Annotated in this window: 47 protein-coding genes (1 of these 47 running past the window's edge); 11 read left to right on the top strand and 36 right to left on the bottom strand. The window is 34.6% G+C overall.

The window, feature by feature from the left end; translation table 11 throughout:
- Nucleotides 1-202: 202 nt before the first annotated feature.
- Nucleotides 203-508 (bottom strand): transposase, encoded by a 306-nt coding sequence (locus JF259_RS12780; protein ID WP_199115727.1) that lies wholly within the window; start codon nucleotides 506-508, stop codon nucleotides 203-205.
- A gap of 115 nt (nucleotides 509-623) precedes the next feature.
- Between JF259_RS12780 and JF259_RS12785 the strand changes: the two genes are divergently transcribed.
- Nucleotides 624-1,844 (top strand): 3-oxoacyl-[acyl-carrier-protein] synthase III C-terminal domain-containing protein, encoded by a 1,221-nt coding sequence (locus JF259_RS12785; protein WP_199115728.1) that lies wholly within the window; start codon nucleotides 624-626, stop codon nucleotides 1,842-1,844.
- A 43-nt stretch (nucleotides 1,845-1,887) separates the two neighbouring features.
- Here JF259_RS12785 and JF259_RS12790 read toward each other — a convergent pair whose 3' ends face one another.
- From JF259_RS12790 to JF259_RS12860, 15 genes are all read right to left on the bottom strand, one after another.
- Nucleotides 1,888-3,516 (bottom strand): right-handed parallel beta-helix repeat-containing protein, encoded by a 1,629-nt coding sequence (locus JF259_RS12790; RefSeq protein WP_199115729.1) that lies wholly within the window; start codon nucleotides 3,514-3,516, stop codon nucleotides 1,888-1,890.
- Between the two features lie 28 nt (nucleotides 3,517-3,544).
- Complete coding sequence (locus JF259_RS12795; RefSeq protein WP_199115730.1) at nucleotides 3,545-4,969, bottom strand: sulfatase-like hydrolase/transferase; 1,425 nt, start codon at nucleotides 4,967-4,969, stop codon at nucleotides 3,545-3,547.
- A 120-nt stretch (nucleotides 4,970-5,089) separates the two neighbouring features.
- Nucleotides 5,090-6,841 carry a RagB/SusD family nutrient uptake outer membrane protein gene (locus tag JF259_RS12800; RefSeq protein WP_199115731.1) on the bottom strand — a complete coding sequence of 584 codons (1,752 nt, stop codon included), beginning with the start codon at nucleotides 6,839-6,841 and terminating at the stop codon, nucleotides 5,090-5,092.
- A gap of 34 nt (nucleotides 6,842-6,875) precedes the next feature.
- Nucleotides 6,876-10,418 (bottom strand): TonB-dependent receptor, encoded by a 3,543-nt coding sequence (locus tag JF259_RS12805; protein WP_199115732.1) that lies wholly within the window; start codon nucleotides 10,416-10,418, stop codon nucleotides 6,876-6,878.
- A gap of 98 nt (nucleotides 10,419-10,516) precedes the next feature.
- Nucleotides 10,517-11,470 (bottom strand): FecR family protein, encoded by a 954-nt coding sequence (locus tag JF259_RS12810; RefSeq protein ID WP_199115733.1) that lies wholly within the window; start codon nucleotides 11,468-11,470, stop codon nucleotides 10,517-10,519.
- Nucleotides 11,471-11,548: 78 nt separating this feature from the next.
- Entirely contained in the window at nucleotides 11,549-12,118 is a 570-nt protein-coding gene (locus JF259_RS12815; protein WP_199115734.1) for an RNA polymerase sigma-70 factor, read from the bottom strand.
- Nucleotides 12,119-12,247: 129 nt separating this feature from the next.
- Nucleotides 12,248-13,591, bottom strand: coding sequence for a GntP family permease (locus JF259_RS12820; RefSeq protein ID WP_199115735.1), 1,344 nt, complete (start codon nucleotides 13,589-13,591; stop codon nucleotides 12,248-12,250).
- Nucleotides 13,588-14,991: an NADP-dependent phosphogluconate dehydrogenase gene (gene gndA / locus JF259_RS12825; RefSeq protein WP_199115736.1), complete on the bottom strand. Its 1,404-nt coding sequence runs from the start codon at nucleotides 14,989-14,991 to the stop codon at nucleotides 13,588-13,590. The genes JF259_RS12820 and gndA overlap by 4 nt, the downstream gene beginning before the upstream one ends.
- Nucleotides 14,984-15,490 carry a gluconokinase gene (locus JF259_RS12830; RefSeq protein ID WP_199115737.1) on the bottom strand — a complete coding sequence of 169 codons (507 nt, stop codon included), beginning with the start codon at nucleotides 15,488-15,490 and terminating at the stop codon, nucleotides 14,984-14,986. Before JF259_RS12830 ends, gndA begins: the two co-directional genes overlap by 8 nt.
- 145 nt (nucleotides 15,491-15,635) lie before the next feature.
- The gene (locus JF259_RS12835; protein WP_199115738.1) at nucleotides 15,636-16,586 is read right to left on the bottom strand and encodes a DUF4412 domain-containing protein; all 951 of its coding nucleotides are present in this window, start codon (nucleotides 16,584-16,586) and stop codon (nucleotides 15,636-15,638) included.
- Between the two features lie 5 nt (nucleotides 16,587-16,591).
- Entirely contained in the window at nucleotides 16,592-17,485 is an 894-nt protein-coding gene (locus JF259_RS12840; RefSeq protein WP_199115739.1) for a hypothetical protein, read from the bottom strand.
- 161 nt (nucleotides 17,486-17,646) lie between these two features.
- On the bottom strand, nucleotides 17,647-18,063 hold the full coding sequence (locus JF259_RS12845; protein WP_199115740.1) for a protease inhibitor I42 family protein: 417 nt from the start codon (nucleotides 18,061-18,063) through the stop codon (nucleotides 17,647-17,649).
- A 172-nt stretch (nucleotides 18,064-18,235) separates the two neighbouring features.
- Nucleotides 18,236-19,357 carry a C1 family peptidase gene (locus JF259_RS12850; protein WP_199115741.1) on the bottom strand — a complete coding sequence of 374 codons (1,122 nt, stop codon included), beginning with the start codon at nucleotides 19,355-19,357 and terminating at the stop codon, nucleotides 18,236-18,238.
- 81 nt (nucleotides 19,358-19,438) lie between these two features.
- Nucleotides 19,439-20,800, bottom strand: a complete 1,362-nt coding sequence (locus tag JF259_RS12855; protein WP_199115742.1) for an OmpA family protein — start codon at nucleotides 20,798-20,800, stop codon at nucleotides 19,439-19,441.
- A gap of 362 nt (nucleotides 20,801-21,162) precedes the next feature.
- The gene (locus JF259_RS12860) at nucleotides 21,163-25,017 is read right to left on the bottom strand and encodes a hybrid sensor histidine kinase/response regulator transcription factor (protein ID WP_199115743.1); all 3,855 of its coding nucleotides are present in this window, start codon (nucleotides 25,015-25,017) and stop codon (nucleotides 21,163-21,165) included.
- 329 nt (nucleotides 25,018-25,346) lie between these two features.
- Here JF259_RS12860 and JF259_RS12865 point away from each other — a divergent pair, with 329 nt between their 5' ends.
- Nucleotides 25,347-25,847 carry a hypothetical protein gene (locus JF259_RS12865; RefSeq protein ID WP_199115744.1) on the top strand — a complete coding sequence of 167 codons (501 nt, stop codon included), beginning with the start codon at nucleotides 25,347-25,349 and terminating at the stop codon, nucleotides 25,845-25,847.
- Here the strand turns inward: JF259_RS12865 and JF259_RS12870 are convergent.
- From JF259_RS12870 to JF259_RS12930, 13 genes are all read right to left on the bottom strand, one after another.
- Nucleotides 25,844-26,080, bottom strand: coding sequence for a DUF6095 family protein (locus tag JF259_RS12870; RefSeq protein WP_199115745.1), 237 nt, complete (start codon nucleotides 26,078-26,080; stop codon nucleotides 25,844-25,846). The genes JF259_RS12865 and JF259_RS12870 overlap by 4 nt on opposite strands.
- Nucleotides 26,070-26,888 (bottom strand): N-acetylmuramic acid 6-phosphate etherase, encoded by an 819-nt coding sequence (gene murQ / locus JF259_RS12875; RefSeq protein WP_199115746.1) that lies wholly within the window; start codon nucleotides 26,886-26,888, stop codon nucleotides 26,070-26,072. Before murQ ends, JF259_RS12870 begins: the two co-directional genes overlap by 11 nt.
- Before the next feature lie 197 nt (nucleotides 26,889-27,085).
- A complete protein-coding gene (locus tag JF259_RS12880) occupies nucleotides 27,086-28,546 on the bottom strand; it encodes a TolC family protein (protein ID WP_199115747.1) in 1,461 nt (486 codons plus the stop codon).
- 284 nt (nucleotides 28,547-28,830) lie between these two features.
- Nucleotides 28,831-30,210 (bottom strand): ABC transporter permease, encoded by a 1,380-nt coding sequence (locus JF259_RS12885; RefSeq protein ID WP_199115748.1) that lies wholly within the window; start codon nucleotides 30,208-30,210, stop codon nucleotides 28,831-28,833.
- Nucleotide 30,211: 1 nt separating this feature from the next.
- Nucleotides 30,212-31,456 carry an efflux RND transporter periplasmic adaptor subunit gene (locus JF259_RS12890; protein WP_199115749.1) on the bottom strand — a complete coding sequence of 415 codons (1,245 nt, stop codon included), beginning with the start codon at nucleotides 31,454-31,456 and terminating at the stop codon, nucleotides 30,212-30,214.
- Between the two features lie 347 nt (nucleotides 31,457-31,803).
- Nucleotides 31,804-32,655 (bottom strand): DUF4249 domain-containing protein, encoded by an 852-nt coding sequence (locus JF259_RS12895; RefSeq protein ID WP_199115750.1) that lies wholly within the window; start codon nucleotides 32,653-32,655, stop codon nucleotides 31,804-31,806.
- Between the two features lie 293 nt (nucleotides 32,656-32,948).
- A complete protein-coding gene (locus JF259_RS12900) occupies nucleotides 32,949-35,318 on the bottom strand; it encodes a TonB-dependent receptor (protein WP_199115751.1) in 2,370 nt (789 codons plus the stop codon).
- A 163-nt stretch (nucleotides 35,319-35,481) separates the two neighbouring features.
- On the bottom strand, nucleotides 35,482-37,689 hold the full coding sequence (locus tag JF259_RS12905) for an NADP-dependent isocitrate dehydrogenase (RefSeq protein ID WP_199115752.1): 2,208 nt from the start codon (nucleotides 37,687-37,689) through the stop codon (nucleotides 35,482-35,484).
- An 825-nt stretch (nucleotides 37,690-38,514) separates the two neighbouring features.
- On the bottom strand, nucleotides 38,515-38,865 hold the full coding sequence (rplS, locus tag JF259_RS12910; protein WP_199115753.1) for a 50S ribosomal protein L19: 351 nt from the start codon (nucleotides 38,863-38,865) through the stop codon (nucleotides 38,515-38,517).
- Nucleotides 38,866-39,373: 508 nt separating this feature from the next.
- Nucleotides 39,374-40,051, bottom strand: a complete 678-nt coding sequence (gene trmD, locus JF259_RS12915) for a tRNA (guanosine(37)-N1)-methyltransferase TrmD (RefSeq protein ID WP_199115754.1) — start codon at nucleotides 40,049-40,051, stop codon at nucleotides 39,374-39,376.
- 221 nt (nucleotides 40,052-40,272) lie between these two features.
- Nucleotides 40,273-40,893 carry a tRNA (guanine-N1)-methyltransferase gene (locus JF259_RS12920; RefSeq protein ID WP_199115755.1) on the bottom strand — a complete coding sequence of 207 codons (621 nt, stop codon included), beginning with the start codon at nucleotides 40,891-40,893 and terminating at the stop codon, nucleotides 40,273-40,275.
- Between the two features lie 143 nt (nucleotides 40,894-41,036).
- Nucleotides 41,037-42,485, bottom strand: coding sequence for a glyceraldehyde-3-phosphate dehydrogenase (locus JF259_RS12925; RefSeq protein WP_199115756.1), 1,449 nt, complete (start codon nucleotides 42,483-42,485; stop codon nucleotides 41,037-41,039).
- A 147-nt stretch (nucleotides 42,486-42,632) separates the two neighbouring features.
- A complete protein-coding gene (locus JF259_RS12930) occupies nucleotides 42,633-44,045 on the bottom strand; it encodes a trypsin-like peptidase domain-containing protein (protein WP_199115757.1) in 1,413 nt (470 codons plus the stop codon).
- 249 nt (nucleotides 44,046-44,294) lie between these two features.
- On the opposite strand from JF259_RS12930, the gene dapF reads away from it, so the two are divergent.
- The 5 genes from dapF (at nucleotide 44,295) to JF259_RS12955 (ending at nucleotide 48,319) form a co-directional block, all read left to right on the top strand.
- Nucleotides 44,295-45,068 carry a diaminopimelate epimerase gene (gene dapF, locus JF259_RS12935; protein WP_199115758.1) on the top strand — a complete coding sequence of 258 codons (774 nt, stop codon included), beginning with the start codon at nucleotides 44,295-44,297 and terminating at the stop codon, nucleotides 45,066-45,068.
- Nucleotides 45,065-45,601 carry a GNAT family N-acetyltransferase gene (locus tag JF259_RS12940; protein ID WP_199115759.1) on the top strand — a complete coding sequence of 179 codons (537 nt, stop codon included), beginning with the start codon at nucleotides 45,065-45,067 and terminating at the stop codon, nucleotides 45,599-45,601. The genes dapF and JF259_RS12940 overlap by 4 nt, the downstream gene beginning before the upstream one ends.
- Nucleotides 45,591-46,634, top strand: a complete 1,044-nt coding sequence (gene mltG / locus JF259_RS12945; protein WP_199115760.1) for an endolytic transglycosylase MltG — start codon at nucleotides 45,591-45,593, stop codon at nucleotides 46,632-46,634. The genes JF259_RS12940 and mltG overlap by 11 nt, the downstream gene beginning before the upstream one ends.
- Nucleotides 46,635-46,739: 105 nt before the next feature.
- The gene (locus JF259_RS12950) at nucleotides 46,740-47,549 is read left to right on the top strand and encodes a DUF2279 domain-containing protein (RefSeq protein WP_233164265.1); all 810 of its coding nucleotides are present in this window, start codon (nucleotides 46,740-46,742) and stop codon (nucleotides 47,547-47,549) included.
- 110 nt (nucleotides 47,550-47,659) lie between these two features.
- On the top strand, nucleotides 47,660-48,319 hold the full coding sequence (locus JF259_RS12955) for a lysozyme family protein (RefSeq protein ID WP_199115761.1): 660 nt from the start codon (nucleotides 47,660-47,662) through the stop codon (nucleotides 48,317-48,319).
- A gap of 7 nt (nucleotides 48,320-48,326) precedes the next feature.
- Here JF259_RS12955 and JF259_RS12960 read toward each other — a convergent pair whose 3' ends face one another.
- The 3 genes from JF259_RS12960 to dnaA are packed head-to-tail and all read right to left on the bottom strand — an operon-like array spanning nucleotide 48,327 to nucleotide 50,990.
- Nucleotides 48,327-49,043, bottom strand: coding sequence for an SAM-dependent methyltransferase (locus JF259_RS12960; protein ID WP_199115762.1), 717 nt, complete (start codon nucleotides 49,041-49,043; stop codon nucleotides 48,327-48,329).
- A 56-nt stretch (nucleotides 49,044-49,099) separates the two neighbouring features.
- A complete protein-coding gene (locus tag JF259_RS12965) occupies nucleotides 49,100-49,552 on the bottom strand; it encodes a low molecular weight protein-tyrosine-phosphatase (RefSeq protein ID WP_233164267.1) in 453 nt (150 codons plus the stop codon).
- A gap of 10 nt (nucleotides 49,553-49,562) precedes the next feature.
- Nucleotides 49,563-50,990, bottom strand: coding sequence for a chromosomal replication initiator protein DnaA (dnaA, locus tag JF259_RS12970; protein ID WP_199115763.1), 1,428 nt, complete (start codon nucleotides 50,988-50,990; stop codon nucleotides 49,563-49,565).
- A gap of 185 nt (nucleotides 50,991-51,175) precedes the next feature.
- On the opposite strand from dnaA, the gene JF259_RS12975 reads away from it, so the two are divergent.
- Nucleotides 51,176-51,577 carry an acyl-CoA thioesterase gene (locus JF259_RS12975; RefSeq protein ID WP_199115764.1) on the top strand — a complete coding sequence of 134 codons (402 nt, stop codon included), beginning with the start codon at nucleotides 51,176-51,178 and terminating at the stop codon, nucleotides 51,575-51,577.
- On the opposite strand, the gene JF259_RS12980 is transcribed toward JF259_RS12975, so the two are convergent.
- The 4 genes from JF259_RS12980 to JF259_RS12995 are packed head-to-tail and all read right to left on the bottom strand — an operon-like array spanning nucleotide 51,574 to nucleotide 54,281.
- Nucleotides 51,574-52,182 (bottom strand): IMPACT family protein, encoded by a 609-nt coding sequence (locus JF259_RS12980; protein ID WP_199115765.1) that lies wholly within the window; start codon nucleotides 52,180-52,182, stop codon nucleotides 51,574-51,576. The two genes, JF259_RS12975 and JF259_RS12980, sit on opposite strands and share 4 nt — an antisense overlap.
- Nucleotides 52,183-52,187: 5 nt before the next feature.
- Entirely contained in the window at nucleotides 52,188-52,799 is a 612-nt protein-coding gene (locus JF259_RS12985) for an HAD family hydrolase (protein ID WP_199115766.1), read from the bottom strand.
- Complete coding sequence (gene ribD, locus JF259_RS12990; protein ID WP_199115767.1) at nucleotides 52,792-53,823, bottom strand: bifunctional diaminohydroxyphosphoribosylaminopyrimidine deaminase/5-amino-6-(5-phosphoribosylamino)uracil reductase RibD; 1,032 nt, start codon at nucleotides 53,821-53,823, stop codon at nucleotides 52,792-52,794. Before ribD ends, JF259_RS12985 begins: the two co-directional genes overlap by 8 nt.
- 5 nt (nucleotides 53,824-53,828) lie before the next feature.
- Nucleotides 53,829-54,281: an LEA type 2 family protein gene (locus JF259_RS12995; RefSeq protein ID WP_199115768.1), complete on the bottom strand. Its 453-nt coding sequence runs from the start codon at nucleotides 54,279-54,281 to the stop codon at nucleotides 53,829-53,831.
- A gap of 54 nt (nucleotides 54,282-54,335) precedes the next feature.
- Between JF259_RS12995 and JF259_RS13000 the strand changes: the two genes are divergently transcribed.
- The 3 genes in view from JF259_RS13000 to ligA are tightly spaced (at most 17 nt apart) and all read left to right on the top strand, a layout consistent with a single transcriptional unit that may run on beyond the window.
- Nucleotides 54,336-54,830: a GNAT family N-acetyltransferase gene (locus tag JF259_RS13000; RefSeq protein ID WP_199115769.1), complete on the top strand. Its 495-nt coding sequence runs from the start codon at nucleotides 54,336-54,338 to the stop codon at nucleotides 54,828-54,830.
- A 17-nt stretch (nucleotides 54,831-54,847) separates the two neighbouring features.
- Nucleotides 54,848-55,723, top strand: a complete 876-nt coding sequence (gene prmC / locus JF259_RS13005; protein WP_199115770.1) for a peptide chain release factor N(5)-glutamine methyltransferase — start codon at nucleotides 54,848-54,850, stop codon at nucleotides 55,721-55,723.
- Nucleotides 55,716-57,671: the 5' portion of an NAD-dependent DNA ligase LigA gene (gene ligA, locus JF259_RS13010; protein WP_199115771.1), read on the top strand. It continues 45 nt past the right edge of the window; 1,956 of the gene's 2,001 nt are visible here — the first part of the coding sequence; it begins with the start codon at nucleotides 55,716-55,718; its stop codon lies beyond the right edge, outside the window. Before prmC ends, ligA begins: the two co-directional genes overlap by 8 nt.

Raw genomic sequence — 57,671 nt, forward strand, 5'->3', positions numbered from 1 at the left:
TACTACACTTGTGGGAGAGTAGGTCGTCGCCTTTCTTGAGTCCCGTTCCATACAATATGGAACGGGACTTTTTTTTTTGCCTTTTTTTTCTCCATGCCCCAAAATGGATTGTCTGGTTCACTTTCTCTTTACTTTTAGGTTTATCTTTTTAATTATTGTTTTAAGAGATGGAGTTTTTTGGATCAAGACTAATAGTTGTGTTTTAAGCATAAATTTGGGTTAATCTAAAAAGGAAGAACTCTGTATTTTTGACACCCCTGAACTGACTTCTAAAGGCTTTGATTTTAGCATTGAAAGATTCCGCCGAGGCATTAGTACTTCTGTTTATAAAATAATTTAATATCGACCTATAGTTTAAGGTTATTGTATTGGCAATGGTATTAAAAGCCCTAAATCCGGTTTGTTCGACGTCTTTATACCAATGGGCCTGTTTAGTGTACGCCGTCTGTATAGAGGTAGTTGTATTGAATATATTTCTGAGGCCTTGTACTAGGTTATATTTACGCAATTTTGATGGGATGAACTGTGTAGGAATAGTATTAACTACCTAAAAATCAACTTGTTAAATCAGTATAGTAAGACATTATTGCTTAACTTTGTGTAATGACTAAACTATAATTGATATGAACTCCATTATACTTTCTAACTTTCATCCTATAGTAGTAGGAAAATTAATAGACCAAAAGAGAATAAACCAGTACACAAAATTTTTGTACCACCACTTTCAGAATCATCCTGTCATTATAGAAAAGGAAGGAAAAGTTGAAAGAGATCTTGTTAGTTTCGAAGAGGTGTCTGATCATGTAGATAAATACGCAGTATCTTCTAATAACATAGAGAAGCGTCAGGTATTGATTTTTGACGAGGTAGAACCTTTTATTATTAAGGAAATGGATAATACGGATCCTTCTAATTATGTTTTTCCTGAGGGGTTTGAAGTGTTGCCAGAAAGCCATTATGGTCCCAAAATTGAGGTGCGTATGGACTGGTTTAAGGCGAAATTAGGTTATGTTTTTGATAAGTTTTATGAGCTATCTCATGGCAAGCCCGAAAACATTATTCATGTAACCTGTTCTGGGTATTCTTCTCCAAGTTTGGCACAAGAAGCTGTCGTTAAGCGTAATTGGGAAAATGTTAAGGTAACTCATTCTTACCATATGGGATGCTATGGTGCTTTTCCTGCTATTAGAACAGGTTCAGGTTTATTATGTTATAGTAAACATAAAGGAAGAGTAGATATTGTGCATACGGAATTGCTTTCGGTTCATTTGAATTTAACAAATTTTTCTGCAGCAAACACAATGATTTGCTCCTTGTTTTCTGATGGTTTTGTTGGGTATTCTTTATATGATGAGAATAATTTTTATAAGGATTCCAACTTACAAAATAAAGTAGGTTTAAAAATTTTGGCCTCTCATGAGGTTATTATCCCCGATTCCCTTGAAGACATGACTTGGGATTTGGGAGAATATAGTTTTTTAATGACGCTATCAAAACGTGTTCCCGTCTTTATTAAAAAGAATGTAAAGGAATTCATGACAACAATGTGTAGCAAAATTAATTTAGATTTTGAAGCGGAGAAGAGAGCAATGTATTTTGCGATACATCCCGGAGGGCCCAAAATTATTGATTATGTAGTTAGGGAGTTAGATATTGATAAGAAGCAAGCACAATGGTCCTATGAGGTTTTAAAGCACAATGGAAATATGTCGTCTGCAACGATTCCTCATATTTTTCATGAGATCGTAAACGATCCAAATATTAAGCCAAATACAAAAGTTATTGCAATTGCATTTGGACCTGGTTTAACAGCTACTGGATTAGTATTGGAAAAAGTGGATTAAAGGAGCTTAATATTATCCTCAAAATCAACTACACTGAATATAATTAATCAATTTCTATAGCTCCCAAATCTGGTAACCCCTTAATTGGGTTGCCTAGAATGTCTTTAAGGGGATTTAATTTTACTACCAATCCAATGGAATCTTGAGGTAGTTTGGGAATTACAATGCCATAATTTTTTATTAGTTCTACATTCTCAGGAATATAATCTTTCATTTGGTTTCCGCCTTTTTGGTGAAAACGAACGTTACCAAATAAAGGGTTAGCATCCTGTAAACATTGGTCTTCTGGCCAACTTTTATTATGAAGGAACAGGTTGTTAGTGAAAATAACATTGGTAGCTTTCCAGACACCTTCCTTTTCCGGATTGTATTGGTCCCCTTTTACAGATATGGAAGCTCCCTCAATATGAAATATATTATTGGCTATTAAAATGCCCCTGGCAGCACGGTCTATAGCTATTTTGGCATCAATAGTTTTTGAAACGTAAATGGTATTGTTATAGATATAGCTATTGAATGGTCCTTTTCTTTTAACCTTACTGCCATTATAGCCACTCAGCCATAAAATTTTCCCTTCCTGAAAAGCCTCATTTGAGCCTTTAACACGATAACCATCATTTACACTAATATTATAGCGGTATGCACAATTATAGTTGTTTCCCAGAATTTCGCAGAAGCCTCCGGCGTTATTGGCACTGAAATTATATTGCAGGATGATATTACTACAGTTAAAATCGATATGTGCACCGGCTGAGTCTCCTGGTCCGTTAGCATTTATAAACTTATTCTTTTCTATCAAAACGTTTGAAGAGCCCCAGGTCCAGAGACCGCTACCGCGTCCCCATTTTCTCGGATCGTCATTGCTGCCGGACCGGTCTACTGTATTTTTATAAACATGACCGTTGGAAACCCCGGACATTTGAATGCCCGGACCACCGGTATTATTAACTTTACTATTTGAAATCCGGAAATCTGTGAGACCAAAATGCACATCATTGGTTCTAACAGTAAGCTTAATACCGGTATGACTTATATTTGTTATAACTGAAGAGTCGATAGAGATATTCCTGAAATAGGCCGAATCCAGATTATTGATAAAACGAATGCCCCAGCCATAATTTTGAACGCCGTTAGGGGTTCTAACTTCTTCTTTAGGCCTTTTGAAACCCTTTTTTTCAAAGAATATATCGCTTACATATAAGTTCTTTAGTTTAATATGCTCATAGGTTCCCGGTTTTGAGGTCTTTACCAATATTCCACAGCGCATATATTTACGATTTTCACCAATTAGCATTGAATCAAGCATACCTTTTGTAACAACCAGGTCATATATTTCAATAAAAGAGCTGTTTTCTATTTCTATACCTCCTATTATTTGAGGCGGGGTGTTTTTATTTGTAAGCTTCGATTGATAGCTTAAAATTTTGATAGGAGCTGTTAGATTTCCTTTTATATCCTTTAGAGCTATATCTCCGGTAAAGGTTTGCCCTTGAGCCAGATAAACATGATCTCCCGGATTGAGTTTAATGGTATTCAGTTTTGAAATACTGCGCCAGGGTTTTTCTTCTGAAGTCCCCAAATTATCATCGTTACCGGTTTGTGTATTGAAAAAGTATGCCTTAGCCTCATTTTTTAAAGTACAGGAATTTAAAATAAGAACCAGTAAAAACATGACCGTTTTGTAGCAAATAGTGATATGCTTAATATTTTTCCACATCGGTAAATCGGTCGGGGTGTTGCTTATTATATATATTATTGTGCCTTAAGCCTAGAAATATGGGATCCATATTTTCACTGTCCCAGATATCGTGTTTGGTTTTAAGGTCATGTCTCAGCGAGTCATTATTTATAGGAGTAGTTTCACTAATGTCATTGGCTAAATTATATAAACCCACTTCTCCTTTTTTATTTTTTACAAGTTTCATGTCACCTTGCCTAATCGTATAGGCTTCGGCATCATAATGCCTCCAAAATAAATGCTCATGGGGTCGACTTTTATCTAATCCTTGTAAATAGGGGATAAGATTGGTGCCGTCTATCTGATGTTTTGGTGATACACCGGCTAAGGCTACTGCCGTAGCAAAAATATCTAATGATATGACAGGTTGATTGTATAGCTGTCTGGCTGGGATGGTTCCCGGCCATTGTACTGCAAAGGGCACTCGAATGCCTCCTTCATGTAAAGATCCCTTCCCTTCTCTTAGTTTACCATTATTAGCACCGTGTTGTTCTGGACCACCGTTGTCTGAAAGGAAAAATACAATGGTGTTATTTTCTATATCCAGTTCTCTTAATTTGTTCAATAAACTACCTACACCATCATCTACCGCACTTACCATAGCGGCATAGGTTTTACGCTTTTTATCTTTAATATCCGTATATCTGGATAAATATTTTTCTGTTGCTTGCAATGGTGTATGGGGCGCATTATAGGCGAGGTATAGAAAAAATGGGTTTTCAGCGTTACGTTCTACAAAATTCACGGCTTCCCTTGATAAAGCATCGGTTAAATATTCGTTTTCTTCAACACGATCATTATTGCGTAGTAGTTTGGTGTTATAGGCATCGCCTTGTGAAGTAACTTCAGAAATATCCTGTTTGGTCCACTGTTCTGGGAAATATTTGTGTCCACCCGTTAAAAAGCCAAAGAACTCATTAAACCCCCTTTTAAGTGGACGTTGGGATTTGTGAGCACCCAAGTGCCATTTACCAATAGCCATACTTTGGTATCCAGCCTTACCTACTGCATCTGCTAGCGTTTCCTCAGATGTAGGCAAGCCCTGTAAGGAATCTTTAGGAGCAAAAAGCGGATTACGTCCAAAACCAAACCTGTCCTGGTAGCGCCCGGTTATTAGCCCAGCCCGGCTAGGGCCACATACCGCATAACTTACATAACCATTAGTGAAGATGGTACCATTGTTGGCTAATTGATCGATGTTTGGGGTTTTGATATCCTCACTGCCATTAAACCCCACATCTTTGTATCCCAGATCGTCTGCCAATATAACAATAACGTTCGGTTTAATTGGAGGAGTAGAAGGAGAGGAGTTATCTTTTTTTACTTTATTCTCACAGTTGTAAAGAAAAATTAAAAATAGTGATACCAGAAAATAGTTTAGTTTCATTATAAAGATTTATTGGTTATGCTGAAATTATAGATGTCTAATATGGATAAGGGGAATCCATCAAGTAGGTTTAAATTAAAACAGGCGAAGTCAAATTGACTTCGCCTGTTTTCAACTTAATTATTGCTCATACCCAGGATTTTGGACGAAATTAGGATTGTCTCCAAGAAGGGAGCTACTAAATGGTAAATAGTAACGTTCCGGACCAAATGATCTAACTTGGGTTTCAGCATTTTTTAAGGTTATAATATAAGTGTCGGTAGCTAGTTTATAATCAAATACTAGTCCTCGCGTTCTAACATTATCCAAATATTGTGGTGCGATACGCCAACGGATAAGGTCCCAGAATCTGTGATCTTCAAAACACAATTCTACTTGGCGTTCATGACGTATATTGTCTTCGGTAGCCACAGTCCTTAAAGGCATGCCTGCACGGTCACGAATTTGGTTAATGGCATCTAAGGCTTCGTCTGTTTTTCCTAAATAAAAAGCGGCCTCAGCAAAATTCATCAAAGTTTCACCATACCGGAATACAATGTAATCCTGTCCGGATTGACCCGCAGCAGGGTTGGGGTTGTCTCCATCAACTTTTTTCCTTCTTAATAAAGAGGTGTTTCTTCGGTTTCTAGGTTGGCTAGCTTGTGGCATTTCTGTACCATCTAAGCGTGTTTCAGTTGCGTTGGTACTATTAACGGTTGAACCATTAGCTAATACGGTTCTCCTATGAAACCATACAGGCTCTCCTTTGAACTCACATTCTGGATAAAAGACAGAGGCTCTGAACCGCGGATCTCGATTACCGAAGAAATCATTGATGTCCCATTCATTTGAAGCTGTTAATAGCGACCTATCTATTTTACCCGACCGTCCATCGGTAAAATCAAACAGTTCTACAAAATCATAAAGCACTGGGAAATTAGAATTCCACGACGCGCCAAAACCTTGAGGGTAAGCATAAAGATCTAAACTATGGCCTCGAATTACTGGTTCCCAAACTTCAGCAAAGATAGTCTCAGGATTAGAGTCACCTTCAGTTAAGAAAATGGAAGCATAATTTACTACTTTATCACTGTCCGAATCCATTAGGCTAAACATGCCAGAATCCATAATAGCTTTTGAGGCATCATAGCTTTTTTGAAAGTAGGAATTAGCCAAACTAGCATCTATACCGGTCACTCCATTAGGTCCTATACCGCCGTTTCTTGCAATACTGGCAGCATATAGCATGGCTCTACTTTGCAGCATAAGTACTGTGTACTTATCGACACGTCCATTTGCACCACTTTTTACATCATTAAAATCACTTAAAATAGCTTGTGCTTCGTTGTAGATAAAATCATATACTTCTTGTTCTGTATTTCTGGGAAGGTACAACTCTTCTTCGGGATCATCTTGGCTTTGAACTTTAGTTATTATGGGTACTCCCCCAAAGCGTTTTGCCATTTCAAAATAATTATAAGCTCTTAAGAAGCGAGCTTCCGCCTTCTTAGATTGTATGTAATTTTGATCTAAAGTTTCACTAGTCTCAATATTTTCTAATAGATAGTTAATGTCTCTGTTAAGAGCGTATTCCCAATGGTCTAAGGGACCAGGGCCAGTAGCCTCAGTATACTGTCTTAAAAAGGCATTGTTTGGTGTTTGCCAGTTGGCAAAATTAATATGTTCTGCACCTACAGCTGCCCACATCCCCATGTTTTGAGATGCTGAAATTTGGAATTCTGAACGATTGTATAAGCTTGCAACATATGCCTCTGTAAGTGCTTCCGATTCGAAAACAACATTTTCGGAAATGAAATTAGCGTCCTTGGTTAATTGGTCATCACAACTAAATAATAATAAAGACAGACTGAATATATATAAGATTTTTTTCATGTTATAATTCTTTTAATTAATTACTTTTCACATATTAAAGTCCAATACGAACTCCAAATGTATAGGTTCTCAATAGAGGTAAAGAATAGCCTGAGTTATTATAAGCTTGTTCAGGATCTATTAGATCTTCATAAATACCTAATTTTGTAAAAGCAAATAAATTATCTCCAGTTAGATAAAATGTACAGTTGTTAAAACCAATTTTATCTAGGGTTTTTTGAGACAGGTTATATGATAGTGTGGCTGTTTTAAGACGAACGTAGGTACCATCTTTTTGCCAAAAATCCGAAAAGTTATCATTCCAAATTCTGCTTCCGTCATTATTATATGCAGGTAGCTTAGCATTAGGGTTGTTTCCTGTTCCTGGGCTATTTGGATCCTGGGTCCAACTATATTTAGCATGCAATGTTAAAGGTACTTGTTCATTATTGAACGGTGCTCTCATATTGCCACCACTAATATTTACATTAAAAAGTGAGGCACCCTGCCATAACATAGCAAGAGAAAAGTTTTTATAGGTCAACCTCGTATTTAAACCATAGGTAATGTCTGGATCGGAACCATATCCTATTTCACGTCTATCGTAAAGGTCGATAACACCATCAGGTGTACCATCAGGCCCGTTTACATCCACATAACGAATATCACCTACTTTTGGCGATCCATCGAGTGTTTCAAATGTATGTGAGACTACATAATCATCTAATTCAGTTTGAGTATTAATTAGCCCATCACTAATATAACCAAAGCTTCTGTTTATGTAGCGCCCATTACGTAAATTGATGCGTACTTGGTTAGGGTCATCAAGGTTAATATCTTGAGCCCAATCGCCATATCTAGCTCGGGCAAAACTAAAGTTACCAGATAAATCCAGTTTTAAATCACCAATACTACCTTTGTACCCTATAATGAATTCAAAACCATGGTCGTTGGTTGAATTTAAATTTACTTGTGGCAAATTAGCTCCAAACGTGGATGGAACACTTTCAATATCGGCAGCAACTAAACCTTCACTAAGCCTATAAAAAACATCAACGTTACCATAGAATTTTCCATTTAATAGCCTGAAATCCAATCCAGCATTGTATAATGTGTTCTTTATCCATGTTAACCTGTCGTTTACTAGTCCAGCCGTAATAATATTGGTTACTGGATTGCCATCTAAATAATACACGGAACTTAGTTCATTAAAGCCTGTAAGATAGTCGAATGAAGTATTTCCAATATTAGAATCCTTTCCTGTTTTACTATAGGACAAACGCAGCTTTAATTCGTTAATAGCAGAATTTTTTAGAAAGTTTTCTTTGGCTATATTCCATCCTAAAGAAACTGAAGGAAAATAACCCCACCTTACTTTAGGTGATACTTTAGAGCTTGCATCGGCACGCAATGTGGCTTCTAATAGGTATTTGTCGTCAAAGGCATAATTAAAGCGACCAGCAAAGCTTATACGTGAATACTCTAGAGGTCTTGCTGTTCCAAATGTGGTTGTATTGGCATCGTCTCCAGCTTCTATAGTTGGTACATCGTCAGATAAAAGATTTCTTCTTGTAGCAGCAAGTTGATCCACTTCATTGTCTTCCTTTTCCATGAATGCCAATGCGCCAATTTTGTGTTTTCCAAAATTATTGTTGTAATTTAAATAAAAACGCGATAGGAAACGTACCCTAGGGTCACTACCACTACTTGTCACACCTTTAGAAAAACTAGGTTCTTGATTTACGGTTTGTATTGGTGTATAATTGGCATCTTCTTCATTATATTGATATACAGTATATGTTTTGCTCAAGTCTTCAAAATAAATACGGCGCATTCTTACATTGGCTTTAGCCCCTATGGTTAAACCTTGTAAAAAGGGTACGTTGTATTTAAGTTCCATTGCTGCAGCTAGGGTTTCCAGAGTAGTTAAACTGTAGCCTCCAAACTTTTTCTGGGTTCTGGCTACAGGTGAACGTTCGGTAAAACCACTATAAGGAGCACGATTCGGATCAGGAAGTTCTGGACGGAAGAATGGTTGTGCCGTTCTTAGGTCATTCCAAATGGTTCCTACGCCATATGCGGCATAATCACGAGTTTCATCAATATATGAGCTATTCAGGGATAAGGATAAGTCATCAGTAATTTTAGCATCTAAATTATTAGTAAGATTTAACTTTTTATAACTGTAGTCCCCTTTAAAAATACCATCCTGGGTTAAAAGTCCTAAGGATGTGTAAAAACGAACTTTTTCTGATCCGCCATTGGCACTAATGTTATGGGATGTTATTTGGCTGCCTCCACCTTTTAATAACGCATCAACCCAATTATAACTTTGTTTTGCTCCAGACTCGTATTCGGCTAAATAGTCTTCGGTAAAATCTCCATAAGCAATTGGATCATTGGAGTTGGCAGGGTCATATTGTGCATTGAAACTACCATTACGTTTAGCTTTTATATAGTCTGCTGCAGTAACTGGAGTAGGAAACTTTACAGGTTTTTGGATACCAGCATACCCATGATAATTTAGTTCTACCTTACCAGACTTTCCGCGTTTTGTTGTAATAAGAATTACACCATCTCCCCCTCGTACACCATAAATTGCAGCCGATGCATCTTTTAACACAGATATAGTTTCTATGTCGTTAGGATCTATTCTATCCAAGAAAGACTCTACGCCGTCTACAATAACCAACGGGCTTCCAAAACCACGTATGCTTAGGCTTACATTGTCATTTCCGGGAAGGCCAGGAGTTTGGTTTGTGATAACTCCTGGAATTTGGCCGACAATTAAACCTTTAACGTTGGTTGCAGGTGTAGTAACAACGTCGTCAGCTTTTATAGAGGCTACAGATCCTGTAACATTTATTTTCTTTTGGACGCCATAACCAACCACAACAACTTCTTCCAATTGTGAGGCAGCTTCTTCCAAAGTAATATTTATAGTTGATTGGTTATTAATGTTTATTTCTTTAGTTGCGTATCCTATATAGGAAAAAACCAGAACATCATTAGTTTTGGGAGCATTAATAGAGTAGTTGCCATCAAAATCGGTTGTTGTACCTAAGGTCGTCCCTTTTATAATAATACTTACGCCGGGGAGGGGCATACCTGTATTATCTGTTACCGTTCCCGAAATCTTTTGTTGTAAGGATGAACTGATAAACTCATTGATCATTTCTAGGGTTAGAGATGAAACAATAGCATCTTCGTTCGATTTTAAAATGTTCTCAAGTTTTAATTTTAGTTCCGGTTGGTTCTTTGGATATAAAATGATTTGGTTTCGAACAAAACTGAAGTCTATTTCAGTATCAATGAATAACATTTTTAGTGCTTCTTCTAAATCGGCATTTGTAACATTTAAAGAGCGTTTTTTGTTTACATTAATAATGGAACTGTTATAGAAGAAGCTATAGTTACTTTCTCCTTCAATCGTATTTAAAATAGTTTTAATCTTTTCATTTTTTGCATTTAAACTAATGCTCTGTGAGTAAGCATCAATTGCAAAAATTTTGGTCAGAGAGATACAAATAAGTACTAAATAAATTTTCATAATCCGTACAATAGGGATTTTTGAAAAAAAGAGTGTCTTTTTTTTCATACTTTTGTGTGATTTTAATTGTTTAATTACTAAGTGATATGTGTGGTTAAATGATTTATTATATGAAGGTGAGTGTGGCAGCACTCACCTTTTTGCATTTATTTTTTAGGATTTAAGGTTATACGATTATTTTTAATGTGATAGGTAATGGGGGATGATATCTCGAATATCTCTAAAATCTGGTTAATACTGAAATTATCGAATACCCCATTATATTTATAGTTATAAATGTCTTTGGATTCTACAATGAAGGTTACATTATAAGCGCGTTCAAGATCTCTTAAGACCTGTGCCATAGGCGTTTCATTATAGATAAATTTGTTCTCTTTCCAAGAGGTGAATTTTTTTGTGTCTACTTTTTCAACAATTATTTTATCTTTTTCTTTAATGTAAGTTGCTTGTTGGGAAGGAACTAAATCTATAGTGGTACTGTCTTGTTCTTTTATTACTTTCACTTTACCAGTTACCAAAGTCGTTTTGATATCCTTATCTTCTGCATAGGATTTAATATTAAAGGAAGTACCCAGTACTTTTATTTTCATCCCATTTTCAAGAGATACAATAAATGGCTTGTCTTGGTTTTTGGTAACCTCAAAAAAGGCTTCTCCTTTTAAAGTTACTTCCCGGGTATTACCAATAAAATGTTTGGGATAGGATAAAACACTGTTTGCGTTAAGCGTTACTTTCGTACTGTCTTCAAGTAAGACATACCGCTTTTCGGCTTTTTTAGTGGTTGCAAGTGCCAGGGTGTTTTGTTCGTTTTCGTAAGATATTGGTTTGGAAATGTTGAAAGTCACAAATGCTGCAATTAAAATAATTGCCGCAATGGCTATGCCGCTGTAGATGAACTTTTTATGATTATTTGATGAATCTTTTTGTTCGTAAATAGTGTTGATGTTTACTTTGTTTAAGGAAGCAGCTACGTGTTTGGCTTTTAAAATTTCGTATTGTGCTCTCTTTTTTGGGTTTTTAAGAAGCCAATCAATAACTTCCTTTTCCCTCTCATTAGAAAGTTCACCTTTAATTAAATTATGTATATCTTTTTTACGCATTTGTACAAAGTAAATTTTACTCTATATTACTACATACGTAGATATAAGATACCATCCCCTAGTCGAAAATGATTTTTTTTATAAAAACGGTAAAAAGTCTTTGAGATGAATGCGCAAATGGCGTAAAGCCTTGGTGATATGGTTCTCTATTGTTTTTGTGGAGATATTCATTTCAGCCGATATTTCCTTATGTTTTAATCCTTCAAAACGACTTTTAATAAATATAAGTTGGCATTTTTTAGGCAGAAGCGCAATACTTTCTTCTATTTTCTTTTGAAGTTCCTTTTCAATGATGTGCGATGCCGTTTCGTTGGATAAGGCATTGTAATTTAAAAGGTTTTTTTGTTGTAATAGGTTCGTTTCCAATGATAGCGTGTGCTTTTTACTTCTTAAGAAATCGAGACATGTGTTTTTTACAATCCGGTATAAATACCCCGTTATATTGTCGTCGCTGTTTAACGTATCCTTTTTACGCCATACTTTCATAAAAGCGTCCTGTAAAACTTCTTCAGCATCTTCTTTTGAGGGGATATAGCTTTGTGCAATTTTTAATAGGAATGGGTAATGTAATTTATAAAGTATGTCAAACAAATCCTCAGATTCTGAAGGGTTTAAAGGAATTGTATTCTTTGATTTATTACCAGACACAACAAAGTATATTTGTACAATGATACAAAAATTAACATTAAATTATGAAAGATAACTTTAATTTAAGGCTTTTATGTAGGAATATGAGTCTATATATAGTAGTGTTTTAAAGTTTGGAGCAATTAAACTTTAAATGAGCAAGGACAAAAAGAATGTGCTTGCCAGACCGATTAAGGCTAAAATAGTTGTCATGACTGTCCATGACTTAAATGTTTGTTTTTCAGAAAGCCCAAGATATTTACTAACCAGCCAAAAACCACTATCGTTAACATGTGACATAATAGTTGCACCTGATGCAATTGCAATAACGATTAAAGCCTTTTGGGGTTCCGATAGTGAAGCATCGGTTATTAGGGGGGAGGTTAAACCGGCTGCAGTAATCATAGCAACCGTGGCAGAACCTTGAAGTATTCTAACAAGTGCTGCTGCAATGAAAGCAAATAGGAGGATGCTGATACCCGCGTTTGAAAAGTAATTGGCAAGCATAGTTCCCGTTCCCGTGTTGACCAGCATTTGTTTGAAAACACCACCCGCTCCCGTTAGGAGTATAATTATTCCGGCAGGCCCCATGGATTGGGTTGTTATATCTAAAAGTTTTTCTTTTGAAAAGCCTTTTAGAATACCCAGGGCATACCAGGCTATTAAATTGGCTATAATCAATGCAGAAAAGGGATGACCAATCATGGTTAACCAGTGTGCTACTTTTTGGGGTAGTATGTTTTGACCAATCGGACTATTAAATAGCGTGTTTAAAATAATTAAAACGATTGGAGTGGCTATGATGCTTAGAATAAGACGCACCGAAGGGTAGGTCTTAAGGGTATTGTTATCCATTTTTAATTTAGGAGCTTCTATATGAATGTGTTTAGCGATGTATTTGGCAAATATAGGGCCACATACTATAGCTGTTGGTATTCCTACAATAAATCCCATGAGAATAACCCAACCCAAATTGACTTTAATAATATCGGCAACAGCCACGGGACCAGGAGTAGGTGGAATGAATGAATGTGTAATAGCTAGTCCGGCTAACAACGGAATGCCATAAAGAAGTAGTGATTTGCCTGTTTTTCTTTGTAGCGCATATATTATAGGTACTAAGATAATAAATGCCACATCAAAGAAAACAGGAATGGCTACTAGAAAACCTGTTAACATCAATGCCCAAGAAGCGTATTTTTCTCCAAACTTGTTTATAAGGAATTTTGCTAAAGATTCGGCACCACCTGAGTGTTCCAAAATAGCGCCAAACATAGCACCCAAACCAACGACAACTGCAACAAAGCCAAGGGTATTACCCATACCTTCTTGTATGGTTTTAATAATAGATAATGGGGACATACCAGATAGCACACCAACCCCAATACTGGCTATGAGTAAGGCTATAAATGCCTGTATTTTAAAATAAAGAATGAGTACAAGTAAAATGATTATACCTATTAGTACAGCCGATAGTAAGGTGAAATCTATCATAGTTTATGCCAATTTGTATGAAAAAAATTATGATTGGATGCATCTACCCTTTGGTAGGTGTGCGCTCCAAAGTAATCTCTTTGAGCTTGAATTATATTGGCTGAAAGTCTTTCGGTTGTCATAGCAATCCAATAATTATTAGCAGCCGAAAACACATCTAGAGGAACCCTATTTGTTAGCCCATTAATAAGAACAGATTTTATAGCTTGCTCGTTTGCCTTAAGTGTCTCAATAATGTTGGAATTTTCAAATAGGTCATGATTATTACTAAAATAAGAAATACAATTGTTCATTAATTCTGAACGAATGATGCAACCATTGGTCCAAATTCTTGATATCTCCGACAGATTGAGGCGCCATTTATATAATTTAGAGGCTTCATTAAGTAATTGAAAACCTTGTTGATGATTAATTATTCTGGCGAATTCATAGGCTTTTTTTATAGTCTTATTGTGTATGTTGCTATCACTATCGCTTGACCCTGTTATCAATTTAGACAATGCACTTCTCTTATCTTTAAAAGAAGAGATATAACGTGCAAATACTGCTGAAGCCATCATTGTATTTGCCGTTCCAAGATCAAAAGCGGCCTTGGTTGACCAGGAGCCTGTTCCTTTGTTACCGGCTTTATCTAAAATTAAATCAAGAACATATCTATTTCCTTCTTTGGCGGTTAAAATATCTGCTGTTATTTTTAATAAGTAGCTGTTTAAGTTTCCTGAGTTCCATTCTACAAATAGTTCTTTAATTTCTTCATTTGATCTGCTAACAGACAAAAGCGCATATACTTCGGCTAGTAGTTGCATTTCCCCATATTCAATACCGTTGTGTACCATTTTTACAAAGTGGCCTGATCCATCAGGGCCGATATAGGAACAGCATTTAGAACCTCGTATATCGGTTGCTGCTATGGACTCTAATACAGGAGCCACCATGTCGTAACTTTGAAGGTCACCACCCGGCATTAATGAAGGACCTTTGCGAGCACCTTCTTCTCCTCCTGAGATACCAAGGCCTATAAAATTTATTTTTTTTTCTTTTAAAAATTGCTGCCGCCTTTTGGTATCTTGATAATGTGAATTACCACCATCAATAAGAATATCACCTTCTGAAAGTAAGGGTGTTAACAAGTCAATAAGCTGGTCGATAGCCTTACCGGCCTTAATCATTATTAATATTTTTCTGGGATGTTCTAAAGAATCTATAAAATTGTTCAGGCTTGTAAATCCATTGATCCGCATATGTTCTTCCTGCAACTCAAGGAATTCGTTTACTACTTTTTCTTCACCTTCTATTGTTCGGTTGTATACGGATAGTGAATGTCCTTTTTCGGCAATATTCAAACTTAAATTTTTGCCCATAACGCCCAGGCCAATAAGTCCAAAGCTAGATTTATTCATGTACAGCTATTTTTAATGAGATTGTATTGATAATGGTTTCAGGTGGGTGTGATATGTCGATATGAACTCCATATTTGGGGATTTCCAGATCGTTAAATTGCGATTTTAATAAATCGGCTTTCATAAAATGACCTTCCCGTTGTTGCATTCGGGAAAATATTAAGTCAAAAGATCCAGAAAGGTAAACCCAGGTTACGTATGCCTTTGAAGACAATATGGTTCTGTAGTTTTCCTTTAAAGCGGAACAGGCTAGGACAACCCCGCTGGTTTCAGACCATTTTTGTAAGGCTTTGGAAAGTGTTTCTAGCCATGGTAAACGATCAGTGTCATTTAAGGCAACTCCTTGTTTCATTTTATTGATGTTTTCCTGTGAATGGAAATTATCGGCATCAAAAAAAGGAAGTTTTAATCTTTTTGATAGCAATTTGCCTATGGTTGTCTTACCACAGCCACTAACTCCCATAATGATAATAACAGTTTTGCCCTGTTTTATATCCATGTTAATTTATTCGAGGAATTAGTGTGTAAGATATAATTTTTTGAATATAATTACAATTTTTATATTAATGTTATAAATGACTAGTTACAGCGGGATGAGGCAATGTGTGAAATTGATCCAAAAGGAAATCGTTTGATAACTAATTTTATAATCCCATTTTCATGAATTGATAGTCTTTTTTATGGAAGTTTGTTTGCTTTTCCTCAAGACTAATAGCTGTCATTTTCATACTTTGTTTTTTCCTTTTACTAATAAACTCTAATTCCATGAGTAAGGCCTCTTCTTTTAAAATATCGAATAGTTGCGGATCACTAAACCCCTTAGGAGCCGCTTTACCTGAGAAGGCAAAAAAAGCACTAAAATTAACGGGAGCGTCCAAAGTAAAATATAGAATGGCTTTCCCATCTTTATTTTCTAATTCTATGCCGTAGCATGTGTATCCCAGAATGGTTTTAGAGCCTATTTCCTTGTAAGTATAATTGCGGTCTACATCTGTTACTTCTTTTTTTGAGGGGTCTTTAAGTTTGGTAACCATTCCCATTTTTTGGTCGCCGTAGTGGCTAAACATGACCATGGCTTCTGATTTAAAATCGAAAACCATCATGGCTTTTCCTCCTGACTTTTTTATTTCTTCATTTTCTACATCCATGGCGTAGTAATCTTTGTCTGTATTCAAGAAGAAATTCATGATGTAATCGGCATTGTCCGATTTTTTCTTACTCGTTATATTCATGTTGGTTTTAAATTCCCAATCAAAATGATAAGTATCGGGTAATCCCTCTACTTTATTGTCCTTAAATCCCATTAAAGGCGTTGTAGTTGTAGAAGATATCCTTTGATTTGTTTTTTGTATAGAATCATTAGTGGGTTCTGTTATTTCCTCGTTGTTATTGTCAACAGTTTTGTTTTTATTGCCTTCTAAAGCGTCATCAATTGTTTTTTCGGTTTTTTCGGTAACCTTTTCTTCTGTTTTTCTTAAAATGGTTTGCTCAGCAGCTTGTTCTGCTTTCTTTTTTAGCTTCTTTAAAAATTGTGCTTCAGCAGTATAGCTAATGCTTATGGAAAGCATAGTGAATAGGATGTATTTGATTTTCATGGCCTTTATTTTTTTTGTTTGTCTTTTTTATTGTGTTTCCAGGGTTCTAGTCCTTTTTCTAAAGGAAGTAGTTTTCCTAAGGGGCCTGGTATAATAGACTGTTCTACTGCATCAGGAATTTTAACGGTACATTCTTTATAGGTGAATACAAATTTCCCTTTGGGTTCGTCCTTAAATTGGGGGTTGGTAGAATTGATATATAGTTCGCTTAATCGGTCTTGATCATCAAACTGAATATAGCTTCCCGGATAATCCGGGAAGTTGTAGTTAAACCGGATACAATTTTCGGAGCCATTACAGGGGACTTTTTCAGGTGTGTAAGAGTTGCTGTCGTTAAAATGATCAGGTTTGTAAATAAATGCCATTTCAAGTATTAAGAAGTTAAGTCCAGAGCCTATAGATTCTAATGCTTTAAAAGCTTCGAAATAGGGTTGTTGGGGAAGTTTATATACTTGTGTTGTTAAACCGGCAGTCATAAAACCCATAGAACTCGAAGGTAATAGCTTCATTGTTTCATAATATCCTTTTTCGTTGTTATAGGCATAAAATTTACCTGTATCATCATGATAAATAGGTTTTTCATTATTTACTTGTTCTGTACGCATGGCTATGACTTCCGAATCAAAGAAGGCTGTTTGAACCAATTGCCCATCATTATACAAAGCCATAATAACATCCTTATTAAAGAAGTCTTTTGCAGCATTTAGGTGTAACTCTTCAGTTTCGTCGTATTCAGGGCCTAAATTCGGATCGTACGCTGTGCTATCGTATTTTACGTCTTCACTGGTTTGTATGCCTTTTTCCTTAGCACGCTCCTTAAGCTTTTCTAAAAGTTGAGCTTCGGCATAGAAACAGTAGAGAAGTCCGACAAGGGTTAAAAAATACACTTTGGATTTCATAATTCTTTTCAGTTTATAAAAACACTAAAGACATGGTGTACAAAGAAATGATTACTTTATTATTTCCCTAACTTTAATGGATAGCGTTTTTAGTTTGTTTTTTTATGTAAGTCAGTATGGTCTTATAAAAATGTATTACAACTTAATAGGTTATCGTATTATCAATAGATTTTTATGTTGATAGTACATGTCTTCTTAATTTCTTTTTCAAAAACCCTTTTATATTCCAAAAGGATTGTTTCTGTTCCACTTCTTTTTGCTTCAAAGTAAAGTACTTGAAAGTTTGCTTGTTCTAGTTCTATATATTTTAAAATGTCTTTTTTATGTGCTTTCAAAAGTGTAGAGGAATCTTTTTGAATCCATTCGTATCCTATTACTGGAACTGCCTCCAGTTGGAGTTCAACAATTGATCCTTTGGCTACTTTTATACTTTCTTGACATCCATTAAAAACCAGAGTATCGTTATTTTGAGCAAACAAAGGGTCATTATTGACATATTTCTTATGATTGTTACAAGCTATGCTTAACCAAAAGAAATTAGCAATAAGTGAATATTTTAAAATATGTGCGCTCAACATGGTATCGCGTTTGTTAATCGGGTACTTTACTGTGTAAGAGGCTGCCTAAAAGGTGTCATTCTGAATGAAATGAAGAATCTACTGAAAAGTTGAAAACCTAATTTTATAGACTATAAGATTCTTCGCTGCGTCCTGAATGATAAATCACTTTTCAGGCAACTTCTTTACCTAGTTAGCTTTGTATTTTATTTGGATATACCCACCAAACATATTTTCCAATATTACACTGGTCATATCCTACATAGGCATAACCACCATATGGTCCCCAGTTTGTACCCCATGAATTTTTAATAATCCAGGCATTTAAGTTATCACACCATCCAACTATAATAACAGCATGATCTATGTTGTTAGTTGAATTAGATGGATAACCATTATATACCCCACCTCCATAGCTAAAGAAAGAACTTAATCCAGCTTTCAGATAAGTTGCTACGGCTCCAAACGAATTTACCAATGATTTTATTTCGTTTACTGTGGGGAATCTCCCTGGGTATAATTGACCCCATGCACCTACTTTTACAACACTACTATTAGTTCTGCATGAGCCTTCAATTGCTGTATACCGATAATATTGTTCTAATGTTACGCCATTCCATTTCATATAATCCAATGTTCTACCGGTACTACCGCCATTACAAGATCCTGCATCAGTACCAGAGCTTGTTCGTCCACAAGACAAAAGCTGTTGCTCAGACAAATCTACTGGACTACTAACACTCCCATATAGCTTATTATATGTATGCTCGTAAACGGCAGCCGCAGCAAATGCCCAACAACTACCACAACTAGCCTGATTTCTTACCGGAGTAAGGATGCTTTTGTTCCAACTGCAATAAGCAAACGGACTTATAGTAAGGTTTGAAATATTTATCGAGGTATTTGTAAATGAAAACTTAACACTTTCTACATTTGCATCCTTTAACCCTTCTAATATTTTTTTCTCATTCTTTTTGTTTTCAAGATTTTGATTTTTTATTATTTCTTTATCTAGTTTATCTAATGGCTTTACTCCCAATAACTTTTCCTTGTCAATATTTAAAACTTCGTTGGGAACAATTTCAAAGGTTGGTTTCTTGATTTTTTTTAAATCGTTCTTGGCCTTTTCATATTCGGCTTTACCTTTTTTGGAAAGCTTGTCGTGATTTTTGGCCATTTCTGCTTTGGATTTTACTTTGAATACGCCATTATTTTTATCTTCAAGGGGACTGTTGCCTTGAGAGAACCCTGGGGTAATCCACAGTAATAGTAATAAAGCTGTAGCTGTTGCTAGAATAAATTTTGATGTTTTCATGATCTCATGATTTTTTAATTAATAGCTGATTTTGTTTTAGAAGTTCCTGCAGATATTGGTAAACTTTTGTATTCGATTATTTTAAATTTTTACAAATTCAACACGCCTATTATTAGCTTTTCCTTCTGGGGTATTATTGTCGGAAACAGGCACACTTTCTCCCATGCCTTTAACAGTCATTCTGGAAGCATCAATGTTTAGATTTATTAGGGCTTGCTTAACAGCATTGGCTCTTTGCTCTGATAATTGATTGTTGTGTGTTTCTGAACCGTCGCTATCGGTATGACCTTCAATTCTAAATTTTAAATCTGGGTGCTCTTGCATCATTTTAGCAATTTCATTTATAACGCCGGATGATTCTGGTTTTATACTGGATTTATTTATGTCAAATAGAATGCCTCTGGTAACGATTTTACCATCTGTTAAAACACGATCGTAAAGCTTTTTTCCACCTTCGGCTATCCTAATATTTTTAATGGCTATGGTGAAATTTTCTTTTCCGTGGGGATGTGTGTACCCTTCGATTGAGACTTTTTTGGGCATGAACCCTAAATTGGGAATGTTAAGGGCACGATATTCGTCAACAAAAACTTTTAATGCCCGCTTGTTAAAGGCTATAGCTATGTGCTTCCAAACGGGTTCCATGCCCATCATGCTTTCTTCGAAATTTTTAAACTGCCTATCTTGCCCCTTTATTTTTGCATTAAGGAAAGCGCCAAAGCGATAAATGTGTAAGGGATAGTATGTGCTTTCATTGTTTGGAAACCTACTATGTGAATTACCATCCCAAAACCGAAGTTTGAACACCTGGTTATACAGGTAATTTTTCATAATTTCCCGGTCGAAGAAGGCGTCAAATTCTATTGTGAAAACTTCAGGAAGGTATTCGTCTGTTTCCATTAATGGGGTGATAATACTTTCATTTTCCAGATTGATAATGTTTTCATTATTAAATGAAGCATTTTCGGCATTTCCTCTTATCAGATCCCAACGCGAGGGGAATTCTCCGCTTTCTTCGTGGCTTAAATCATCGTGAAAAATAATATGGTCGCCAGCAACAAAATTGTATTTTGACCAAGGTTTATTGGTTTGGGGACTTACAGCTGTTTCTCCAACCGTTTCTATTGCACTATCACCAAATTCCGATTCGTTTTCATCATCATTGGTATTGTCATTTAATGTGTTTTCGTATTCAATACCATCCTCATTTCCTGTAGTGTCATTTTCAATGGAATCTTTATTTTTCTTAAGTTTCTTATCGACATTAAGCAACGTGTCCATTGCTTTTTCAGTTTTTTCTGTAGTTTTTTCTTCAACTTTTCTAAGAACTGTTTCTTTTGCAGCTTCTTCGGCTCTTTTCTTTATTTTTTTAAATATTTGGGCATGCGAGACAAATCCATTTAATATGCTAAATATTAAAAAGATTATAATTCTTGATTTCATGACTAACAATTTAGATTTAATAAAAAAGGGAATAATTACTTTTTTAATTTTCATTATTCCCTTTACTCCAATTAATAGCTTCTTTTTATTTTTTTAGTTTGAATGATTTTATAATTTTATTGTCTAGCATGATATTAAATGTGTATTTGCCCGGTTTTAAATGGTCAATACTTAAGTAGATGTTATTTAATTTATTACTTTGAGGCGCTATTTCATCATTCTCAACTAGCATATTACTTATCAATCAAATAGAAGTTTGGGAAATGTGGGAGACTAAATTACTATTAGTGAGCGTAATACCCTGTAATATATGTAACAAAGTTTAAAACATATGTAACACACATATGGAAAGTGTTTCTTTTTTACTTGGAGAGATATTCTGAAGGTGTACAGTGGTATATTTCTTTAAAGCATTTAGAAAAATAGGAAGGGGAGCTAAAGCCTACTGAATATGTGATTTCAGAAATGCTACTATGGTTTTTCTCCAGTAATTTTTTTGCCAGTTTTAAGCGTTCCATTCTAATAAATTCTGTTGTAGTCATTCCAATTAAGGCATTCAACTTTCTATGAAGTTGCATACGGCTCATCAGCATTTTTTCACTTAAAAGTGTGGCATTAAAATTGGCATGTGTAATGTGGTCGTTTAAAATATTTTTTAATTTCGTTATAAACTGTTGGTCGGTTCTGGAATTAACAACATCTTTTAATTCATATGAGTTACTGTATCGTTTTTGTAGTTTATGTCTTAGTTCAATAAGCTTTTGAATGCGTACTTTAATTTTTTCACTGTTAAAGGGTTTTGTGATATAATCATCTGCGCCGGTTTTTAAGCCTTCAATTTCGTTTTTATCACCACTTTTGGCCGTTAATAGAATAATTGGTATATGACTAGTACGTTCATCATTTTTTAAAGTTTTGCATAGTTGAAGCCCGTCTGTTTTAGGCATCATGATGTCACTAATAATAATATCGGGGATATGTTTTAAGGCTCTTTTTATACCTTGTTTTCCATTAGATGATTCAATAATATTGTATTCTTCTTTGAATATGGATCGAATAAATTGTCTTATGTCCTTATCATCTTCAACTATTTGTAATACGTACTTTTCTTTACCAGTCGCTATTTCTTTTTTGGTTATAGTTTGATCATAGTTAAGGTGCTTTTCTTTTCTGAAAGGTTTAGGCTCTCGCTCATTAATCTCTGATGTGCTAAAGTATGAGCGTTCTATTGGGAGGGTTACAGTAAATTGAATTTCATCTTCATTAATGGCATGGGCTACTATGTTTCCATGTGATAAGATTGCTAATTCTTTTACCAATGACAAGCCTATGCCAACGCCATCAACATTTTTGTTTTTTTGGTAAAAACGCTTGAACAATTTACTTATTTCAGAATTTTTAAGGGTGTTTCCATTATTTATGGTTGTTATAATTGCCTGTCCTTGATGGCATGTTGATTCAAAGTGTATTTTACCTTTTTTTGGTGTGTATTTCACGGCATTGGATAATAAATTGGAAACAATTTTTTCGATAACGTCTTTATCAAACCAAGCTTGATGCATTGCTGCGATTTTAAAAGTAAACGTTATGTCTTTTTCTTCGGCCTTGTATGCAAATCCATCAATTAATTGCTTTAATAATGTTGTTAGGTTGCCTTTATTTACCGAAAGGTTTAAGTTACCGGTTTCTAACTTGGACAGGTCTAATAACTGATCTACCAAGCTCAATAAACGTTTAGAATTGCGTTGTACAAGTGTAAGATCCTGTTTATCCTTGCTTGTTAACTTCGGGTTGTTTAATTGCTTTTCGACTGGGCCTGTAATTAAAGTAAGGGGTGTTCTAAATTCGTGTGATAGGTTGGTATAGAGCCTCGTTTTTAATTTGTTTAATTTCTTTAAGCGCATTGTTTCTTTGTGCTCAAATTCTAATTGCATTTTTATATGCCATCGCCATTTTAAATAGTAATATATACTATATGATGCAACTAAAAATAGTAGCGCATAAATAATAATAGCACCTCTACTAAAGTACCAGGGTTGTTTAATTATAAAGGAATAAGTGATTGGTGTTTCATTCCAAACACCATCATAGTTACTCGAAATAACCTTAAAAGTATAGTTGTTTGGAGGTAGGTTTGTATAATGGGCTATGTTTTTGTTTTTAGATGCAATCCAATCATTATCATGATTTACAAGCTGGTACTTAAAGAAATTACGTTCTGGTTGGGAAAAGTGTAAACTGGAAAAAGTGAATGTTATTGTATTTTGATCATAGTTTAGCTCTAAATCACTTGTTAGAGATTGTTCATTGGAAAAAACTTCAAGCTTCGTAATAACGGTTCTGGGTTTTACGGTGTTGTATGATAGCTGTTCAGGGTTAAACCAATTAATACCTTCAAGACCACCAAAATATAGTGTCCCTTTCGAATCTTTAAAGTATGCGCCTGTGTTAAACTCGCTACCTTGTAACCCGTCGTAAAAACTAAAGTTTTCGAAGTTTTGGTCAGTTTCTGTATTGTCAAATTTACTAATCCCTTTGTTGGTACTTAACCATAACGATCCTTTGTCGTCCGGCAAAATACCATAGACTACATCGTTAGGAAGGCCATCCTTTTGGGTGTAGGTTTTAACTGTATTTTTAATAATATCGTATTTTTTAATGCCTGCTCCATTGGTGCCAACCCATAGGGTGTTATTTAGGTAGAGTAGAGACTTTACTTTATAATCTAAGCCGTTTACTTTTGATATTTTACTTGTACTTTTATTCAATTTAAACACACCGTCATTGTCTGTGCCTATCCATAAAATACTATCATTTTCTTTAACTAAGGCTCTAATATTGTTTGAGGTAAGGGCAGAGTTTTCTTTGCTATACTTTTTGATAAAACCTTTGTTTTTATCAAATAAAATGATGCCGTACCGTTCTGTACACAACCATCTTGTGTTTAGTGACTCTTCAACAATGCACCATATTGTAAGGTTGTCGCATTTTGAATAGTTTTTGATTTTTCCTGTATCATCAATAATATTGAGCCCATATCCTTGATGTCCTACCCAGAGCTCGTTGTCAAAATAATTTAAGCTGATAATTCTGTTACTGTTTAACGAGGAGTTGTTGGAAGTGAGTGTTTTGTAACTTTCGTTTTTAGCATCAACATAAGTTAATCCTTTGCCAGAAGTCCCTATCCAAAGGTTTCCCTTGTTGTCGGTTGTTATACTTCTAACCATATCTACATTAACACTTTTGGGAACTTGGTTATTTGTAAGGATGTTAAATTTTATTAAATGTTCGTCATAGTAACTGGCTCCTGTTCCATCGGAGCCAAACCATATAATACCAGTAGTATCTTCGTAGAGACAAAGCATGTCGTTATAATGTATGGCAAACGGGTTATTTTTATTGGCCTTGAAATTAGTTACCGTTTTTGACTTTAAGTCCATTAAGTACACACCATTGCCATAAGTTGCAATCCATAAGCGATCTTTAGAGTCGACCAAAAGATCTTCAACATTAAGATTGGATGGTAATTTAGCATGGTTAAGTTTTACAATGCTGTCTGTGTTGTAAGGTTTATAAAATAAGCCCGCTCCATAAGTTCCAATCCAAAGGTTTCCATTTGGCGTTTTTTCAATACTGCTAAAATTGGTGTTTTCAATAGTTAGAGTTTTGTAGGTACTACCGTTATATAAATATATTGCCCCCGAACATGTTATAATTAATCCGTTATCTGTTTCTATATAATCGTAAACAGTTTTATTGGTGTCTTTGGTTTTGAAGACTTGTAGGGTGTCCTTTGTTTTATGGTCTATTTTGAATAAACCTTTGTCGTAGGAACCAATGTATAAGTTTAAGTTTTTGTCTTGAAAAATGGAACTGGCATTATAAGGAAGGTTTATGTGTTTAAAGGTATCGTTTTGTGGTTGATATAATTCCAGTTTACCTGAATGCGTTATTATCCACAATCTATTTTGTTTATCAATGTATATTTTACCTAGTTTACTAAACGTAGCCCGTGTTATGTCTTCAAACTGCTTATTGTAATGTGAAAAACTTCTACCATCATATTTATTTAAGCCATCTTGTGTTGCTAGCCATAAATAACCTATACTGTCCTGAGCAATGCTTATAACACTGTTTTGGGATAATCCATCGCTTATAGTTAGTGTTTTAAAAGCAAATTGTTTGGATATAGGGAGTGTGTCTTGATATTTGTTCAATAAGTTTTGGGTATTTATTGAAAATGAACAAGCAATTGTAAGGATAATAAAGAATTTAATATTTAAACCTGTTAACATGAGGTTGATTAATACTTATAGTTGGCTAATAGTGAAAAACTAAATAAACACTAGTTCATTAAAGTTAGTGAATTTTTATATAATAATTTGATTCAAAGTATATTGTGTGGATAATGTCCTGTTATTTTGTTGTTTTAGGATACGACACAATTGCAATAATGTCTTTTATATTTTTATGTAAGGAAAAGATTATTGTAAGACTAATTTCTAAATAATTTTAAAAATTAAATATTTTAGCTACATTAGTATTCATGAATGAAATTATTGGATCTACACTTAAAACACTTCAGAAGTCTAAATATTTGTTAGAGAGATTAACAGATTCGCAACTATGCGATACCTCTATAGCTCCATATTATTCTAGTATAGGAACGCATCTTAGGCATATTCTGGATTTTTATGATTGCATTTTGAATATCAATACAGACCATAAAATTGATTTAACGGCCAGACGTAGAAATAAAGCAGTTGAATCTAGCTGTGATACTGCACAGGAATATTTGAACGCTATAGTAGATGCAATAAAGGTTGCAGATTTTAATATGGATGGGAACGTGCGTGTGTTGGACGATTTAGGTTTAGGAATAATAGAAATTACTTATACATATGGTGCTTTATTTTCGCAGGCCAATAGCCATACAATTCACCACTATGCCATAATAAACTATATATTGAAGGGGTTGAATATTGCTTTTAAAGATTCTGACTTTGGATATAACCCAACCACGCCCAAACAAACAACCTTGAACTAAGGTTTCTTTTTAAACATACTGTCTAAGATTGTATTTATACCTTTAAAACCTAAGTAGACTGCTAGTCCACAAATGATTATGGATATAATTAAAAGTGGAATGTGAAATGGTTTGTCCTTATTACTAAGTACAATATACAAAAGGGTAGGACCCGTAAACATGAGGACTAAAGTTACGCCCATAGTTTTTAAGCCTTTAGCAAGAATGTCTTTGTCTGTTTTGTCAGTTTCCATTATTGTAGTTTTGTATTGCGAGACGAACACTTTTATATTTTTTTAAAAGTTTTGAAGCTTCGTTTTCTGAAATGTTTAAGGCTTTCATGATCATTTTTGTGCCACGATTTACCAGTTTATTATTGCTAAGTTGCATATCTACCATTTTGTTGCCTTTTATATGTCCTAATTGGATCATGGTAGTGGTTGTTATCATATTGAGAACAAGCTTTTGAGCAGTACCCGCTTTCATTCTTGAACTCCCAGTAACAAATTCTGGACCAACGATAACTTCAATAGGATATTTTGAAACTTTTGAAAGCGGACTGTTTTTGTTACAGGTTATACAGCCAGTTAAAATATTGTTCTCATTACAATTTTCTAAGGCAGCAATTACATAAGGAGTTGTTCCAGAAGCAGCTATACCAACTACAACGTCGTTTTCACTTATATTGTATGCTTTTAAGTCTTTCCAACCTTGGGAAATGGAGTCTTCAGCAAATTCTACAGCATTTCTAATTGCAGTATCACCTCCAGCAATGATTCCAATAACCAAATTGGGAGATACACCAAAGGTAGGCGGACACTCTGATGCATCTAAGATACCCAAGCGGCCACTAGTTCCAGCACCTATATAGAATAACCGTCCACCTTGTTTTAATTTCTCTACGGTTTGTGTTATTAGAGACTCTATTTGCGGTAAGGCTTTTTCAACAGCAAGAGGTACTGTTTTATCTTCATTGTTTATATTCTTAAGTAATTCATTTACAGACATCTTTTCCAGATGGTCGTAGTTAGAATCCTGTTCTGTTGTTTTTGTAAAACTCATAATTCAAAAATAAGAATTATGAGCTTATTTTACTCGATATTCAATATTTAAATGCTCTAAAGCTAGCCTCTAAATCAATTTTTTCTCTATGAACTCATCTTGACTTTTTCCAATTGGTTAAAAAAATGCTAATTTTCACTTCAATCAAAAAAGTCAAGATGAGTTCTATAAAAACTTTTCAGACTTGTCGTTAGGGCTTACTCATATAATATGTCCTCAATTTCTATTTTTTTATCATTGATGAAATCATATAGGGTCAGTTGTCTTAACGTATAATAGTCTATCCAAAATTTTTCTAGGGAGTTTAAATATTGAAGTACGGCTTTGTCTTTTTCTTGTAATGCAATATTTAAATCGGTAATAGTTATTTTTCCTAAGACGTAACGCTTTTTAGATATCTCGTACCTTTTAATGGCAATTTCCTTTGCTTTTTCGGAGGTCGCTAAAAAGTCCCTTTGGTTGGTCCAATTCAAAACATGCAAATAGATTTCTTGTTCAAAGGCTTGCTTGTCCTGTTCTATGTTATTGTTGGTTAAATCTAAATCGGCTTCGGCCATTTTGCGCCTTGACTTTGATACGCCCCAATCGAATATAGGGATGGACAAGGATAAAGATAAAATTTGTTGCTTATTGAAATTGTTAAAAAGGTTATTGAAATCATCACCATTTTGAGAAATTCCAAAATTAGCATTAAGACCTAACTCTACTTTGTTAGTCCCTTTTGCACGAGCAAGTTCCTTTTCGGCTTCTAATCGTTTTCTTCTAAACTCGATAACAGCTTTTCTATTTGACTGTGCTTCTTGAATTGCCTTGTCAACGTCAACATTAAAAAGAGCTAATTTGTCGGGAATGTCTAGTTCTATATCTTCTGTTGTCAGTTCTAGATACCGTGCTATGTTTTGGGAGGTTCTCTTTAATTCTATGGTGTTTTTTGTAACATTATTTTCTGAATTTAAAAGCGTTAATTCCATTTGTAACAACTCGTTCTCTGCAATTTTACCAACTTTAAATCGTCCTTTTGAAATTTGGTATAGTGTATCTTGATTGGAAAGATTTGTTTTTGCTATTCTTAATTGCATTTGGGCTTTTAGCAAACTAAAATAACGCTGGCAGGTGTTTATGGAGATTTGTTCCATCTTTTCTATAAAATCCCTTTTGGATTCCTCATAAATTAAGGGTTCTATCTTTTTGTCCCATCTATAAGGGTTATAAAACAATGAGTTTTGACGATACCTAAGAGAAAAGGGAATTACGGAGTATCCTATATTATCGTCAAGACCAAAAAGTTCCACGCGTTCTAAATTTGAATATACGGATAAGGTGCCACCTGTATATGGAATGTTTTGGGATATAGATAACCCACCTTCTATTAATAGTTGATCCTGATTTACAAAAATATCCTGACCGGCATCATTGGTTAATCTTCTAACAGAGTTCCTGTATTCCGGTAAGGTCGCATCAAGTCTAAATTGAGGTAAAAACCGTGCCTTATAGTTTTTAAAGCGCCAATAGCTTCTTTGATTAATGTTTAAGTTTGTTTTATAATCCGGCGATTTTTTTTTGGCGATAATAATAGCTTCGTCTAATGATATTTTTTGGGACTGTGAAAATGAAATTAAAGGTAAAAAAGCTATTAAAATCAGATATATTTTTTTCATACGTTTAAATTTTGATAATTCATTTGATTTTATATTAATTATAAAATTGTGAACGTGTGCAACCACTCCTTACACTCGTTCTCTCATTAAAAATTTTAAACATTTCCTTTTGTGAAGTAATTTTTAAAATTTCTTAATGTTCGTTTCATGTGTTTATATTTATTGTTCTTTGGAGGTCATGCTTCGACCTGACTTAGTACATGCGTATAACATCGATATAATCATCTTGTTGTTTAACATAAATGTTACATGGCATGTGTGTTTGCAGTTTGAAAAGTATGAGGTTATTCACTTCTTAAAGCTTCAATTGGACGCTTTTTTGCTGCTGCCTTAGCAGGAAAGATTCCAAAGACCAATCCTACGATAACTGCAATAAAGAAGGATATTAAAATTGAATTCAATGATAGGACGGTTTCAACTCCAGAAAATATTTGAATGATATAAGCTCCAATCACACCAACCACAATTCCTATTATACCTCCCCCTAAACTGATAAGTATAGATTCCGATAAAAATTGAAGGATTACATCTTCTTCGGAAGCACCTATTGCTCTAACAATACCAATCTCTTTTGTACGCTCCAGAACCGACGCCAACATAATATTCATAATGCCAATACCGCCTATTAGGAGCGATATTCCGGCAATAATACTTAATACAATATTAAAAATTTGTTTTGTTTTTTGCTGCTGTTTGAGTAGTTGAATAGGGATTTCAATTTCAAAATCCAGGACATCGTTATGCCTCCTTTTTAACATTTTACTTAATACTTCAGCAGTAGCTTTAAGTTCATTGGAATTAGAGACCTGAACCGTTAATTTATCTATTTGATGGTAATTCCCTCTGGGAATGCGATTTTTGGGACCACTTTGTCCTCCTCCAGACGCGAAAACCATACCACCAAAATCACCATTAGTTTTTTTGTCAACTATTGTTTTTCTGTCTAGATACCTAATTAAAAAAGTATTTATGGGTATGTAAACATCCTGGTTTAAATCTCTAATACCTAAATTTTCTTGCGCTTTTTCTGAAATGAATTTTTCTTCAATAACGCCAGTAACTTGCAGCCAAACGTCTTTTACTTTAATTTGTTTGCCCAAGGCACTCTCCCCAGTAAATAATTTTTTTTCTACTTTTTTGCCAATAATACAAACTGGAAGTGCATTTTTCATTTGGTAAGTCGAAAATGGCCTTCCATTTTCAATAGCAATATTCGATGTTTCAAAGAATGTATTTGATACTCCTATGAGTTTAACGGCGTTCTGTTTTCCATTGTTAATCATATAGGCGTCCATTACAATTTCGGGACTAATTGCTTTTACACTTGGGATGTAATCTTTAATACTAATAGCATCCTGTATATCAAGGCCTTTCGAAAAACGCTTTGTTTCGGCATTCCCTTCTTGGTTTTCATTTTCGTTGGAATTATCGTTTTCTTTATCGGGAATTGGTGTAATTACGATATTATTGACTCCAACAAGTTCTAATTGAGAAAGTATTTCTTTTTCTGCACCATTACCAATAGCCAACATTGTAATGACGGACGCAACACCGAAAATGATTCCCAGAGCTGTTAAAAAAGTTCTAACTTTATTGGTTTTGATGAACCAAATAGCTTCTGTAAAGTTAGACTTCAGTTTCTCAATAAATATTTTGTCTATCATTTTATTGTAATGGTTTTATATTTTTATCATCTAAACCATCTGGTTTATTTAGATAGACTACATCATTCTCTTTTAACCCTTTTTTTATAATTACAACTTCGTTGTTAGACAAACCTAATTCCACTTGCTGTTTTTCAATCGATAAGCCGGACTTAACATAAGCATAGCTTATAGAATCTTTCGAAAATACGGCCTCCAAGGGCATCATGAGTACATCATCTTCCTGGTATGTTAAAATTCTATTGGATGTTGTCATTCCTGGCCTGATGTTGTCATTGGTTTCATTTAATTTGATTAGGACTTGAAACAGTTTAATATCTGAACCCTGTTTCTTTTCACCTACGTTGGCAACTTCGGTTACCGTTCCATCTATTTCTATATCCGGAAAGGCATCAAATCCTACTTTTACCTTTAAGTCTTTTTTTAATTTTCTAACATCGACCTCATTGCTATAAGTCTTGGACTCCATTTTTGAAAGATCTGGTAAACTGGCGATGGCAGGATCCCAATATCCTATGTCGGCGCCTACTTTTCGTTTAGCTCCATTCCATTCTTTAATATAAGTGACCATACCATTGTCGTCTGAGAAAACCGTGAATTCTTTTTGAAGATCCATGAGATCTGCTATCTGTTTTTTGATTTTAGCAACTTCAGTCCCAACTTCAACCATTTTAGCATCTGCTTGCCTCTTTTTTATGGAGTAATCTGCCTTTTTTTCTTTTAAATTCCGTTCGGTTTTTTCAATATTAATTTCTAGCGAACGTATAGTAGCAGGAGGTTCATATTTAGAACGTTCTAATTCCAGTTTGTCTTCTTCAATTTTAAATTGCAGATCTTTTATGCCATTGCGTTCTTGTTTGAGTGTTAGTGTGGTGTCTAACTCCTGCTGTGTGTATTTGGATTGTGCTTTGTCAAGATTCAATTGAGCATCAAGAATTTTTCCGTTAAGTTCTGAGGCATCAATTCTACCAACATAATCTCCTTTTTTTACAATGGTTCCTTCAGGAACTAAATCTTGAATTTTAAATCGATAAATGCCAAATCGATTTGTATTTGAAGGACCTTTTAGTTTTTTTAGACTTGTCGATTGGGCTTCACCTGAAATGACGACTTCGTCTAGGAAAGAGCCTTTAGTTACTTTAGAAGTGAGAGAAGTGTTTTCGTCATTAGTACTACTGTAAAATGAATAAGTAGCAATAAGGGTTATAGCAATTAACCCTAAATAGATAAGCTTTTTTTTGTTCATAATTTTTGATTGATGATGTTTAAAAAAAATAAAAGTAACTAGTATTTAGTTCTGTAAAAGTTAACTTTTTTATAAAATTCTTACAATTAATATTTTATTAACGTTTAAAAAACAAAAAACTGATTTATTAAATAATCTTTTGATTGTAATAAAAACCTATCAATTATTGTGCCGATATGAAATTTCATCCAAATGAAAATTATTTTCTGTCAACTTATGATTGGAATTTTGATGTAATAATACGTATTTACTACTAGTTTTGTAATTCATATTTAGGAATGGCTATAATAATAGAAATGAAAGGGGAGAGACTTAGGATACTAAACCTGAATTATAAGGAAAAGAACTTACTCAACTATGTATTGAAAGGAGGCTACTTCTGAAGCTCTAAAATAGCCTAGCGGATAATTATCTGGATTTGTAATGTTTACGCAATTACCTCTTACCGATGCTGGTTGTGTTTCAAAAGGATCGCCCGATTCGTCATCACTTTGTTGGAGTAAAATATTCATAAAATTGTAGAACCGTTTTGATATGCCAAAGTTTCTAATAATAAGTTCGTTACCAGTATTTAAGTCTTCACTAGAATGAAAGGCAAAAATTTCGTTGCCATCGTTAAATTCATCATCATAAACTTCTAAGCTTAATATTTCGGTATCAGTATTTATAAATTCAAAAAAGTAATAATTTTCAATATCCTTGGGGTCTTTGTAGTAAGCTTTTATTTCCGTTTCTTCGCCGGAAAAACCGCCATTATTTTTTTGCTCTACATAATCTATATCGCTTACGGGAATAAGTGTTTCGGCACCTGTATATAGCTCATCCTTATATATAATGTTAAGGTTGTAAGTACCATTAATGACTGCTATAAAATTGTTGGTTCTGTAAATACCTGTATTATCTTCTTCTGTAAAAATAAAGGTGTTATTGTTGGAATCCGTAACTGTTACAATGGCTCCGGTAGCGGGTGGTACCGTGTTATCAAAATAAGGTGCACTAAGTGTTAACTGAATGTATTGTGCTGTTCCATCCGAGCCTTTAAACCAGTTTAAGGAGGCGTTTATTACCAGTTTAGGCTTAGATTTAGGTACTTCTACCTTAATGACATCTTCACATGAAATAGAAAGAAAACTAAGTGCCAGTATGTACACAAAGTTTTTTGTGAAGCTGTTCTTAAAATTGGTTGATATTCGTTTCATTCGTTTAAATTTTAGTAATTATTTTGACTATATGTTAATTATAAAATTAGGAACGAATGTAAGCTCTCGTTGCACTCGCTCTCACATTAAAAATTTTAAACATTACTTTTTGTGAAGAAATTTTTAAAATTTGTTAATATTCGTTTCATCTGTTAATATTTATTGTTTTTCAGTGGTCAGATGCGATGCCTAAATTATGATATGATCACGTGTTTTTATTTTGAAAATAGGAGTTCGTGAATCTTCGATTTCGGTTGGGTTTGCAACTTTTTGTTAATGGGCATTTCATAAACTTAAAACTTAAAATTATAAGATATTGAAGGCACAATACCGAAAATAGAAAGTCGAATGGCTTCATTCAATCTTGTATCGTTATTTTGCCTAAATGCTATTGACGCTGCATTTCTTCTATTGTAAATATTATAGATGCTAAATACCCAATAACTTTGCCAGCCACTTAACTTATTAGGTTTTGGTGTATAGGTTGCGGCAATGTCTAAGCGATTGTATGCAGGCAATCTGTCTGTGTTTCTCCCATTAAAGTTAGGTACGTTAATACCATTGTATTCATACTGTCCATTTGGGTAGGTTGTTGGCTGACCGGTTTGAAATATAAAATTAGCATTTATTTTCAATTTCTTGTTCCATTGGTAGCTGCCTGTAAATGATAGGTCGTGGGTTTTGTCATAAGGCGTTTTATACCATTTTCCATTATTTATACCCAGTTCGGTTACTGATCTGCCTTTTGTTTGTTGTTCTGAATTAGATAGGGTATAGGCAAGCCATCCATTAAAAACACCTTTATTTTTTTTGAGGAGTAATTCTAAGCCATATGCTTTTGCTTTTCCATTTAAAATAACCTGTTCAATGGCATTATTTGCAATTAAATTTGCACCATCAATATAATCAATTCTATTTTTTACGGTTTTGTAAAAACTTTCAATTTCTAATGAATACCGGTTGTTATTTAAGTTTTTAAAGTATCCAACAGCAAATTGATTCAGCAATTGGGGTTTCGTATACTTGCCACTGGGAGTCCAAACATCAAGAGGCGTGGGAGAACTGGTATTTGACAGTAAATGTAAATACTGACTTATTTTATTGTAGCTTAATTTTATAGAGTTGTTTTCATTTAATTGGTAAGCTAATGCCAGACGCGGTTCTAAATTATGAAATCTGGCTATTATATTACTACGTTTGTATGTCTCACTTCCGGTTGGTTCGGCAGATTCATAAATCTTTAGATCATTATTGAATAAAACAGGTTGGTTATTTTTATAGGTGCTAAGTTCGTTCTGTCCTAATCTAAAGAACGAACTGAACCTTAGTCCATATGATAGTGCTATTGCATTTGAAACTTTATGATTTACATCTAAATAGATTGCATTTTCAAAAGCATATTTATCTGTTAGTTTAAAAGGGTTAATGCCAGATGTCTCTGTAGTTGGTACTATATTGCCTGGATTGAATTTGTAATAAATACTGTTCAGACCATATTCCAGTTTTAATTTGTTGCTTAAATAGTGTTTAAAATCGTATTTTAAGTTAAAGTTTTTAATACCAGAGTTCCAATCGAATTCAACAAAATTAAGTTTTAGGCCGTAATAGTAATCGGAGTAGATTAATGAAAGATTAGAAAAGAGTTTATCATTGAACAAATGGTTCCATCTAAAATTTAATACACTGTTACCATACGTATTATCGAAGTTGTCTGCAATTCTAAACACATCACGCCCAAAATATCCTGAGAGGTATATATTATTATTTCTGTTCAACTTATAACTTAACTTGGTGTTTAAATCATAAAAATATGCAATGTTGTCAATATCGAATAGAGGAAGAAACAAATGTGCATAAGATGATCTACCGCCAAACAAAAATGAACCTTTATCTTTTTTTAAAGGTCCCTCGACCAGAAGCCTACTGGATACGAGTCCTATGCCACCATTAAAATGAAGGGCTTTGCTGTTGCCTTCCTTTTGATAGATATCTAAAACCGAAGACACGCGACCACCATACCGTGCAGGGATACCCCCTTTAAAAAGCTTGAGATCTTTTATGGCATCTGGGTTAAAAACCGAAAAGAAGCCAAACAAATGTGAAGCGTTATATATTGTAGCTTCATCTAAAAGAATTAGGTTTTGGTCTGCAGCACCGCCCCGAACATTGAAGCCAGATGAACCTTCACCAGCGTTCGTTACGCCAGGAAGTAATGTAATGGCTTTTATAATATCGGATTCCCCAAGTACCACCGGTATTTCTTTAATGGTTCCAGAAGTAATACGGTTTACGCTCATTTGTGGCGATTTTACGTCGAGCTTTTCACTATTACTTGTTATAACAATTTCGTCGAGGCTTTCTAGTATATCAGTGAGGCTGTAATTTTTTGATATATTTTTTGACAGTATTAAGGTGTCAATTTTCTTATTAAAGCCTAGGTAGCTTATTTCTACTATATAATTGTTTTTTGGTAAAGTAATAGAAAAGAAGCCATATTCGTTGGTTGTAGTACCTGTTTTTAAATCGGGGAATAAAATGTTAACACCAATTAGAGTTTCATTACTTTTTTCTTCAAATACGGTTCCGCTAAAGGTGAATTTTTCTTGAGCATTTGTAATATTGAGGAAAAGAATAAAGAATAGCCAGAATATTTTATGGTGCATTATTTAGCATTTTGTGTAAAAATAAAAAAAGCTCCTTTAAAGGAGCTTTTTAGTAGTATTAAATTTTTTACTCGATAATAGAGATTTAAATGCTTCGAGGCTTGCCTCGAAATCAAAAAAAATAATTTCTTATAAATGCCTCGTGAGTTTGTACCGAGGCAGTTTACAAAATACTGTTAAGGGTTTTGCTTGGTCTCATGGCATTATTAGCTAAAGTCTCATTAGGCTCGTAATAACCACCAAGGTCTACAGGAGATCCTTGTATTTCGTTTAATTCGTTAACGATCGCTTCTTCGTTATCTGTTAGTTTTTTAGCAATAGGAGCAAACTCTTTTTTTAGGGCTTCATCTATTGTTTGATTCGCTAATTCCTGTGCCCAGTACATTGCTAAATAGAAGTGGCTCCCCCTGTTGTCTAGTTCCTTAACTTTACGAGAAGGATTCTTTTTGTTTTCCAATAGTTTTCCAGTAGCTTCATCTAAAGTTTCGCTTAAAACTTTAGCTCTGGCATTATTATTAACTTCGCCATAATGTTCCAAAGAAACGGCTAAGGCTAAAAATTCACCTAGCGAATCCCATCGTAAGTGGTTTTCTTCTGTAAATTGCTGAACATGTTTAGGTGCAGAACCTCCAGCACCTGTTTCAAACAATCCGCCACCGTTCATTAAAGGAACAATAGACAGCATCTTCGCACTGGTTCCAACTTCCAAAATAGGGAATAAGTCGGTTAAGTAATCTCTTAATACGTTACCTGAAACAGAAATCGTGTCTTTACCCTCTTTAAGTCTTTTGCAAGTAAAGATGGTAGCTTCTACTGGAGATAAAATTCTTAAATCCAGCCCGCTAGTATCGTGATCTTTTAAGTAAGTATTTACTTTTTTGATTAATTCAGCATCGTGGGCTCTGTTTTCATTTAGCCAAAACACAGCTGGTGTTTGAGATGCTCTAGCTCGTGTTACTGCTAATTTTACCCAGTCTTGGATAGGGGCATCTTTAACTTGGCACATTCTCCAGATGTCTCCTGCTTCAACATTATGTTCTATAAGAATATTTCCAGTAGCATCTACAACACGAACCGTTCCATTGGAAGCTATTTCAAATGTTTTATCATGCGAACCGTACTCTTCAGCCTTTTGCGCCATTAATCCAACATTAGGCACTGTTCCCATAGTAGTAGGATCGAATGCACCATGCTCTTTACAAAAATCGATAGTAGCTGTATAAATACCAGCATAACTACTATCCGGAATTACCGCTTTAGTGTCTTGTGCTTTTCCATTTGCATTCCACATCTGACCAGAATTACGGATCATTGCAGGCATAGAAGCATCAATGATAATATCACTCGGAACGTGTAAATTAGTGATTCCCTTATCGCTGTTTACCATCGCTAAGTCAGGGCCGCTTTCGAAAGCAGTATCAATATCAGCTAAAATTTCATCTCTTTTTTCTTGTGGTAATTCGTCTAGTTTTTCAATCAAATTACCAAAACCATTGTTAACATCGACACCTATCTCTTCTAATATTGCTCCATGCTTGGTGAAGACATCTTTAAAAAATACACGAACAGCATGCCCAAAAATAATAGGGTCGCTAACCTTCATCATGGTTGCTTTCATATGTAGTGAAAACAATACACCCTTTGCTTTTGCATCAGCTACTTGCTCTTCTAAAAAGCTTAACAATGCTTTTTTACTTAAAACGGTAGCATCGATAATTTCTCCTTGTAATAGAGCTAAGTTGTCTTTTAAGACGGTAGTAGCTCCGTTAGTGTCTACATGTTCTATAGAGACAGTTGTAGCTTCTTGTATGGTAACCGATTTTTCATTGTGGGCAAAATCGCCAGAAGTCATTGTTGCAACATGCGATTTTGATTCACTTGACCAAGCTCCCATAGAATGTGGATTCTTTTTCGCGTAGTTTTTAACGGCTTTGGGAGCACGTCTGTCCGAGTTCCCTTCACGAAGTACGGGATTTACGGCGCTACCTTTGATTTTATCGTAACGTGACTTGATATCTTTCTCTGAATCATTTACAGGTTCATCTGGATAATTAGGGATGCCAAAACCTTGCGATTGCAATTCTTTAATAGCTGCTTTTAATTGCGGAATTGAAGCACTAATATTGGGTAATTTAATAATATTAGCTTCTGGCTTTTTGGCCAATTCGCCAAGAATGGCCAAATCGTCAGGAACACGTTGGTCTTCATTTAAAAAATCAGGAAAAGCAGAAAGTATTCTTGCGGCTAATGAAATATCTTTTGTTTCAATATCGATTCCTGAAGATTTTACAAAAGTTTTTACTATAGGTAAAAATGAACGGGTAGCCAGAGCTGGCGCTTCATCGGTTTTGGTATAAATAATTTTAGACATTCGTGTCGATTTTTTATGATTATAACAACAGCAAATAAGAATAATATTTAGTGTTGTTTTTTTCGCGTTGCGAATATACAAAAATTGACTTTTATAAATAGCTTAATATTTTATGAAGTGTGTTTAAGGGATGTGGATTTAATAGAATAAAAAAAAAGACAATCACATCTAAGGAATTGATAAAAAACACCCTTGTTTTATATAAATACAAAAGCCATATCACTGCAGATAATAATCTACTCTGACATGGCTTTCTTTGAAATAACATAACATGATCTAATTAGCATAACCACTAAATCGATTTAAATCCAATTTAAATCTTTTCAATTCAAGTGCTGTTATCTCAAGAGAAACATTTTAATTCGTAATTTTCAAAATGTATCGACCTATTACTAAAATGTTTCTGTAATTGTTTTTCTTGATACTTATGGTTCCTTCCTTTAGGTTTTCCTTAAGTATTGCTTATATTACATAACATGCACTTTCGATTCTGTTATTTTTTAAGCTTTCAATTATACTAGTTGCCACCTATTATTAAAATATGTGGGACTTTTTATAATATCATGGTTTTTTTGTAAGAACATATTTTAATATGATACAAAAAAAACCTCAAAAAACAATTTATATAAAGAACGTTACTTTACCTAAAAGTTTTCTATTCATTTGAATGTTAGGCTAATATAAGATAATTTTATGAGAAAAACAACTTTTTTTGGTGTTTAAATATCAACAGGTTATAAGGTGCGTTTATTAACTTTTGTTAATAAAAAAAGCCTTGATAATTTATCAAGGCTCTCAATAATGTGCTTGTACAGCAATACATTATTAGCGTCTTCTTTCTTTAATTCTGGCTTTTTTACCAGTTAGGCCTCTAAAGTAGTAGATACGAGCTCTACGTACTTTTCCACGCTTGTTAACTTCTATTTTTTGTAATGCAGGTAAGTTAACTGGGAAAATACGCTCTACGCCAATTGATCCTGACATTTTTCTAATTGTAAAAGTTTCTGAAGTTCCAGAACCTTTACGTTGAATAACAACACCTCTAAAAAACTGAGTACGTGTTTTGTTACCTTCTTTAATTTCGTAGTAAACGGTAATAGTGTCTCCAGCTGAAAATTCTGGAAAGTCCTTTCTTGTTACAAATTCGTCTTGAACAAATTTTACTAAAGATTCCATATCTTTATTATTTAATTATATTGATTCAGAACAACGTTCACGATTTTCGTCAGAGGTTAATCCGAAATTGGGTGCAAAGATAATTAATAATTGATAAAGCACAATTAATAATCATTTTTTTTACAAGCTTTAGAGACTGTTTAAATTCCACCTTTTGGTTTTGTTATGCCCCTTTTTTCACCACTTTTCGTTATGAAAATCCTCATTTAGCGCTGCTAAACTCCGGTTTTAAAGCCTTAATTGGCAAAAAAATGACCTATAACAAATTTCAAAAACGAATTTTAAACAGTCTCTTGTTATTTGGTTAAAAGTGAAAAACTAGAAGTTGAAAGGTTAGGGATGTATAGGTTTTGGAGAGGTTTGTTGTGTTTATCCATAACTGAGGGTAGCGAAGTGTCTGCTGTTGGGCAGGAAGAATCTTTTGGTTATCAAAGAGATTTCACTTTTACTTCATAATGCTCAGTGTAGCGGGTCAGGAATGACAGAACACCATTTTATGCATAATTTATCAATCTTTTAATAAATCTGGGCGTCTTTCCTTGGTACGCCTATAAGCTTGGTCTTCTCGCCATTTTTCAATTTCTGGTAAATTACCGCTAAATAGTAGTTCTGGAACTTTCCAGCCTTTATAATCACGAGGCTTTGTGTAAATAGGGGGAGCTAATAAATTATCTTGGAACGAATCGGTTAGGGCAGAGGTTTCATTGCCTAATACACCAGGTATTAAGCGGATTACCGCATCACAAAGCACAGCTGCCGCCAGTTCACCTCCAGATAATACAAAATCACCAATGGATATTTCGCGCGTAATCAAATGATCTCTAACGCGTTGGTCTACACCTTTATAGTGGCCACAAAGAATAATAATGTTTTCTTTTAACGATATTTGATTTGCAATGCCTTGCTTTAAGGTTTCGCCATCAGGTGTCATATAAATCACTTCATCGTAATGACGTTGCGATTTTAATTGGGATATGCACTTATCAATTGGTGCTACCATCATGACCATACCAGCACCTCCTCCAAATTGATAATCGTCAACCGATTTGTAATTATCAGTAGTGTAATCTCGCAAATTATGAAAGTGAACCTCTACCAAATTGGATTCTATCGCTCTTTTTAGAATAGAGGCTTCAAAAGGACTTTTGAGTAGTTCTGGGAGTACGGTTATGATATCTATGCGCATGGTGGTATTTTAATAAAGTGCAAAGATGCAAAGAATAGAATGAATAATGAAAGTCTACATTTAAAATAATAGACAAGCTTTATGATTAAAAAAAACCTGCAAGTTTAGCTTACAGATTTCTAAGTTTTGATATGTTTATTCAATAATAGAGTATTAGAGATTAGCCTTGTGTTTAAAAGGGTATCTTATTATACCCCTTATGGTTTTTCCAAAATAGTTTGCTAAACGCCCTTTTGCTTATTTATTTCATCTTGAAGTTGGCGCCTTACTTTTTGTTCGCGCTCTAAAGCTGTTTTGCGGTGCTCTTCAAACTCTTCTTCTATTTCTGATAATGAGCGCTTAGCGGCTTTAGTGATTGCATTACTGTTTTTAAATTTGTAAATAAAGAAAAGCAAGAAAGCTAATAAACCAGCAATAATCGCCCACATAAGTATGTTGTAATTGGTTTTGCTCATTTGTAAACCAAACAAAGCCATATTGTTTTTTTCATTGTTGGTTTTTTCCAGATCGCTTTCAGTGTTTGAAAGTTTTGATTTTAAATCGGCAATTTCTTTGGCCTGAGTTTTAACATTAAGTTGCGTGTCCGCTAAATCTTTACGTATGGCTTTAAGGGAATCCAATGTATGTTCTTTTAATTGGGTAAGCCAATGGTATTCTACATTTTTGTACACCTTACCGTTGCCTTTGTAAGTGTATGACTTTTGAATAACATAATCAAATTGATTATCTATCGTGCCACTGTTAAGAGAGAGTTTCTCTTTAGGTGTATCGTTTTGAGCAAAATTATGTGTCGTACAAAAAAAGGTTAAGGTAAAAACAAAAAGATAGTTGACAAATTTCATTTATAATTGGTTTAAAGTAGGTTGAATTCAGATTACGAAGTTAAAAAATATTGTTTACGAAATAGGTTTAATTAACAAAAAGCCTCACTTTATGTGAGGCTGGTTTATATACGTACAAAAAAAATAATTGGATGTTTTTTTATTTAATAATATGTATACCGTCTTACTTTGGCAATATATTTTGCTAATCTTATTACTTGATGGCTGTAGCCATATTCATTGTCGTACCATATGTATAAAACAATATTTTTTCCATCTTTACGAACAATAGTGGCCTTACTGTCGTAGATAGATGGGGCAGAGCTACCAATTATATCGCTTGAAACAAGTTCATCACTTAATTCATATTTTATTTGTTCTACAAGATCTCCTTCCAGAGCATATTTTTTCAAGATTGTATTAACACCATCAAATGATGTTTTGCTTTCCAACTCTAAATTTAAAATGGCTAGAGAACCATTCGGCACAGGAACACGAATGGCGTTGGATGTTAGCTTACCTTCTAAGCTGGGTAAGGCTTTAGCTACTGCGTTACCAGCTCCTGTTTCGGTAATAACCATGTTCAATCCGGCTGCACGACCACGACGGTATTTAGTATGGAAATTGTCAACTAAGTTTTGGTCATTAGTATAAGCGTGAATGGTTTCCAGGTGTCCGTGCTTTATTCCGAATGAATCGTCAATTGCTTTTAAAACAGGTGTGATGGCATTGGTTGTACAGGATGCTGCGGAGAAAATATCAATTTTATTAGGATCGTTATCGAAATGATTAACGCCATACACAATGTTTGGGATGCCTTTGCCGGGAGCGGTTAGCAATACCTTATCTACACCATTGGATTTTAAATGCCTGCTAAGCGCTTCCTTATCTCTAAAAGCTCCTGTATTGTCAATAACGAGGGCTTTGTTAATGCCGTATTTTGTGTAATCGACTTCCTCAGGAGCATTAGCAGAAATAATATTAACTGTAGTACCATTTATAGTTAAGGCTTTGCTTTTTGCGTCTATACTAACTGTTCCTGGAAAATAGCCATGAACGGAATCGTTGCGTAATAAAGCAGCTCGTTTTTCAAGTGTTTTAGCATCAACAGGCCCTCGCGTAACAATAGCTCTTAAGCGAAGCTGATTCCCTTTTCCTGTACGCATCATAAGTTCTCGTGCCACCAATCTACCAATCCTACCAAAACCATAAAGTACAACATCTTTAGGTGTGATAACTTTATTTTTATTGGCACCTTTAAGTTTTGCAGCAACAAAGTTTGTGGCATTACTATACTTATCTTCTTCTAGATGAAATTCGTAGGTGAGTTTCCCAATGTCTAATTTGGCAGGGGGAATGTCGAGGGTTTTAATGGCTTGGGCTATTTCTACTGAGTCAAAAATAGAAATGGGTTTTTGGACAAATTTACCGGCATATTCATGTAAGTTTAAAATCTGACTTACGTTTCTGTCAATCAATTGGTTGCGAAAAAGTACAAGCTCAATGGATTTGTCGTACCAAAGGTCGCTTATAATTTTGATAAATTCAACACTAGCTCTACGGCGGTCCGCTTGAAAAGCCAGTTCTTTTTCATAAGTCTTGTTAAAACTCATTGCTTTAGTTATTTAGAGTGTTGTTATAAATTTTCGGCAAAAATACTATATTTCAAACGTTTTCGTAGCGTATTGGCATAAAAAAATAAATCCCTCAAAAACTTGAAATTTTTGAAGGATTTAATTATTCGTAATGTTTGTAGTCTGTTACCTAAAGATAACTTCTTTTCTTTGGTTTCGTGTATTTATATATTCTAGCCTCGTGATATTCTCCAAAATGTCATCTCCATATTTGTCTTTTAGTTTGGCTATGTCTTGAATGGATTCAATTTTTACATCATTAATACCTGTTATAATATAGCCTTCTGAAATGCCTAAGTTGGAGGACAACCATTTGTTTTTGGAACTTTTAACTCTTACTCCATAATCTATATCATAGGCCTTTTTTAAAGATCCCGATAAATCCTGTAGTTCCATGTCCATAAACTCGACAGAAAGAATTTCTATACTGCTAATGGTTACAGGGATATTCTTTGTTCTGTTGTCCCTTAGGAGCTCTACATTAACCACATCGTTTGGACGCTTTGTGTTAATGTAACCTTTTAAATCCTCAAACTTGGAAATTTCAATATTATCCAATTTTTTAATGATATCTCCACTTTTAATACCAGCTTTATCAGCTCCAGAATTAGGAGTAACTTCAGAAACATAAACACCTTCAATATCGTTAACACCTAATTTCTCAGCTTCTTTAGTGTTTTTATTTAAAATACTAACGCCAAGAATACCGTTTTGAACATTGCCATATTCTATAATATCTTCAATTACTTTTTTGGCAATGTTACTAGGTACGGCAAACGAGTAACCAATATAAGATCCAGTTTGTGATGTGATGGCCGTATTAATACCGATAAGCTCTCCTTTAGTATTAACAAGCGCTCCTCCTGAATTCCCAGGGTTAACAGCTGCATCTGTTTGTATAAACGACTGCTCTCTTTGTCCTGTCAAATCTCTGGATTTAGCACTAATGATACCGGCTGTAACAGTGGAGGTTAGGTTAAATGGATTCCCAACAGCTAAAACCCATTCACCAATTTTAGTTAGATCGGAATCTCCAAATGTTATATATGGAAGGTTCTCTTCTTTACTTTCAATTTTTAAAAGAGCAATATCTGTTTTAGGGTCGGAACCTATAATCTTGGCATCATAAGTTTTGTTGTTGTTAAGTGTAACCGATAATTCTTGTGAGTTATCTATAACGTGATTATTAGTAACTATATAGCCGTCTGGAGATACAATAACCCCAGAACCTGTTCCGAGTTGTGCTTGTTGTGGGCGTCTTCCATAGAACAAATCTTGAAGTGTCATTTGTCTAGAGCTGATGGTTAGATTTTTAACATGAACAACAGCGTGTACTGCATTTTCAGCTGCCACCGTAAAATCCGTCACTTGGTCGTTGGTTGTGAAAGGATTTATATTACTGGTTGGAAGAAATGTTGTGGGTGTATTAGTTGCTGTTACAACAGACTTGTTTTCGGGTTCTAAGAACAGTTTATAAGCACCTAGTGTTGTGATACCCCCTAAAACTGAAACGAATACTAATAATAAGATCTTTTTCATTTGTTTAAAATTTTTGATTAATTAAATGTGACAAAAATTTTTGCACTTTCGGTAATTATCGAGAACAGTCATAAAATTTTTGCTGTTACTCTTTTTTAAAATTTAAGTTAAACGCTATTTAAATAATAACGATTAAAATTAAATATTTATTGAATCCATAATTTAGCTTTAACGATTTTTAACGTAAACTTTAACGATGATTTAACAACACAAAAAAACAGTTTAATATTCCTATATTTGTGCTCTATTATGCAACAGACTTTTTATAAATATCAAGGAACAGGAAACGATTTTGTGATGATTGATAATCGTCAACAAACATTCGACAAAAATAATACCAAATACGTAGCACATCTATGTGACCGACGTTTTGGCATAGGGGCAGACGGACTTATCTTGTTGGAAAATCATGATACACTAGATTTTAAGATGGTTTACTATAATGCCGATGGTAACGAAAGTTCTATGTGTGGTAATGGTGGACGTTGCTTGGTTGCTTTTGCAAAACAACTTGGTGTTATATCTAATAAAGCCGTATTTGAAGCTATTGACGGTGTGCATCATGCGACTATTGCTAATGGAATTGTTAGGTTGCAAATGCAGGACGTAGATACTATTGAAAGGTATGACAAGCATCTTTTCTTAAATACAGGATCACCACATCATGTACAGTTTGAGGAACATTTAGAGGATTTTGATATAAAGGCTCAAGGTTCAAAAATTAGATATGGCGCTCCATATAATGAGGCAGGTACCAATGTGAACTTTGTGAAAAAAGTGAAAGATGACATTTTTGCAGTTAGAACCTATGAACGTGGAGTGGAAGATGAAACTTTATCATGTGGAACTGGTGTTACCGCAGTAGCACTGGCAATGCATAGTATAGGCGAATTAATAACTAACTTGGCTACCTTAAAGGTTCAAGGAGGGGAGTTACAAGTGTCTTTTGAAGTTGAAAATGGACTTTATAAAAACGTATGGCTCATTGGACCGGCAACCTTAGTATTTAGTGGGGAGATATGATAACGCTAAAAGGAAAGCATATTTATTTACGAGCATTAGAACCTGAAGACCTAGAATTTATTCATGTCATAGAGAATAATGAAAGTATTTGGGAAATAAGTAATACGCAAACGCCTTACTCTAAATTTTTAATCAAGCAGTACTTGGAAAATGCCCACAAGGATATTTTTGAAGTAAAGCAATTGCGTTTGGTCATTTCTAATTATGATGACGAAGCTTTAGGGTTGATAGATCTTTTTGATTTTGATTTTAAAAATTCGCGGGCCGGCATAGGAATTTTGATAAAAGAGTCAAATGATCGTGGTAAAGGTTATGGGAATGAAGCTCTCAAATTATTGATTAATTATAGTTTTACACATTTAGGTTTGCATCAGTTGTATTGCAGTGTTTCAGAAGATAACGAAGCGAGCATTAAACTCTTTACCAAACAGGGATTTGAGAAAGTTGGCGAGAAAAAAGATTGGAACCGTGTTAATGGTGTTTATAAAAATGAATATTTATTTCAGCTCATAAATAATTTAAATGTATATTAAAAAGATTCTTTTAGCTATTGTTTTTTTGGGGCTGGTAGTTGCTGCTTACTTTGCCTATTTTGTATACACTACCATGTTTAGTCCCAATACAGCCTTTAATAACGAGCGTGCTTATATTTATGTAAAGTCTACAGACTCCTATGAAGCGGTAAGGGAACAGTTGGAGCCACTTTTAAAGGATATAAATAGGTTTGATGCACTTGCCAAACAAAAAAAGTATGTAAGCAATATTAAACCTGGGCGTTATGAGATTCGAAAGGGGATGAGTAATAACGATATTATTAATTCCATTCGGAGTAATAACTTACCAGTTAAGGTTTCTTTTAATAATCAAGAAACGCTAGAAAAACTAGCAGGCCGTATTGCAGTCCAAATTGAAGCCGATAGTGTTTCTTTGTTAAAAGCGATGAAGGATCCTTCTTTTTTAGCAGAGAGCAGATTTAAAGAGGCTACAGCTTTAGGGATGTATATACCAAATAGTTACGAATTTTTCTGGAATACGACGGCAGAACAGTTTAGAACACGTATGCTAAAAGAATACCATCATTTTTGGAATGATTCAAGAAAAGTGAAGGCTAAAGCGATTGGTTTATCTGAAGATCAAGTAATGGCATTGGCTTCTATTGTTCATGAAGAATCTAAAAAGGCTAAAGAACAACCAAGGATTGCTGGTGTTTATATGAATAGAATTAGAATTGGAATGCCGCTTCAAGCCGATCCCACACTTAAATTTGCAGCATATAAATTGCCCAAGTATAAGAACACGATCATAAAACGTGTTTTAAATGTGCACAAGGAAATAGACTCTCCATACAACACATACAAAAATTTAGGGTTACCACCGGGTTTAATAGCTATGCCTGATATTTCAGCAATTGATGCGGTTTTAAACTATGAAAAGCATAAATACTTGTATTTTGTTGCTGATGCAGATCGATTGGGCTACCACAAGTTTTCTAAAACATTGTCGCAACATAATGTTTACGCTAGAGAGTACCAGCGGTATTTGTCTTCTCAAGGCATCATTAGATAGGTTGTGAATAATTTGGCATTCAAATATAGCATTGTATTTTGTTTGCTAACATCGGCTTCTTTTTCACAGAGTGGACTTAACCGATTTTTAAAGCCGAGTGATACCTTGCATAGAGGAAGGTTAAAAACCGTAGTTATTTCTGAAGCATCCTTTACTGCGGTTTCCCTTATTGGACTTAACCAATTATGGTATGCCGATTACAAGCGTTCTAAATTTCATACTATAAACGATTTGGACGAATGGTTACAAATGGACAAGCTAGGGCATGTATTCGCCTCCTATCACATTGGTCAATTGGGAGCAAACCTTCTCGACTGGAGTGGTGTAGAAAAAAAGGATCAATTACTTTATGGGGCAACACTGGGCTTTGGCTTTCTCACTGCAGTCGAAATGTTTGATGGGTATTCAAAAGAATGGGGTTTTTCGTGGAGTGATGTATTGGCCAATGCTGTGGGAACAGGTTTTTATGTTGCACAGGAACAACTTTGGGATGAACAGCGTATCGTTTTAAAATTTTCTTTTCATCAAACGAAATATGCTTCACAAAGCCCCGATAAGTTGGGGGAAAACTTTTTGGAACAAGTTTTGAAAGATTATAATGGGCAAACGTATTGGTTTAGTGCAAACATGCATTCGTTTTTTAAAACAAGTAAACTGCCCAAATGGTTAAATATTGCCGTAGGATATGGTGCAGATGGTATGTTGTCTGGTGTTGACTCTGAAGGAACAACAGTATTGAGTAGTAAGAATCGTGTACGACAGTATTACTTTAGTCTGGATGTTGACCTTAAAAAAATTAAAACAAAATCTCATTTGTTGAAGTCTGTTTTTGAGGTTTTTAACGTAATTAAGGTGCCGTTTCCAACAGTAGAAATAAGTAAAAATGGATGTGCATTTCATCTATTCTACTATTAAAAAACGCATGTAAACGAGTAATTTTGAAATTATTAAAAAAAATTATAATTTTGCACGCTCAAATTTCAAGGGTGTTTGTCATGCAAATATTCTGAAGAAATTTAAACGTTATGATAAAAAGTATTGCAAGTTATGTTGCCCTACCACTTACAATATGTTTTCTATTGTATGTATCGTTTTCGTCTGACGAATCGATAGAGTTGGGTACATATTCAACAAAAGGCTTAGTGTTAAACTATACGGTAAGCCAGGATGCAAACGTTAAGGATAATGTTTTAGCATCGAACGAAGCAAACAAATCATTCTCTCCTTATTTAGGAAAATCATTTGTAGGATTTAAAGAAGCACTCGCCTTTAAAGAGTCCGGAGGCAATTACGCTTCTGTAAACACATACGGGTATTTGGGGAAATACCAGTTTGGAAAAGAAACATTAAAAATGATCGGGATTCATAATTTAAAGCAGTTTTTAAACAATCCCAAATTACAAGAAAAGGCATTTATGGCCAATGCGGCACGAAACAAGTGGATTTTGAGACGTGACATTAAGAATTTTGTTGGTAAACGAATTAATGGTGTGCTTGTTACGGAATCTGGTATTTTGGCAGCTGCGCATTTGGCAGGCCCAGGTAGTGTTAAGAAGTATTTACGTAGTTATGGGATCGATAATTTTTCTGATGGTTTTGGTACCACAGTTGAATATTATATGAAGAAGTTTTCTGGCTATGATACCTCTACGGTTAAACCAAACAGGTTAGCAAAAGCGATTTAACCCCAATCTAATATTTATGGATTATAAATATTGTAGGCCTCTTATGGAGGTCTATGGTGTTTTTAGACCATTCATTTGCTGTTAATGTTTTTATCATTTCATTGGGTAGTGTAATGTCGCACGCTACACAAATGTTGGTGTTCTTGTCTAGGGTGGCGCATAAATCTTCAAGCATTTTATTGTTTCTATAAGGAGTTTCAATAAAAATTTGAGTTTGATTATGCTCAAAAGAGAGACGTTCAAGACGTTTAATTTCTTTCTTTCTTTCAGATTTATCTATTGGTAAATAGCCATTAAAGGCAAAATTTTGTCCATTCATACCCGAGCACATCATGGCCATCAGTATAGATGAGGGACCAACAAGAGGAATAACCTTAATGTTTTTTTGATGCGCTAATTTTACGATATCAGATCCCGGATCGGCGACCCCTGGGCATCCGGCTTCCGAAATAAGCCCAACGTTTAATCCCTTCTCACATGGTTCTAAAAATTCTGGAAGCTCACTTGCATCTGTGAATTTGTTTAAATGAAACATTTCTAAAGCTGATTGTGATTTACCTGAGCTTATTTTTTTTATGAAACGTCTTGCTGTTTTTTCATTTTCAACAATATAAATGTTTGTTTGTTCAATGACCTTTTTCACAGAAATTGGTAATACTTCCAAAGGTTCATTTTCCCCTAGTGTTGTCGGGATAAGATATAGGTTTCCTTGAACTAAACTCATGTTTGTTGTCGAATGTTTTGAAGTTAAAATTAATAAATATTATTGTAGTATGTTGTTTAAAGCAATGCTTCTGCAATTATGGAGCAGGCTTCGTCCAACATTTTATAGACATTCTCGAAGCCTTCATTGCCTCCGTAATATGGGTCTGGGACGCTATAGTTTTGATTAGGGTAGATTTCGTTTAAAATCATTTTTACTTTATCGATATCTTCTTGGCTCCTGGCCAGGGAGATAACGTTATTGTAATTAGATTCGTCCATAACGTAAATCATGTCAAACCTGTCAAAATCCAATGCAGTAAACTGTCTGCCTTGAAGGTTAGAGATATCTAATCCATATTTTTTTGCAATTGCGATCGAGCGTTTGTCGGGCGGGTTGCCAGTGTGATAATTTGCGGTACCTGCAGAATCGACGGTAAACTTGTTGTGTGGAAGTTTAGAACGCAGTATGCCTTCTGCTAATGGTGAGCGACAAATGTTGCCCAAGCATACCATTAGTATTTTTGTCATTATTACCGATTTAAACTGAAAGCTTTTTGGTGATATCCTCTACGTATTTTCTAAACTGCTTATCGGTTGAGGTAAGGTTGTCAACCGTTTTACAAGCATGCAAAACCGTTGCATGGTCACGCTTTCCAATTTGGGAGCCAATGCTGGCCAACGATGCTTTAGTAAATTTTTTAGCAAAAAACATGGCTAATTGTCTAGCTTGAACGATGTGGCGTTTCCGTGTTTTAGACTGTAAAGTGTCTACATCCATCTGGAAATAATCGGAAACAACTTTTTGTATATAATCTATAGAAACTTCTCGTTTAGTGTTTTTTACAAACTTTTCTACAATGACTCTAGCTAAATCAATAGTGATTTCTTTTTTATTGAATGAGGATTGTGCAATTAAGGATATAATGGCACCTTCTAGCTCCCTAACATTCGTCTTGATATTCTTGGCGACGTAGTCAATAATTTCTTCTGGCATTTCAACGCCATCACGGTATAGTTTGTTTTTTAAGATGGAAACACGCGTTTCGAAATCTGGTGTTTGCAATTCTGCAGAAAGACCCCATTTAAAACGTGACAGTAAGCGTTGCTCTATGTCTTGCATATCGACAGGAGCCTTGTCACTAGTAAGAATGACCTGCTTGCCATTTTGATGTAAATGGTTGAAAATGTGAAAAAAGACATCTTGTGTTCCTGTTTTTCCAGAAAGAAATTGTACATCGTCAATAATTAACACATCAATAATTTGATAAAAATGAATAAAATCATTTCGATTGTTTTTCTTTACAGAATCAATATATTGTTGTGTAAACTTTTCAGCTGAAATATATAAAACCGTCTTTTCAGGATATTTGTCCTTTATGTCTACACCAATTGCATGTGCTAGGTGTGTTTTGCCAAGGCCCACACCTCCAAAAATAAGAAGCGGGTTAAACGAAGTTCCCCCAGGTTTAGATGCCACAGCTAAACCGGCACTTCTAGCTAATCTATTTGAGTCACCTTCAAGAAAATTCTCAAAGCTATAATTAGGATTTAATTGAGACTCTATCTTAACATTTCTAATACCGGGAATAACAAATGGATTTCTTAATTCTGGATTCTTGTTATTCAGTGGAATGTCTACTTCTTGGGATTTTACGGCACTTCTGTTTGAACTGGGGATTTTCTCTGTAAAAGGTTGTTTGTTACCATAGGTATTTTCCATTTTTATAACGTAAACAAGTTTGGCTTTTTCTCCTAGTTCTTTAGTAAGGGAAACCTTAAGGAGCTTTACGTAATGTTCTTCAAGCCATTCATAAAAGAATTTACTTGGTACTTGAATGCTCAAAGCATTATCCGTAAGTTTAACTGCCGTTATGGGTTCAAACCAAGTTTTATATGCTTGCGGTTGAATGTTATCTTTTATAAACTTCAGACAATTATTCCATACCGTTTGCGCAGTTATACTCATTTGTTTTTACAGAGGTTTTTTTAGTTAGTTGACAAAAAAAGAGAAGAAATCTCTTCCGATAATTTTACAGGGCAAATATGTGAACAAAAATCTTAAAAAAAAAATTGAATGCTATTGAATTTTAAGAAAAATTTACGCATGTTTGAACCTCTGCCGAAGCTACAAAAAAATATTTAAATATTCGCATGAAATTCGACGAAATACAAATAAGAGTGAGATACGGGGAAACAGACCAGATGGGGGTGGTACATCATGGCAATTACGCATTATACCTTGAAATGGGGCGTATCGAATGGTTGAGAAAGCTAGGGGTTTCTTATAAAAAAATGGAAGATAATGGGGTTATGCTTCCTGTTGTTTCTATGGTGTTAAACTATAAAAAATCAGCAGGTTACGATGAGGTAATTAATGTAAAAACACAACTAAAGAATAAGCCGACGGCAAAAATTGAATTTGACTACATAATAACCAATAAAAAAGGTGAAATTTTAACAACTGCCAATACTGTTTTGGTATTTGTAGATAAAGAAACAAAACGTCCTGTTAAGGCGCCAAAATATATTTTAGACGCTTTAGGGTATGATTAAATAGTAGTAATTTCAATTTCAAAAAGCTGATTGAAGGTTTTGTAAATTAGTTCGGCATCTTTTTTTCTAACGGAAATGAAAATTTGACAATTCATTTCTAATTTTTGATTCGTAATATTTATGTTCTTTTCTTTTATAATTCGCATTACTGTATTCATGTTTTTATAATCGAACATGATTACGTAATCAATATTAATGGTCTTTTCTAAAATATTAGATGCTTCTATTGCTAGTTGGGCAGTTGTTCGATACGCATTTATTAAACCTCCAACACCTAATTTTACACCGCCAAAATAGCGTACAACAACAATTAAAATATTGGTGACTTCAAATGATTGTATTTGGCCATAAATAGGCATGCCTGCAGAATTATTAGGTTCTCCATCGTCATTAGCTCGGTAAGATACATCGTCGGTTCCTAATTGATAAGCGTAGCACCAATGTCTAGCTGCATGGTGCTCTTTTTTTAGCAGTGTAAGGTAATGTTTTACGTCATCTTCAGATTTTATAGGGTATGCATAGCCAAAGAATTTGCTATTTCTGTCTTTAAATAACACACCTTCTGTAGCAGCGTCAATGGTTTTGTATGTGTCTTTTTCGATCAAAAGAATTAAAATAAATCGTATTTAACTTCCAATAAATTAATTACATCTTCATGTTTTGGATCGAGATTCCATGTGTGTATACCCAACGCACTAGCCGATATTATATGCTCTGAAGTGTCGTCGATAAAGAGACATTCGGCTGCGTTTAGGTTGTTTTCGTTTAAAACAAATTCAAATATGTTTGTGTTGGGCTTTCTTAAGTTGATTTCATGCGATAGATAAAAGGCGTCAAAGCAGTTTTTAAATATTTCATAAATAGAAATATTTTCTTTAATCCAATTAATATGGAGTTCATTGGTATTGCTTAGTAAAATAAGCTTGTAGTCTGTAGTAGTCTTTAGGTTTTTTAAAAACTGAAGCCTGTATTCTGGTAAATCTAACAAAATGCTGTTCCATGCTTCAATTAAAGATTGCTTTGAAAGGTTGGGGAAGTTTTCTAAATAGAAGGTTATAAACTCATCGGTACTAATCAAGCCTTGTTCATAAAGGTCGTTAACCGCTATCATCTCTTTAGAAAGCTTTTCTATTCGCAATATATTAAAGATGTTTTTGGAGGCGTTTTCTTTATCCAAATTAATGAATACATCGCCAAAATCGAAAATGATGGTTTTAATCATTTTTGTATAGTTTAAGAAGGTCGCTCATTATAATGTGTTGGGACATTAAGCGCCCTTTTAGGTTTGGCGCTTTAATGCCTTTGTGAAAATGCATATTTCCCGTAAACACCCGTGCTTCGTCCCAGAGGTTTTCATTAATAAAGGATTGGAGGGTTTGTAAGCCCCCTTCAATTATAATAGAATTAATATTTTTTTTGTATAATACGTTACATATTTGTTGGGCAATGGTGCTTTTAGAATCCCAGTCGATGTATGTTTGGTTGGAATTTGAATCTTTGCTTGATAACACTATTGTTTCGGCCTGATCGTTAAAAATATTGTAGTTTTTAGAAAGGTTGTCTGTTTTGTTTGTTAAAACCCTTATTGGATTTTTGCCAGTCCAGTCCCTAGCAGTTAATGTAGGGTTGTCTTGTATAACGGTGTTGCTCCCTACCAAAATAGCTTGTTCTTCTGTACGCCATTTATGGGTTAACTGGCGTGAATAGGCGTTGCTTATCCAAACGGGTTTTTTTTCGTCTTTTGTTAATGGTGCTATAAAACCATCGGCTGTTTCTGCCCATTTTAAAATAATATAAGGACGCTTTTTATTGTGAAAAGTAAAGAAGCGTTTGTGGTGCTCCCTGCACTCATTGGCCAAAACACCAACGGTTACCTTGCTGCCAGATTGTTTTAGTTTTTCAATGCCTTTTCCGGCAACTTTTATATGGTCGTCTATACACCCAATAACTACATTGGGTATTTTATGTTTAATTATAAGGTCGCTACATGGTGGTGTTTTCCCATAATGGGAACACGGTTCTAAAGTAACATAAAGTGTAGTTTCTTTTAGTAAATCCTTATTGACTACAGAGTTTATGGCGTTAACTTCGGCATGATTGCCACCATAAGCGCTTGTGAAACCTTCACCTATAATATTGCCTTTGTAAACAATAACACATCCAACCATAGGGTTAGGCCTTGTTGAGCCAAGACCGTTCTTGGCAATAGCAATGCATCGTTTTATATAGTTTTCGTGATTTGTCACTAGGGTTATTTAATTTTTATGGTTTCAGTTTTGTCCAGTGAATATGAATGTGAGAAGCCCAAAATTTTATACTCGATTTCCCCTTTATATTGCACCTTTACTTTTTTGCTAAATAGACTCCCAATTAAACCACTTAAATTTTTATTGTTGAATAAACTGTCTTTAGGTATGCGGGCCTTTAGAGGAATTGAAAATTCATTTTTTGCTGGGACTTCAAACGTTTCGGCCGAAACTGTAGCCATTTCATTATTGTTGATAAAAACTTTAATCTTATCGGTTTTTAGTGAACCTCCAATATCGTTAGGGTTCAAAAAAAAGGCGTTAGCACTTAGTGTAATGTGTTTATCGGTTGATTCTAAGACCGTAATATTCTTAATGCTTAAAAATTCAGGTTTTTCATTTATGGTGCAGCTAAAAAGAGTAACGTATATTGTTGATAAGATTATCAGGTGCTTCATTTTAATTTTTTTAGATTTAGCGTATCTTCACTTGCGTAAAATTAATGATTTACGGTGGGTAAAGATACTATTGTTATTCGAGAAATTAAACCTGATGACAATGCACAAATAGAGCAAATCATTAGGGCGTGCTTCCATGAGTTTAAAATCCCTTTAGAGGGGACAGCGTATTCCGACAAGGAAACGCCAAATATGTATGAAGCCTATCAAAATGAAAATGATATCTATTTTGTAATTGACCGTGGCGGGTTTATTCTTGGAGGTGGCGGTATTAAGCCGTTAAAAGATTTTGAAACACATACCTGCGAAATTCAAAAAATGTATTTTGCCCCTGAAATAAGAGGGAAGGGATATGGTAAACAATTATTTGAAAAATGTATTGAGGCTGCAAAAACCTTAGGTTATGAGCGTTGCTATTTGGAGTCGGCACCACAACTTAGTGCGGCCATCCATATTTATGAAGCATATGGATTTAAACATTTAAATAAGGCTTTAGGAAATACGGGGCATTATGCCTGTGGTGTGTGGATGATTAAAGATTTAAAGTAACTTAGTAATAATAGAATTTGAAACTTAAGGAAGTACAGCAGTTATTTCATCAGAGATTGGATCGTATTTACAGTAAAAATGAAATTGATAGTTTCTTTTTTATTTTAATAGAGGTACTTTATGGTGTGTCCAGAATAGAGTTGGCTTTGAAACCCGATGAAATTGTAGGGGATAAGGAAAGTATTTTAAAGGCTTTAAATGCTTTGGAGTTAGAGCAACCAATCCAGTATATAATTGGTCAAACCGAATTTTATGGACTAAATTTTAAGGTTAATGAGCATGTTTTAATCCCCAGGCCCGAAACTGAAGAGTTGGTCGAATGGGTTCTTTTAAAATTGAAAACAAAAGATTGGATGCATAAAGAGCTTAATGTTCTAGATGTTGGTTCAGGAAGTGGTTGTATAGCAGTTACTTTGGCAAAGCACTTGCCTAACGCAAAGGTCTACGCTTTCGATGTTAGTAAGGAAGCTTTAGTTGTAACAAAGCATAATGCCAAGTTAAACGATGTGACCGTTGAGTATGTTAATGCCGATATATTAAATCCAGACACATGGAACGAAAATTTTAACTCATTAAAGTTCGATGTAATCGTGTCAAATCCGCCGTACGTTAGAGAGCAAGAAAAGCGATTTATGAAAGGTAACGTATTGAAGAATGAACCTCATTTGGCATTGTTTGTAAAGGACGAGGATCCTTTATTGTTTTACAAAGCAATAACGAATCTGGCTGTAAAAAGTTTACGTGGCTCAGGCATGTTGTTTTTTGAAATAAATGAATATCTTGGGAATGAAATGATCCAATTGCTAAAGTCACTTAATTTTTCGGAAATAGAATTAAAACAGGACATCTATAAAAAAGATAGAATGATAAAAGGAAGTATTGTTAATGGATAGTATAAAACAGCGCATTCAGGAATTACGTGCCGAATTACGCGAGCACAATTACAATTATTATGTTTTAGATAACCCAGTAATATCAGATTATGAGTTTGATATTAAATTAAAGGAATTACAAGAATTAGAAACTAAATACCCTGAGTTTTTTGATGCGAATTCGCCAACCCAAAGAGTAGGTGGAGAGGTTACAAAGAACTTTGAGACCATACCGCATGAACACCGAATGTATTCGTTGGACAATTCCTATTCTATTGAGGATCTTCAAGATTGGGAGAATAGGGTGAAAAAGATTGTAGAAGGGGATATTCAATATACTTGTGAGCTTAAGTATGATGGCGCTTCCATTAGTTTAACTTACGAACAAGGTAAATTGATAAAAGCTGTTACAAGGGGAGATGGCTTTCAAGGGGATAATGTTACGGCGAATATTAAAACCATAAAATCAGTACCACTGGTGTTAAAAGGCGACTATCCTGATAAATTTGATATTAGAGGAGAAATTGTGTTGCCTTTTGAAGGGTTTAATAAAATGAACGAAGAGCGTATTGAAATAGGTGAAGAGCCTTATAGGAATCCACGTAATACAGCTTCTGGTAGTTTGAAATTGCAAGATAGCGCCGAGGTTGCTAAACGTCCATTGGAATGCTTACTTTATAATTTAACAGGTAGAAACCTGGGGGTTAACACCCAATTTGAAAGTTTGGAAAAAGCAAGGCAATGGGGATTTAAAGTGCCAGGCGAAGCAAGGTTAGCGAATTCATTAGAAGACGTTTTTGAATACATAGACTATTGGAATACTAACAGGCAAAAACTACCTTACGAAACCGATGGGGTTGTTATAAAAATTAATAGTTTACAGCAACAGGAAGAATTGGGGTATACAGCTAAGGCTCCACGTTGGGCTATGGCATATAAGTTTAAGGCCGAACAGGTTTCTACTTTGCTTAATAGCATTAGTTATCAAGTGGGGCGTACAGGAGCCATTACGCCTGTAGCTAATTTAGAACCTGTAGAGTTGGCTGGAACTACCGTAAAACGAGCCTCGTTGCATAATGCAGATCAAATAGAAAAATTGGATGTTAGAATTGGTGATGAGGTATTTGTAGAAAAGGGAGGCGAGATTATCCCCAAAATTATTGCGGTTGATCTTAGTAAGCGTAAAGTAGATGCTTTACCTGTGCAATATCTAACACATTGTCCTGAATGTGAAACGGAATTGGTGAGGCACGAAGGAGAAGCTCAACATTATTGTCCTAATTACAATGGTTGTAAACCGCAAATAATAGGACGAATACAACATTATATTTCAAGAAAGGCTATGGATATTGATGGTCTTGGAGGGGAAACAGTGACTTTGTTGGTAAATGCGGGTCTTATTAGTAATTATTCGGATCTTTATGAGCTGACTAAAGAGCAGGTGTTGCCACTGGAACGCATGGCTGAGAAAAGTGCGGATAATTTAATTAAAGGGATTGCCAAATCTGTTAACATTCCCTTTGAGCGTGTTTTATATGCTCTGGGAATTCGCTATGTTGGAGAAACGGTAGCAAAAAAATTGGTAAAGCACTATAAAAGCATTTCGAATATTGCCAACGCTTCGGAAGATGATTTGGTTAATGTTGACGAGATTGGTGTTAAGATTGCAAAGAGTGTCCAAGCTTTTTTTGAGTCTGAAGAAAATATGGCTATCATAAATCGTCTAAGGCAATTTGGTGTTCAATTAGAGGTGTCTGAAGAGGAATTGGCAAATCAAACCAATCTATTGGCAGGACAAACGATAGTTGTTTCAGGGGTATTCGAATCAATATCCCGTAATGAATTAAAAAAGCTTATTGAAGATAATGGAGGTAAAGTAGGGAGTTCTATCTCTTCAAAGACAAGTTATATTGTCGCGGGCAGTAATATGGGACCCAGTAAAAAACAAAAGGCTGTAAAACTTAATATT

The sequence above is a fragment of the Snuella sedimenti genome (genome assembly GCF_016428595.1).
Classification (GTDB): Bacteria; Bacteroidota; Bacteroidia; order Flavobacteriales; family Flavobacteriaceae; genus Snuella; species Snuella sedimenti.

What these genes read in the sequence shown, in the direction of transcription:
- JF259_RS12785 (WP_199115728.1), top strand. Translation starts at nt 624, where the DNA reads ATGAACTCCATTATACTTTCTAACTTTCATCCTATAGTAGTAGGAAAA.
- JF259_RS12790 (WP_199115729.1), bottom strand. Translation starts at nt 3,516, where the DNA reads ATGTTTTTACTGGTTCTTATTTTAAATTCCTGTACTTTAAAAAATGAG.
- JF259_RS12795 (WP_199115730.1), bottom strand. Translation starts at nt 4,969, where the DNA reads ATGAAACTAAACTATTTTCTGGTATCACTATTTTTAATTTTTCTTTAC.
- JF259_RS12800 (WP_199115731.1), bottom strand. Translation starts at nt 6,841, where the DNA reads ATGAAAAAAATCTTATATATATTCAGTCTGTCTTTATTATTATTTAGT.
- JF259_RS12805 (WP_199115732.1), bottom strand. Translation starts at nt 10,418, where the DNA reads ATGAAAAAAAAGACACTCTTTTTTTCAAAAATCCCTATTGTACGGATT.
- JF259_RS12810 (WP_199115733.1), bottom strand. Translation starts at nt 11,470, where the DNA reads ATGCGTAAAAAAGATATACATAATTTAATTAAAGGTGAACTTTCTAAT.
- JF259_RS12820 (WP_199115735.1), bottom strand. Translation starts at nt 13,591, where the DNA reads ATGATAGATTTCACCTTACTATCGGCTGTACTAATAGGTATAATCATT.
- gndA (WP_199115736.1), bottom strand. Translation starts at nt 14,991, where the DNA reads ATGAATAAATCTAGCTTTGGACTTATTGGCCTGGGCGTTATGGGCAAA.
- JF259_RS12830 (WP_199115737.1), bottom strand. Translation starts at nt 15,490, where the DNA reads ATGGATATAAAACAGGGCAAAACTGTTATTATCATTATGGGAGTTAGT.
- JF259_RS12835 (WP_199115738.1), bottom strand. Translation starts at nt 16,586, where the DNA reads ATGAAAATCAAATACATCCTATTCACTATGCTTTCCATAAGCATTAGC.
- JF259_RS12840 (WP_199115739.1), bottom strand. Translation starts at nt 17,485, where the DNA reads ATGAAATCCAAAGTGTATTTTTTAACCCTTGTCGGACTTCTCTACTGT.
- JF259_RS12845 (WP_199115740.1), bottom strand. Translation starts at nt 18,063, where the DNA reads ATGTTGAGCGCACATATTTTAAAATATTCACTTATTGCTAATTTCTTT.
- JF259_RS12850 (WP_199115741.1), bottom strand. Translation starts at nt 19,357, where the DNA reads ATGAAAACATCAAAATTTATTCTAGCAACAGCTACAGCTTTATTACTA.
- JF259_RS12855 (WP_199115742.1), bottom strand. Translation starts at nt 20,800, where the DNA reads ATGAAATCAAGAATTATAATCTTTTTAATATTTAGCATATTAAATGGA.
- JF259_RS12865 (WP_199115744.1), top strand. Translation starts at nt 25,347, where the DNA reads ATGAATGAAATTATTGGATCTACACTTAAAACACTTCAGAAGTCTAAA.
- JF259_RS12870 (WP_199115745.1), bottom strand. Translation starts at nt 26,080, where the DNA reads ATGGAAACTGACAAAACAGACAAAGACATTCTTGCTAAAGGCTTAAAA.
- murQ (WP_199115746.1), bottom strand. Translation starts at nt 26,888, where the DNA reads ATGAGTTTTACAAAAACAACAGAACAGGATTCTAACTACGACCATCTG.
- JF259_RS12880 (WP_199115747.1), bottom strand. Translation starts at nt 28,546, where the DNA reads ATGAAAAAAATATATCTGATTTTAATAGCTTTTTTACCTTTAATTTCA.
- JF259_RS12885 (WP_199115748.1), bottom strand. Translation starts at nt 30,210, where the DNA reads ATGATAGACAAAATATTTATTGAGAAACTGAAGTCTAACTTTACAGAA.
- JF259_RS12890 (WP_199115749.1), bottom strand. Translation starts at nt 31,456, where the DNA reads ATGAACAAAAAAAAGCTTATCTATTTAGGGTTAATTGCTATAACCCTT.
- JF259_RS12895 (WP_199115750.1), bottom strand. Translation starts at nt 32,655, where the DNA reads ATGAAACGAATATCAACCAATTTTAAGAACAGCTTCACAAAAAACTTT.
- JF259_RS12900 (WP_199115751.1), bottom strand. Translation starts at nt 35,318, where the DNA reads ATGCACCATAAAATATTCTGGCTATTCTTTATTCTTTTCCTCAATATT.
- JF259_RS12905 (WP_199115752.1), bottom strand. Translation starts at nt 37,689, where the DNA reads ATGTCTAAAATTATTTATACCAAAACCGATGAAGCGCCAGCTCTGGCT.
- rplS (WP_199115753.1), bottom strand. Translation starts at nt 38,865, where the DNA reads ATGGAATCTTTAGTAAAATTTGTTCAAGACGAATTTGTAACAAGAAAG.
- trmD (WP_199115754.1), bottom strand. Translation starts at nt 40,051, where the DNA reads ATGCGCATAGATATCATAACCGTACTCCCAGAACTACTCAAAAGTCCT.
- JF259_RS12920 (WP_199115755.1), bottom strand. Translation starts at nt 40,893, where the DNA reads ATGAAATTTGTCAACTATCTTTTTGTTTTTACCTTAACCTTTTTTTGT.
- JF259_RS12925 (WP_199115756.1), bottom strand. Translation starts at nt 42,485, where the DNA reads ATGAGTTTTAACAAGACTTATGAAAAAGAACTGGCTTTTCAAGCGGAC.
- JF259_RS12930 (WP_199115757.1), bottom strand. Translation starts at nt 44,045, where the DNA reads ATGAAAAAGATCTTATTATTAGTATTCGTTTCAGTTTTAGGGGGTATC.
- dapF (WP_199115758.1), top strand. Translation starts at nt 44,295, where the DNA reads ATGCAACAGACTTTTTATAAATATCAAGGAACAGGAAACGATTTTGTG.
- JF259_RS12940 (WP_199115759.1), top strand. Translation starts at nt 45,065, where the DNA reads ATGATAACGCTAAAAGGAAAGCATATTTATTTACGAGCATTAGAACCT.
- mltG (WP_199115760.1), top strand. Translation starts at nt 45,591, where the DNA reads ATGTATATTAAAAAGATTCTTTTAGCTATTGTTTTTTTGGGGCTGGTA.
- JF259_RS12955 (WP_199115761.1), top strand. Translation starts at nt 47,660, where the DNA reads ATGATAAAAAGTATTGCAAGTTATGTTGCCCTACCACTTACAATATGT.
- JF259_RS12960 (WP_199115762.1), bottom strand. Translation starts at nt 49,043, where the DNA reads ATGAGTTTAGTTCAAGGAAACCTATATCTTATCCCGACAACACTAGGG.
- JF259_RS12965 (WP_233164267.1), bottom strand. Translation starts at nt 49,552, where the DNA reads ATGACAAAAATACTAATGGTATGCTTGGGCAACATTTGTCGCTCACCA.
- dnaA (WP_199115763.1), bottom strand. Translation starts at nt 50,990, where the DNA reads ATGAGTATAACTGCGCAAACGGTATGGAATAATTGTCTGAAGTTTATA.
- JF259_RS12975 (WP_199115764.1), top strand. Translation starts at nt 51,176, where the DNA reads ATGAAATTCGACGAAATACAAATAAGAGTGAGATACGGGGAAACAGAC.
- JF259_RS12985 (WP_199115766.1), bottom strand. Translation starts at nt 52,799, where the DNA reads ATGATTAAAACCATCATTTTCGATTTTGGCGATGTATTCATTAATTTG.
- JF259_RS12995 (WP_199115768.1), bottom strand. Translation starts at nt 54,281, where the DNA reads ATGAAGCACCTGATAATCTTATCAACAATATACGTTACTCTTTTTAGC.